Below are 56,119 nucleotides of genomic sequence, written 5' to 3'. Positions count from 1 at the left end.
GCGGGCCAGCCTCGCCTTTCAGACGGATTTATCCCGCCGCCCGTTGCAAATACCGCTTGGCCAGCATCAGATTGGCCAACCCAAACAGACTGAACAACTGCGCCGTATTCTTTTCCAGTCCACGGTAGCGAACCTTTCGATGATTGACACGCACCTTGATCACCTGGAAGGGATGCTCGACCTTGGCACGCAGTTGCGCCTTGGCGTATTCGATCTTGCGCTTGACCCGGAACAGCAAGCTGCCTTTGCCGTGGTGCTGGTAACTGCTCGGCCGTGCTGCAATCGACCAGATAACGTCTCGTTCAGCATGCTCCAGTCGCTTGGCCGCACCGGTGTATCCAGCGTCACCCGAAACATAGGTTTCGGCACCGTGCAGCAACTGGTCGACCTGGGTGATATCCGCCACGTTGGCGGCCGTCCCTACCAAGCTGTGTACCAGCCCCGACGTGGCGTCGACACCAATGTGGGCCTTCATCCCGAAGTGCCACTGATTGCCTTTTTTAGCCTGATGCATCTCAGGATCGCGCTTGCCTTCTCGGTTCTTGACTGAGGGCGGCGCGGCGATCAGGGTGGCATCGACGATGGTGCCTTCCTTGAGCAGCAGACCCTGGCTGGCCAGATGCTGGTTAATCGTTGCAAACAGCACTCGCGTCAGCTGATGGGTTTCCAGCAAACGGCGAAATCGCAGCAAGGTGGTGGCATCCGGTGCCGACTCACGGCCCAGGTCGATGCCGATAAAACCACGAATGGCCTGGCTGTCGTAGACGGCATCTTCGGTACCTTCATCGGAGAAACCGAAACACTGCTGCACGACATACATGCGCAGCATGCGCGACAACCCAATTGCAGGGCGCCCGCGCTTGCCTGTGGTGTCGCTATAGAACGGAACCACTTGCGCCTCCAGTTGTGCCCAGGGCACCAGCTGTTCGAGGTCAGCCAAGAAGCGATCGCGACGAGTCTGCTTTTTCTTGCCGGTGTATTCGAGTTCGGAGAAGGACTTCTGCACGTGCGTAACAAGGCTCACGGAGAGGGGGCTGGTTGGGTGCTCAGTGTGCCAAGGGTGGGGACGGTTGGCTATTTTTGCAGCGTCTCCTTAGATACATCAAAGACGGCACGCTGCGTTTACAATTCAACCGCGAAGTCGCTTATTATGCCAAAAGCATTGTTAATGATGTCTCGCAGGGCAAAAAAAGCCCTGAGCAGGGCCTACAGGACCTCAAAAATGAACAGAGCAGTCTGCTGAGCCAGTCATTTGAGATTGCTCAAAAAGGCGTGGGAGCAATAGCCGGGGCATTTCAAATTGCAACAGGGGCCGGAATCTGCTACGGCTCAGCCGGTACGCTGTGCCTATTCGCAGGTGCCCCCATGATGGCCCATGGCGCTAACAATCTCTATGAGAACGGACGTAACCTCTTAGAAAATCGCTCTGACACCCAAGGCCCCGTCAGGAAGGTTTATCAGGAGGACGCTAAACTACTCGGAGGCGGTGCACTTGAAGGGAATATGGCTTATGGTACTGTTGACTTAGGACTTTCTGCCTATGGCGTCGGGAGAATGGTATTAAAGCCAGATGCTTGGCGTCTATATAGATATATAAATACTGATTATATAAGGTCGTATAAGGTAATGGGCAGTAGTGCGCTTATATTTGAAGGGGTTGGCGATAGCGTGACAGGTAGATCAATGTACCTGGAGTACAAGGGCAATGACAAATAATATTATAGTTTCAATTGCATATCTAGTACTGTCTTTGACAGTGCTATCTTCTTTGTATTTCTTGTCAAGATTTTTTTCTGGTGCAAAATTCAAGTGGAGATGGTTTTTTATATGTTTATTTCTAACTATTTTTTTGGATCATTTCATATGAGTACCGTGAAATACGGATATGATATTATTTTCCCTGCACTAAAACCTATCCTTCAAGGTAATGATGCAGTTGGTTGGATAGCATTTGTAAGTATTTTCCTCCACACATGCTGTGTTCCCACCCAATATGAGCCGAGACGCTGGTTTTCACGAAAGTAAACTCACATCTAATCAGTCCCGCCCAGGATGCCCCACCCTCATTAATAAAGGGCATGACTGCCCCTCACTGCGCACCTAAATATCGTCGTCCGGATTACGCAGTGGCCGCAGCTCACCTCGGGCGACCTCTTCCGGTACCGCGAAGGAGTACCGTCCCAGCATATTGATGTGCTCGAAGATCAGCGGCGACAACCGAGCCAGATCTTCGTCTAGCACCGGGTAGCCGTGCTGCTTTAGCCGTTCCACGGCCGCCGTCATGTAAGAGGGTGTTCCACAGCACGATGATGTTCACCACCAGGCCCCAGGCACCGAGTTGATCCTCCTGACGTTCGCGGTAGCGCTGACGAAGCTCGCCGCGTTTGCCATGGAACACGGCTCGGGCCAGGCTGTGCCGGCCTTCGCCGCGATTCAGCTGAGTCAGGGTGGCGCGGCGCTTGGACTCATCATCGATGTAGGTCAACGTGTGCAACGTTTTCTCGATCCGTCCGAACTCAGCTAGCGCTTGGGCCAGACGGGTCGGGCGATCCCCCGTTTGCAACGTGCGCATGATGCCGGGCGCTGGCACCCGACCGAGTTTTAGCGAACCCGCCAGACGCAGTAAGTCGTCCCAGTGCTCAGCGATTAGGTCGAGTTTGACCGATTGGCGGGCAAGTCCATTGAGCTTGCCGTAATTCGCTTCTGGGCGCGTGCGCCAAAAACGGGTACCGCCGACGTCGGCTAGGCGCGGGCAGAAGTGATAGCCGAGCAGACGGAACAGCCCGAACACCACATCGCTGTAGGCGCCTGTATCGGTCATGATTTGTGTTGGCTGCAACTCGGTCTGTTGCTCCAGCACGACCGCTAGCAATACCAGGCTGTCGCGCAGAGTACCGGGCAGTGATGGCGTTCAAACCGGAGAACTGATCGGAAATCAGGTTGTACCAGGTGACGCCCCGTCCGGTACCGAAATACTTCGGATTGGGACCGGCATGTACGGTGCGCACCGGCACGACAAAACGCATGCCATCGGCGGAGGCCACTTCGCCGCCGCCCCAGACCTGAGCCAGTTCCAGTTGGCTCTGCGCAGCCACCAGAATGGCGTTAGTTGCTGACAAGGTGTCGTCACGGAGATAGTTCTGGCTCACCCAGGACAGCCGGTCACGGCGCAGCGCTGGGTTGAAGTTGCGGATCAATGGCTCCAGACCGGTGTTGCAGGTCCCTCCCAGGGGCACTGCGCACAAGCTAGTCACCAGGTTCTCAGTCCGTGCATTGCGTTCGGACACATGGGTGAAGGCTTCAGCGAAACCGGTACGGGCGGCGATTTCCAATAGGATTTCCGGTAGATCGACACGCGGCATCAAGTCGGCCACGGCTGCACGCAGTTGCAACAGCGAGTTCGGCTCCTCCAGCTTGTCCAGCGCCCCGAGGGACAGCTCGGTTTTGCCCTCTGTGTTCTCGCTCAACTGGATCGCAGGATTGTCGGGCAGGCGACGAGCGGCGACTGCCAGCCAAGTTGCATCCAGCTCGGCAGACAAAGCGTCCAACGTGGTTTTGGCGTCGATGGTCAAGCCCAGTGAGCGACAGATGATCGGTCGTGCTGACAGCCATTCAGCCCCATTGAGCAGACCGATACGCGGGTCGGCATAACGCCAACTGGGTGAAAAAAACTCGCGGCGGCGTAGGGCGGTGCGCAGCGCATCGAGCGTGCAAAATACATAGGCACCCATGTCGAGGGAGCCATCTTCGCGGGTAATGTGCCTCTGCCAAGCCTTGGCCACGATCTCCTGCGGCGCGTCGTCCTCCGGCTTCCTACGAGGCAGGTTCAGTTGCAACCAGCCCAGACTAGCCGCTACTCCCTTGCCTGCCGGGCTGAAGCCGAAGCGAATATGTTTCAACAGGTCGGGAAGGAAACGGCGCACGCTGCGGTAGCGATCCTCCAGAGCGAGGTAAAAACACATCGTTGGCCGGTCGAATCAAGGTGTTGACCTCCTCCAGAGCTTTCTCCAGCGTGACACGAGGCAGGTCGTTGAACAGCCGGGCACGGAGGTTGTCATCGCTGATTGAGCTATCCTGCACAACCTTGCACGCCGCGGCGAGTGTTGCCGCCGAGCGATCCAGGTCTTTTAGACTACGCAACCGAGCCTTCTTGTCAGCCTTCTCCGCGTTGTTGAAGATATCGTGCAGCAGCGCCTCCAGAACTTCCAGGACATCGTCGTGCGCACTGGCTTCCAGGGAAACTGCGAACGCCACCAGGTAGTCGATTAATGGCCGTGACCTTGGCGGTGTTGGCAAAGCGGGCCAGGGCTGCAATGCGGCTGGATGGGATATGTGCCGCTGGCGGCAAGGCAATACCCAGCCCGCGCACATCATCTAGCCGACGCAGCGCCCGAACCAGTGCGGGTCCACTGACCATCACCGGGCCGGAGCGTAGTTGATCCAGTCGGGAACTGCGGTGCCTTCGGCCACCAGAAGCAAGTCTTGTAGGTCTGTCTCTGTTACTCGGTCACGCTGCGCCCTAAGGTGTACCAGAGGCGTTCTTCAACTCGGCTGCGCAGTTGGGCAATGAAGCGCTCTAACTGGGAAACACCAGGTAATAGGACTTTCTTTGTGAACAGCCACGAGGTGGCTCGTTCAAACAGCACCCCACGCCGATCAGTGCCAGTCCAGCAGAGGGCCTACAGCCATCGGCTCAAACGAAAGCCAATGCCAAGGTCAGTAAAGTGGCGATATCCGTAGCGCTCTTGAATATCGGCCGCATGTATCCAGCGACGATGATCGCTATACCGCACCGCGCGAGACAGTCACGGTCGGCGATTGCCAATTGCCGACAAAGCACATGCAGGACTTCCACCGGCACAGCTGCGGGCTTGTTCGGCAAAACGCCCACGAAGCGGACGGTAGTCAGCAGAACGGCATAGCCCAGACGGTTATGGTTACCCCGTAGTACCTGAACGGCTTCACGGTCTTCATCGCTCAGGTGAAAGTAGCGCTCCAATTCATCACGGCTGGGCGCATCGATGTAGCGACCAAAGCCGTCGCGTTGCTCCTGGGTCAGAAAGCCAACCGGCATCGATCACAGTACCTCAGCGCAGAACACGGCGAGGGTGACAATCCGCGTGCGTTCGATATGCCCGCGTTGCAAGAGGCCTGCGCGGCGATCACCGGTTACCAGGTAATCTGCATTGCCCGCCAAAGCCATGGCCAGCAGAAAAGAGTCATCCGGATCATCGGCCTCAATCTCGATGGTCAAGCGCTCCAGCACCATCGACCGTTGCAGGTTATTGATCATGGCACCCACTTTGGCAGGCTGCAGGATGGCCTGAAGCTTGGGTAACGACTGGCGCGACGAATCTCATCGAGCTGTGCCCGTGAGGTCACTACCTCGAAGCGAGCCGAACGCCAGGCCCGATAGATTGCATCGGGAGCCCCGTGTGGTGAGATCAGCGCACTGAACAGGATGTTGGTGCCCAATACGACCCGCATCAGCGCTTACGTACCCAGTCGAGCGCTTCATCAACCGCTTCGGTCAGTTCTACCTCACTGAGATGGGCGTTGGAAGCCTTGGCCTGTTCGGCGCTCAGTTCCAGAATGTGTGCCCGCACCGCTTCTTCGATGAAGCGCGACAGGTCGCCCTTACGGCCACCGCCTTGGCTGGCCAGAAACATGCGCAGCGATTGGTCAGTGTCGGTCGAAACGGCGACGTTCCAGCGAGTGGTATTCATGACTTTTCCAAAACAGGTGTTTGTGTGTTTATACGCTCAATGCTTACTGCGTCGCAACAGTTCGAAAAACCCTCGTTTTTCGAACTTTAACGAAAGACCTGCCACGCTCTGAGTTAGCTCAATTTTTCTGTTGAGTAAGCGGTACTTTTGATGAAAATTGGCCATGCGCGGGTGAGCACTCGGGATCAGAACGCTGACCTCCAGATCGATGGCTCTGAAAAAGGCAGGGTGCGAGCGGATCTATCAAGACGTTGCCAGTGGCTCAAAAAGCGCAAGTCCGGAATTGGATAAATTATTAGCTCATGTGCGGGCCGGTGATGCCGTGGTGATTTGGAAGCTGGATCGTCTGGGACGTTCGCTCAAGCACCTAGTGGAATTGGTCGGTGAATTGGCCGCTCGCAACGTTGGACTGCAAAGTCTGAATGACCCCATCGACACCACTCACGCACAAGGCCGCTTTGTGTTCAACCTGTTCGCCTCGCTGGCAGAGTTCGAGCGCGAATTGATCCGTGAGCGCACACAAGCAGGCTTGTCCGCTGCACGGTCACGTGGTCGAGTCGGTGGCCGTCCGAAGGGGCTGCCCGCTCAAGCGCAAGCGACGGCTATGGCCGCAGAAACGCTGTATCGAGAGGGTCGACTAAGCGTGAGCGCCAGTGGCAAGAGACTGCACATTTCCAAAAAGCACGCTTTACCGCTACACCACCGGCATCGCAGCATAACGATAGGCGCATCCGCAAAAAACTCGCAGCGCCTCGGCATCACAGTCCCACCGGCAGTGGACGAGGCAGAGAGGATTGCGACGGTCATATTGCGCCTGGTCGTCGAGAACAACAGCACGTTCGTGCGTGGCAAAAAGCGGGCAAAGGAGAATATCGAGCGTTACTGCCTGGGACCCTATGGCATGAAGCCGCTGGAGTCGGGTAACTACGCGCTGAGCATTCCATGTCGCAACGATGAGGCGCTGGATAAGACGGTACATGATCTGCTGACCGAGATCAGTCAAGAGGCCGAGATGCGCAATTGTTTTATCGAGGCGGATGCCTGGGAAGGGCTCTGAGCGGAGGTGCTAGGGCATACGTTGGTTTTTGGTTCCACTGCTCCCCAAACCCCTAAAAGGCTTCGTCGGCAGGCCGATGAACAATACGTGCACCTGAACTTAACAGCAGATTTTCCGCAGCGCTGTTGGCTGGGAAGGGATCGCTCGAATCCGTTTCGAGCAGGGTTTCATTGAGCGTTTCGAGCCCCTCCGGTTGCTCGATATTGAACAGGAAATGCGTCCTGAGAATGCCCAACTGAGCGACCTTGGGCTGACCGGATTCATCGAGCACAGGTTGGCCGGAATCGGTCTGTTCCTGACGCTCTATCGGCTTGTAGCGCACCGCCAAGGTACTGTGCTCGCCCTGACGGACGTGTCCGCCGGCTTTTTTGGCCTGGTTGAAGGTCAGGCAACGATCTTGGGGTGAACCCCCGCAGCCGGGCCGCGGCCCAGAGCAACGGTAAATTGATCCCGAATAGGGACGACGCGTGACGGCGTTGATGGGGTAGTGTTGATGACCGATGTTTACTGCGCCACTTGAGGACCAGGGTTTGATCCAGGGGACAACACCTTGGTCTAAAGCAGCAACGATCTTGTCAGTCACGTCTTGGTAGATATCGCGCATGGCACGTTCCTCAAAAGAAACGGAGGAACGCCTTGCCCGTCGGGGAGGGTGCCCCGGTGGGGTGATAGGTTGGATTAATGCAGGTCTTGCCTGTTGTCCGATGTGGATTTGAGAGCCGAGTACGGTTATGTGCTTTTACCGTTGGCCTCTCCTGCAAGCGCTACCAGCAAGGCGTCGGGCTCGTTCGGTTCTTGGAGTAGGCTGAGGCTCAGTTGCAGTAACGGGTCATGCTGTGGATGCCCCGTTGGTGCGGCGAGGACTACCTCGAACAGCACATAAGGTTCGTCTGGTTGGGCCAGGCGGGCTTCGAACGCTGCACGTAATACGTAGCTCAGACGATCGAGTTGTAGCTTCTCAGGATGATCTGAGCGCTTGAGCGGTACCGCGTTTTGCCAGGCGTCAGGGGTCAATACAATGGCCAACTGAAGGGTGTTCAGGGCTTTGGGTGTGAGTGACTCGGACATGGTGTACCTTCGTTGAAAGCGCGAAGAAACCTGTCCCGTGCGGGCAAGAGTTTCCCCGCAGTGGGTGGAAGAACAACAAGAGGGTTTGCCTGGCGAGCAGCGCTCGAAAGGCGCTCCGAGGGAGAAGTGGGCGTTCATCACCGCCGAAGCGGTCATCGTGCGAGCTATTTGACTCAATTGCCACGGCCACGCATCAAGCATGTAAATCTGTTGAATGGTATGGTTCCAGACGTCATTCCTTTAGAATGGGACTGGCAGAAGTCCTGTTACATACAGGTTTACGGAGCTAAGATTCTGATTGAGTGCAGATCCTGCACGCTAACAACGTGGAGCGCGGTATGAAAGTCAAACGAGTGTTGAGTGACGATCTGGTGAGCCGGCTGGAGGACAGGATCCCGGTCATGGCTGAAGGTGCCATCAATACCGCCTATATCAACGCGCTGGCTGCCGGCCGCAGTGTGATGGAAGTCGTGAATGGCATGTTGGTTGAAACGACTGCCGACGGTGAGCGCAAGGTCATTCGGGTGGCCAAGCCCAAGCACAAAGTGACGCAGGGTGGTGTGATCAAGGTGCGCTGCTGCTCATGACGGTCCCTCGTCTGAGGGTCTTTGCTGGACCCAACGGCTCCGGCAAGAGCACGATGAAAAGTGCCATTCCTTCCCACTTGATCGGCATCTACATTAACCCGGATGAAATCGAGAAGGCTGCCAAAGAGAGCGGTCGTCTGGAGTTCAGTGATTTTCAACTGGAAGCTGAGAGTGATGAAATCCTCGGTTTCCTTCGGGAGCACCGTCTGGTCAGGTCCGCCCAGCTCGATGAGGAGGTGGCCAAAATAGGCTTTAGCAGCAATGGCTTGAATTTCCAGACAGTCGCGATGAACTCCTATTTTGCCTCTGTGCTTTCTGACTTCATCCGGAACAGACTCCTCGAAGACCAGCTCTCTTTTACCTTTGAAACGGTGATGTCCAGTGACGACAAAATCGCTTTTATGCTCAAAGCGAGAGAGTCTGGATACCGAACCTATCTTTACTTTGTGGCAACTGAAGACCCTGACATCAATATCAACAGGGTCAGGAACCGTGTCGCGGCAGGTGGGCACCCAGTTCCTATAGAGAAAATAGTCCAGCGCTATGGCCGGTGCCTGAACCTTCTGCCTGCGGCAATTGCAGCCTCGAACCGGGCCTACATCTTCGATAACTCCGGTGCCGACCTGGTGCTACTTGCCGAAGTGACGGATGGGACGGACCTTGAATTCAAGGTTGAAGAGGTTCCTGACTGGTTCATGGGAGCCTACGTTGAAAAGGTGTTCAGTGGCTAGCGCCCAGCGTTGTCCAAGGCTGGGCAGCACTTTTCCTTAGATAGGTTCTATTCCACACGCGCTATCGACTCCGTTCGGCAATGCGGAAGGCCGCTTCCAACTCCGAGCAGCCGTGCGCTTGCATCAATGTCCAGCGCTCGGCTTTTTCTTCGGGCTCGGTCATGGCCAGGGCGAGGTAGAGACCGGGCGGTACGGCCCGAAACAGCGTTTCGAGCGTCTTCGACAGCACGGCGCCCTCGGTGTATTTCCCCGGTTCCTTGCTGGCGGAGAGCCGCAGAGCTTTCTGTACCGACGTGAGTTTCTTAAAACGCGCGATGTCTTCAATCTGCGCCGGCGGCAGGTTCAGACAGATCCATCATTCGATCATGTTGAGCATGGTCTGCGCAGCCGTGGGAAAGTCGGCAAGATTCTGCGTCGCCAACCAGAACCAGGCGCCGAGCTTGCGCCACAGCTTCGTGCCCTTGACCACGAAGGGCGGCAGCAACGGGTTTTGGGTGATGATATGGCCCTCGTCGGTGACCATGATGATTGGCCTTCCCAGGTACTGGTCGCGTTCGGCAAGGTTGTTCACGGTGTTCATCAGGCTGATGTAGCGGATAGACATCTGTGCCTCGTAGCCTTCGCGAGCGTAAGTGGCGAGATCGACAAGGGTCACATCGCTCTCGGGTCAAGGCGTGCCTTCGCGATCGAACAGTTCCCCTCGAAATCCTGGCAAAACAGGTCGATGGATTCCCCCCTTTCCTGGGCACGCTCGTGGCGTTTTTTCGGCAAGTGCGGGTCGGCGGCGATGCGCAGCAAGGCGTTGCGCACGTCGCGGGTCAGTACCTGCCCTGTGCCGGTGCTGCGGCCCCACACTGGAACCAGATTCGCCAGGTGCTGGGCAAACATCAGGCGGGTGTACCCGTTGCGCGTGTCGCGGACCGGGTCGTAAGCCATCGGTAACCAACGCAGGCAAACAATCGCCACCGGACGCGGGAGCTGGTGGGGATCGAGTTGCTGGCGTTGCAGTAATGGTTCGAGGAAGGGCGGCAATCGCTATCGGCGGTATCAGTGCAGTGAACCACCGTACCGCGGTCCCACGCCCCTTTGCCGCGTTATGGGGTCGATGGTGGAGATTGCTCCGGCTCAGCTGGCAGCAATTGTAAGTAGGGGTTGTTGAGGGCGATGTCACCCATCAGGTCCTTGGGGTCGATGAGCAGGTAGCCGTGCAAGCGTCTAGACCTGCGCGGGCCGGTCACCTGACAGGTCCAGATGTTTAGTCCATTGGTCTGTTTGCGGTGCGCACGTTGACGTTCGAATTGGCGCTGCAGCCATTCCCAATCCTGCTGGTGCTCCTGTTTGGCCCTACACGCGATATGCGGATGTTCGCGACAGTAGCGCTGGAAGATACTCGGGCTGACCAGGTACAACGTATCGGCCACTGTGTGAACCAGCGCCTTGGCATCGTTGATGATGAGCCGATGGGATCGGATCCCTTGTTCCAGCCACTGCAGAAAGGCCTCGCCGGGGGGCATCTCTGTGATCGGATCGGCCGGTGGTGGCGCTTCGGTTGGAAGCGCCGGTACACAATCCATCAACGCTTCGTCGGGATCGAGATCCACGAAGGGTGGTTCTGTTTGCTTAGCCGCTGCCGGAGCGGCGGAGGATGGAGCTTCCCCAGGCAACTGATCCACGATCACCGTACCGTTAAAGGCGGCAGGGCGTTCGTCATGGCTCCAGATCAGCGCAGGCGAGAGCTTCAGGAAGGTCAGGCTTTGTGACCAGCCGCTGTCACTGTTGACGGTGGCGGTCCAAATGGCCTTGCCGCTGGGACTCTCCAGGGCAATCCCATGGTCCTGCAGCACATTGAACACCGCAGTGTTGCGTTCCGGGATGCCTTCGATACCAAGACGTAACAGGTGCGCGCGTAATTTATCGGACACCGTCTTGCTGACCAACCAAAGCGCATCGTCGGTGAGCCAGGCATCAGAGGCCTGGAGTTGATTGAGTTTGAGCTCTTGCTTGAGCAAGTACCGCAGCCCCTCGATCAGCTTGCGCTGAAGTGCCTGCTTGGGCGCGGCAATGGCTTTACTGGGGTTACCGCCCAGTGCTTGCGCTACCGAGGCCTGGTCCGCGCGGACCACCAGCTCGCCGAGAACGCCGGCGTGCTCATGTTGGCCGGACAGGACAAACAACAACGATGCCCAGAGGTGCGGATAGGCACTGAGCCAGTCAAGGCAGGCTGGCGTGAGTACGCGGTTGTACAGAAGCCCCGTAGCCGCGTTGTGCAGGCGGTACTGGCGATCCGTCCGGTAGCGCAGTCGGTAGGGCTGGGCCAGCGGGCCATGCCACGGGTGCCAGGTGGTGCCATCGGCGAGCTCGATGTGCAGGTCCACGGCGATCTTGCCCAGGTCGTGCAGCAAGGCCGCATAGGCGACTGCGGCAGTCCAGACTTCAGCTTCAGCGGCTTGGGTTTCCGGTGGCGCGCCGATGGGCAGCAAGTGGGACTGACGCAGCTTGAGGGCGAAGTCGACCGTTTCCAGGGCATGGTCCAGCATGCCGCCGGGATGAGCATGGTGATGGCTTTCAGAGGCGGGGAGCAGTTGCACCAGCTCGGCGTAGCGCTGCAGCGGGATCCGGTACAAACTGTCGAACTGAGTTCGGGAGAGCGAGGTGCGTTGCCAGATGGTCTCCAGCAGCTTGCGCCGGTGCGGCGTGTTCAGCAGCGCGCAAGCAGCTTGTGGGGCCGTGAAGCCCCTCGCGAGTGGGATATCGACCGCCACGGGAGTAGGCGCTTTTCGCCTGAGCCAAGAGAGCATGATCGACCTCGCAGGTGGGTGGGTTGCGGGCCCTTTCGCCTTTTTGGGTAGGGCCTTTCCCCGTCGGTCCCTTGCCCGTGCAGCCTTTCCATTGGCCTTTTGAGGGCGGCGATGTGGAGTGGTGTTTAACGCCGGCGTTAGGGGCCGATAATCCTTTTCAGCGATAGGAGACAGCAGATGAACGCACGTACACGCAACAGTATTCCTGAGCGGCTCGGGCGATGGGCTGGACAAGTTGTATGTAAATGCCGTCGAGGAGAGAGTTGGTTGTTGCAGCAATTCCGCCATCGAGGGATTCCAAGAGCGGTCAGTGTGCCATTGCTTTGGATTTCCAAGTTGTTGGTAATTGGCGGGCTTCTTTACTTCACGTTTTGGGTAGCACTGCTCCTGGTGTTCGGAGGCGCAGTCGCAAAACTTGCTTGGGCTTCAACGAGAGATGAAGAGGATTGGGCTATCGGTGAACAGGCGGATCATAAAGAGAGTGTTTTCTACGATCCTATTAATTACACAGATACACCGGACCCGAGGTTTGACGACGAGTTTGATAGGTAGTGATCATTTCATTCGTTTGACTACGTCGACTCCTTTCGAGCCGGCTTGAGACGCTGCTTTTGAACCATCTGACAATCCCTGTACTGCACCACCCATGCGAACACCTACCCAGGTCAGTGCGGAGACCCAGAATCCTGGCAGGATGATAAACATCGTGGCCATCACGAAGTTCAGCAGCATGTCGCCGAACGAATTGTTCAACCCCATGAGCAGGTTGAAATTGCTGTGCGGTGAATCCCAGCCGTACAGCGCGTCGAGAATGGTGCTGTCGATCCAGCGTGCGAGCTGGAACCAGAAATCGACGAAGAACAGCGCAAACTGCACGCACGTTACCGTCATTAACGATTGCAAATCGTAGGTTCCGAACAGCATCACCAGCGGGATGCAGATCACCAGGGCCATCTTCAGAAACGACAGCACCATGGGCAGGGCCTGGCGCACCGTGTCCATCGCTGGGAAAAACGCCAGTGAGCCGACGGTCAGACCCAGATCAGCGGTCGCCCGCGTGGCGACATTGGGCGCGGTCATCGTCACTTGGCCACCGTAATCGGTGTACACGGCGCCTTGATTCAGCGCTTGCTGACGCGGCGAGGCGAGGGTGCGAATCATCGCGTCATTGGCTTGCGCTTGGCTGAGAAATCCAGCCCATTTGCCCAGGTTTGCCAGCAGTCCCGGATCCACCTGCTCGATCAAGCGCCCCCGCAAGCCTCGGCCGGCATCGTTCCACCATTGGCTGCAGGTCGGGTAACCGCCTGCCCCGTCGATCTGTGCCAACCCGGCATCTCGTTTGGGCTCATAGTCCCAGGCCTTCATCGGGCGCTTGGCGTGGTAGTAGTCGTAGTAGCCGGGTGCAGTGAGGAAGAACTTCGAGCCGATCCAGTTGACGTCATCCAGGTCAGCCTCGTTGAGGTTTGGTCGCTGCATGAACAGCCTGGCCCGTGCGGGCCCGTAACAGGCATGGCTAAAATCGGCGACTTCCTGAGCCAACAGGGGGTCTCGAATACGCGTGGCATCGATGTCCATGCGCATCTGCCGCAGATCGGTGCCGCAGGGGATGGCGGCTACGGCGGCACCGGTGACTGCTTTGGAGGCAGCATGCACCAGAAACCACCAGATCGGCACTTGGGCGCTCTGGTTATTGAGGGTGGTGAAACTCTTGGACCAACGGGTCTGTTGTGGGGTGGCCACATGCACCTGGCACTGGGTGGAACGTGAGGTGTCGTAGGCCAGGTTGCTGAGGTCGATGGGAATGGCCGGGATGCAGGCGAAGTACACCACCGCCATGGCGACGTACACACGGCCCTCAATGCGCAACGTGGAGAGCAGGCCTTTGTTGCCTTCGTCGGCACCCTCGCTACGAGCCTTGAGCCATTCCTGGACGACCATCACCACAAAGGGCAGGGCGACGATGCCGCTGGCCACCAGGACGTCCCAGATGCCATTGCCGATGATCCAGCCCACCAAGGTCAGGTAGTACTCCAGGTAATCGTTGGTGTAGAGCGTCACGACAGACCTCCGAGGGCCTGCAGTTCGAGCAGCAACAACAGGCCGATCACCGTGTATTCCAGGCGCAGCAAGCGTTGGTGAAGAGGTGGCAGTAGGGGATGGCTACGCCGCAGGTGGATCCAGTACGCCAGTGCTACCGCGTACAGCACACACCGCCAAATGCGAAACGCGCCGCTGTGATCGGCCAACCACTGGCGCCATTCGATCACTCCACCGCTCAGGGCGATGCCGAGCAGACTGACGCCTGTGCCGAGGACTAGAACCAGCACGGCTGTGCCAAACACGATGACCGCTTGTCTCACCTGCCGTTGCACGGTCATGGCTGAGTATCCGTCGGTGGCACTTTTTCGATCTCATCGACGCGGTTGCGCGTCGGGTCGCCTTCGTACACGCCACGTGAGCCGCTGCTGCGGGTACTGTGTCGCTGAATCAAGGTCATGGCCGAGTTACCCGCCAAGGTCTGACGCAGCTCCAGCTCGGTCTTGAGGCTGTTGATTTCCTGAGCCAGGGTGTCGCTGTCACTGCTGATGGCCTGCTGAGCCAGTTCATTGATGGCAACGTTGGGCTCCTTGCGCCCGGCGAGCAGGGTGCGTTGTAGCAACAGGGCTTTTTCCAGCACGCTGGCCAGGGCCACTTCGGAGGCTAGCCGTTGGGTCAGCAAGCGGCTGTCGGTTTCGTCGCGCAAGGCCTCGATCACCCCGCGCGTGATTGGCAGCGACTGGCTGCCGGCTTCGGCCAGTTGGTCAGCGGTGGGTTCTGTCCGGCCATTGACCAATGCCTGCAAGGCTTGCAGTTTCTTTTCGTACGCTTCCTGGATCTGCGGCGTCAGGCCGACACCGGGCGTGGTCTGGGTCTTGGTGCAGTTATCGCAGGTGCGCTGTTCGCGCTCACCCAAGACGCGGGTGGCGAAGTCGGCCGCCGTCTGCGGAGAATCCCAAGTTTGGCAGCTTAGACGGTTGCCACAGCGTTCCTGGTCCACCCTGGAGCGATCACCGACCTGGCGGCCGTTGAGCAGGTTGTAGCCAGCCTTACTGACATCGCTGATCAGCTTGATAGGGGCCTGGCCCCGCCCACCCGCCTGCTGACCACCGACCCAGGGCACGCCCTGGTTGCCGCGCTCCCGTTCCGATTGCTCAATGGCGGCTACCGCGTCGGTGTTCTGAGGCGAGGTCGATTGCCCCAGGGCTTGTCCTTGCGCCAGTTGATCCCAGCCCAGCTGCGCACCGGCCATGTCGGCCATGCGGTTGGCCATGGCCTGGCAATTGGCCTTGGATCGGTCGAAGTCCAGCCGCGCCTGGAGGATGCCGTTGCTGAGCAAGTTGTACAGCGCCGGGTCCGCCCGCTGGATGATCATCGCGGGCAGTGAGGCCACTGCACGGCTGGCGTTTTGAATGACCGAACTCATGATCGTCTGAAAACCGTTGGTCACGCCGTTGAGCTGGTTCTGCAAGGTGGTGCTGAGGTCCATGTTTCCGCAGATCAGGTTGCTGTTCCAACCCACGCCGACCCCGAGACTGCGCATGTCCGGTGCGCCACTCATGGACACCGCGCTGCCACCCCCGATGCTGTACAGCACATCGTCACCCAGCACGCTTCCGTTGATTTCGTAACCACGCTTGTTGTCAGTTGTCTCAGCGGAATGCACAGTGCTGGCCGCCACCAGAAGTCCGGCCAGGAGTGTGCACGAAAGGCTGTTCATGGCCGGCCTCCCGCGAAATCGACGCTGCCGAGGAAAATCTGCCCGCGCCGTTCGCAACAGCTGTAGGGGCGCCACAGCGCCCAGGCGTAATCGCCTTGCCGGGCCTGAACATCGGCGTTCGAGTGTGGGAAGGTGGCGCAGGTAGTGGACAGGGTAGGCGTCAGTTCCTGCCATTGGCCGGTTGAGGCCTCACTCTCCAGCAACGCGCCCGCAGGCCAATAGCCGTCTCGCTTGTCTGCCAGTAATGGCCGGTACACATGCACCTGGCCTTTTCGGGTCACGATGTCGCCGGCACGTTGGGCGATCACGGCAGCGGCTTTGTAGTCGTCGGTCTGCTGAACGAAACCGCTTCTGGGGTAGAGGTGGCCCCACAAATCTGAGTGCGCACGGCTGCCTATTTCTCGAAACCCTGGTGTTAATGCTTCGGGATAGACGGCTTCCGGTACTCCATAGCGCCAGGCCAGGGTGTCGAGGGTACTGAGCAGGTAGGGCATGAAGGCAGTGCCTGCGCCGGCGCAGGTGTAACCAAACTGCCCGGCGAACTGACTGAACGTCCAGCTCCCCGGATGGCCGATCACATCGGCGTTCTTGAAGCGTAGCGCCGGGCTCTCATGGCTGTTGCCTGAAGTGTGAGCGGCGCCGCTCTGTCCGGTTGGGTTGCTTGGACTCAACGCTCGAACATCGCGCCACGGGTTTTCACCGGTGGGGGTGTAGCTGGCGACGACGGCATCGGGCACGTAGTGACGGACTTTCGGCGAGGTGCGGACCTTGCAGCCAAACGGTGTACAGAACAGCCAGTAACAGACGCCGACAACGCGGTAGCTCAGGCAGTCTGGTGAGGCTGTCGAGATCGTGACATCAGCGGTGTTGAGTGCCATCGACGCAGCGGGAAGGCCCAGCACACCGGCCAGGATGCTGCGGTGAAGGGCAAAGCGAAGCGCGGCCATGATCGAATCCTGCAAGCGTGAAATGCAGGCGATTGAATCAAGGGCAGCAGCGCAGCACCTCAAACAATCAGGCCGAACCGGTGTCCGGATTCGGCCTGCGATCTTAGCTATTCACGTGCAGGGTTTGCGTGATGTAACAGAGACCAGCGATAGCGCCACGGGGCCATTAGTGGCTGCTTCTGGCACCGGTGTGGTCAACATCAAGCGCATGGCACCCTCGCGTTCACTGTTCACAAAGGGCGTATGTTCCAGCTGCTGCACGTTCAGCGAAGTGACCCTGGCCTGATCGCGGTGGCCATCCAGAACAGCCTCTCTCAGGGTGTCAGTATTTGGTGTTTGCAGTCGATCGATGACATTCAAAATGCCTCCGTTACGGAGTATCTCATCAGCCAGTTCGTAGAGGTTGTTTTGTACGAAGATGCGGTGCTCAAAAGCGGAGGGGATCAGGCGCGTGTCGATGAGAATGTTGTGCCCGCGTGAACTGTGCGTGCCTAACAGCCAGCACGCCATGGCATCGAAGCGCGGTTGCTGTTTCAGCCAGGCTTCAAGTTGTGGGTCACCCAGCGCATCTCCCTCGATCAGCAGGCAGTCTGCATTGGGCGTACTACCGACACCTTCGTATTGAATATGGTAGGTGTGGTCATCAATGAAATAAGGGGTGCCGCGCTCAATGACGGCGACTGAATACCCGTGTTCAGTCAGTAAGGTTTGTGTGGCAGAGATGCAATAGGGGTTTTCCTCAATGCAGACAACGGTATGGCCATTTTTCAGTAGGGCCAGCGTGGAGTGCCCAACACCGCAACCGATCTCAAGGATTCGGGGGTAGTCGAAAACCTGTGAAGTCATCCAGTCGTAGTGACCTTGATCATGATGATCTTTAGCGTTTACTTGCCAAGTAGCGGTGTATTCATGACGGGAGCGGTCAAGCTGAAGAATTGCAGGAGGCGTATTTTCCATGGTCATTTCCTTATTGGTGCATCGTTGGCTTTATGCCGTTACTCAACAGAATATGTAGGGTAGGAAACGCCTCGGTGCAAGTGGCCATGAGACCACATCCAGCGGTGAGCGATGGCACATAGGTTTTGCGTTGAGACTGGAAAGCCCCCGGCGTGTAGGGCGGAATGGATGGGATTGCATGTGACTGTTTAGTCACACTGAAATATTATTTTGCACTTTAGATGGGGCGGCTCGCGCGAGTGATTCGCGTGCTGAAAAGAAATTTGGTTTATTTTTGATAATGTTCTTGGTTTTTCTGCTTTGCTTCGGCGATGCAAGGAGCCATAAAGTGTGTAATGCATATGTCATATTGGCCTTGCATTAATGACTGCTCCGAATTGACCTCATTGGAGGGGGGGGGCGATCAGTGCGAAATTTTTGCTGTTTATACCGGTATTGCTATTTTGCTCGATCGCCATGGCGAATGACTCACCGACGAAAACTATTATGCTTGATGACGGAAAGGTCGTAGCCACGCTCGCGGTTCCTGCGTCAGTGCGAGTTGATGCTTCGGCGGTGAGGCAGGCAGCGGATGCTGGTGGGTTGAGTTTGAAAGGGGATGCAAAAGTATCGCTGAGTTTTGTGTCAGGCGAGGTAATGGAGATCAAGGCGGAAGACATGACTGTCGTGGCCCGAACCAAAGCTGAAAAATAACGTAGTGACCGCTACTGTATTGATAGTCGATGATGAGCGCAGTACGGAAACTGGCTCAGTTATATTTGAGTAACCATTGATCTGTCAGCAGGGCGCCTGCCGACTTCGATCTTGCAAGCAGTTGCATTCGGTTCATGGTTGGACAGATAAAAGGCGCCCGTTACGGGCGCCTTGTGCATCAGGATATATTCAGAAGCTTCCGCGCATCCTTGAGCAAGAGCAGTAGGTGTTGATCGCCGGGCGGCGAAACTTCAAAACCGAAACGCCGGTAGAAACGCCGGTAGAAACGCGCCGCCTCTGTCCGAGCCTCTTTCGAATTCCGCCGTGGTCTCGATGGCGCCTCCTCAAACGCCGAGATAAAGGCCAGACCACCTGGTTGGCCTGGCTGCGCCAGTCGCCGGTTAAACCGAACTCACGGCACATGCTTGAACATATCGAGCGCCTCAAAGCCTGGCAGGCTCTCGATCTACCTGCAGGCATCGAACGCCTGGTTCACCAGAATCGCCTGCTCAAGATTGCCCGTGAAGGTGGCCAAATGATGCCTGCTGACTTGGCTAAGTTCGAGCTGCAACGGCGCTACGCTACCCTCGTGGCGCTGGCCATCGAGGGCATGGCCACCGTCACTGACGAAATCATTGACCGGCACGATCGTATCCTGGGCAAGCTGTTTAACGCAGCCAAGAATAAACACCAGAAACAGTTCCAGGCATCCGGAAAAGCGATCAACGCCAAGGTGCGACTTTATGGACGCATCGGCCAAGCCCTGCTGGAAACCCATCAGCTGACGCGAGTGCTGTTTGAAGCGATCAATCAGCATCTGGCCAGTCGTGGTCTGCTGTCAAGGAAGGCACCATTGTCGATGCTACCCTGATCGCCGCGCCGCCTTCGGTCAAGAACCGAGAAGGTAAGCGCGATCCTGAGATGACTTACACCGGTGCCGTGTCCGGTCTGACCGTGGAGGGCCTGATCAACAACACCCAAGGCAGCGCTCAATTGAGGTGCATGCGGGCCTGATGCAGGGAAGTTGCGCCTAAAATCTTGGAAATTGTAGAAAAATCGCTAATTTAGCCAGTTCTCGACGTTATGGGTGCATGAGAAACGCTTTAACTGACACTCGTCTTTCGAGAGAAAAGCGCTGACCGTGTTTTTTCGGCCGCCCTTGAAGAATAGGAATTATTGACATTCCTATGCTTTGAACTATTTTGGTTAATAATCCAGTCAAATTTTGATGCTGTCGGGCCGAGAGTATGGTCGCGAAACACGATTTGATACCCATCAAATCATGCCCGCGCCGGTCGCAACCGTGACACAGCCAGTCAGCGCGGTGCTTGCTATCGTCGTTCTAAACGAGAAAGTCTTGACGGTTCAACGTTCTCATGCTCGCGACCCCGGGCGATGGTGTTTCCCTGGCGGGCGAGTCGAACGTCGCGAATCAATTCCGTCAGCGGTGGTTCGCGAATTGCTGGAGGAGACGCAAATTATTGCTTCACCATTTCGCCTGCCTCCAGCCTTCCATGCTTCGATGAGTCACCAGACAAAGGGGGCACGCGACATTTCCTCGTCGTTCCCGTGTTGTGCCGCTGGATCAGCGGAGAACCTGTCGCCGGCGACGATACCGCCGATGCCCGCTGGTTTCAGTGAGTTCATTGTGCAACGTATCGCTTATTCGATGCATCCCTATCCTAGAGCTCGTCGACATCGCCATGTCGAATTCTCGGTCGCGATAGCGACGATGGTTACCTATCGCCTCCCGCGCAGATCCAGACATAGAGCACGGGGTGACGTCAGAAATCTCTGAATTGGTAGCTTTATTTTGCTTTTCGCCATTAAGCGGATCTGCGACAACATTGGAGTCAGACCTTCCGGAAAGCGGGGCCTCAAATGATTAGTGATGCAATAATGACGCGGGCGATAGTTGTTTCCGCGTCGGTGTTGAGCTCCTCGATTGACCGAGCTGCTGCGGCACTTGTATCGAAGCAGAACGTCAACGGCAGTTTCGAGGGGGAGGTCGTCTGGTGCCCAGTTATCACTGCTCAGATCGTAATTGCAAAGATTGCGACCGGCGTGGGAGTGGGGACGGAGAGTCGGGCCGAGATCCTCACGTACTTCGCCGTCACACGCCTACCAGATGGCGGATGGGGATTGCATCCAGAAAGCAATTCCTACCGATTCGTGACCGTCTTAGTTTATGTGGCGGCCCGTCTGCTTGGCGTTACAGACGATGATCCGTTGCTGATTCCCGCTCGGAAGTTCATGGCGACGAAAATGGATGAGGCGTGGGGGCTTCCAAGCTGGGGGAAGTTCTGGTTATCACTTATCGGTGTATATGACCGACGTGATCTGCACCCGGTTCCGCCGGAGATCTTCTTGATTCCGAAAGCATGTCCATTCTCGCCACATCACTTCTATTGCCATACACGAAATATATATTTGGTGATGGCTTATCTTTGGGGGAGACGAGCTGAGTTCGACATCGGGCCGATCGCCAAAGAGCTTCGTCATGCCATCTTCGGAACCGATCAGCGCGGATCGAGCGGTGCGCAACGCCACGCCCTTGCTGCAACAGATGCATATGTGCGGCCTGGATACATTCTCCGTGCTCTGTACGAAACTACCCGAGTAGCAGAGCGTTGGCGCCATCTCGTTCCGGGCGCCGGGTGCCTTCGTGCCCGAGCTCTTGAACTATGCCGCGCCGGCATTCTCTTCGAGCAGCGCGCGACGAACTTTCAGGGATTGTCCCCAGTCAACGCGGTGTTGAACACACTCGCATTGTGGTTCGATGCTCCAGGCAGCGATGTCGCGAAACGCAGCATGGCCGGACTGGAGACATGGGCCTGGCGGGATGAGTCGCGGGGGCTTCGTTATGCCGGCGCTCGATCGGCCATGTGGGATACGGCATTCGCACTTCAGGCACTTTGCGCTAAGCGTCTTGATTCTTCGAGGATCAGTTCGGCAATCTTATGTGCCGCCCAGCGTCTCCGGTCACGGCAAAACCTCTTCCCCCTAGAAAGCGCGGACCCGATGTATCGAGATCCGATCGATGGGGGATGGTGCTTCGGCGAAAATGACCATCGCTGGCCGGTTAGTGATTGCACCGCTGAAGCACTTTTCGCCCTTTGCACCGTGAGGCATCACTTTTCCCTTGCTGACACGAGCGACACAGACCGACTGGAAGCCGCCGTACGCTTCATTCTCGAGCGCCAGAACTCCGATGGCGGCTTCGCTACATATGAGCGGAACCGAGGTGGTTCCTTTCTGGAGCGCCTGAACCCGTCCGAAATGTTCGGCCAATGTATGACTGAACGCTCCTATGTCGAGTGCACTGGCTCGTGCCTGAGCGCACTAGCGGAAGCCGCTACGCTGATTCACGACACCACGCTCTGCGACCGAATGGCGTCGGCATTACAGCGGGGGCGCCATTTTCTACTTGCGCAGCAATTGGACGACGGATCTTGGCCAGGATTCTGGGGGATAAATCGCGTGTACGGCACTCTCTTTGCGCTATGGGGGTTGCGTGCTGCTGGCTGCAATGGCTCGCACGCGGCACTTTGCCGGGCCGCCACTTGGTTGCGGTCGACCCAGCGAAGCAATGGTGCCTGGGGAGAACATTTCTCGGGTTGCCTCTCGCGCACTTATGTCCCAAGCCGACACGGTCGTATTCCCAGCACGGCATGGGCAATGCTGGCGCTGCTCGTCGCGACGGACGGAGCTGAAAGCTGTCTGCATCGCGCTGCTGTTTGGCTGATCGGCCGGCAGCAACCGGACGGGGGTTGGCCGCATGACGGGGTGAACGGTGCGTTCTTTGGTACAGCCATGCTCGACTACAGGCTATACAACAGCGTTTTCCCGCTTTGGGCTCTAGCCGAATTCGAGCGGCGGCAGGAAAAGTCTCGTGACTGACTTCGACGTCATCATCGCCGGAGCGAGCGTTGCTGGAGTCGTGGCCGCGGCGGCTATCCGCGATTTCGGCTGGAGGATCCTGATCGTGGAGCCAGGCCAACACATGGAGCGACGGCTGGCTGGCGAACGGCTCCATCCATCTTGCGTGGCGGGTTTGGTGCAGTTGGGGCTCGCTCAAGAAAATTTATTCGCTGACTCGGCCGTCATTGAAGGCTTCACCATCGTTCGACGGTGTTTGACCGGATTTTGTACGGCTGCCGTTCGAAAGCGCTGATGACGAAGTGGCCGGGAAAAAGGGGGGATATTTCAGACCATCCTTAATAGTTTTAATAAAATTTAATTTTTTATCAATTCTACTTATTAAATTGGAGTCCATCGATGCCAGAGCTTAGGAGAGACCCAGCAAGATTTCAAGAGTTGCTCGATTTCATGAAGAAAAACTTGGAATCAGGTAGCAAACAGGATGCGTTCGCGAGCTATCTTACTCAGAACGGAGTGGATTCTGATCAGAGACGTATAGAGTATCAGTCTCTAGTCAATCAATATTACGATCTCGCTACTGACTTCTACGAGTTCGGGTGGGGGCAGTCATTTCATTTTGCACCTAGACATTACGAAGAGACAGTACGAGAGTCGTTGGTCCGGCATCAGCACTGGCTTGCACAAAAATTGAAGCTTAGTCAACTCGATCAGGTTGTCGACGTCGGGTGCGGAATCGGCGGACCGATGAGAGGCATTGCTCGCTTTGCGGGATGCCGAATAATCGGCGTCAATATCAACGCATACCAGGTGCGACGTGCTCGTCTCCTAAACGAGCGCTCCGGACTATCTGATCGTTGCAAGGTCATAGAGGCAGATTTCATGAAATTACCTTTCCCCGACGCGAGTCTGGAAGCCGCATACGCCATTGAGGCGACTGTTCACGCCCCGAGTCTCACCGGTGTGTACAGCGAGGTTAAGCGGGTTCTGAGACCGGGACGACTCTGGGGTACCTATGAATGGTGTATGACTGCGAAATTCATCCCTGGCAATACAGAACACGAGGCGATTAAGCGGCAAATAGAGATGTGTTGCGGTATCCCTTACATCAGTACTTCGGACGAAATTCTGCGATCGATTGAGGATACTAACCTGGACCTTCTTCATGTCGAGGATCGGGCTCAGCAGGATGACGTTCCATGGTGGGAACCTCTCGCACCGAGCAAGTTATCATTATCTTCAATACGCAGCTCTCCAACTGGAAGTTTCCTCACAAACTTTGCGTTACGGACACTGGAGCCATTGCGACTCGTCCCGAAAGGAACAGCTTCTGTTGGGCAGCTGCTTGCTCTGGGTGCTCGTGCTCTCGTAGCAGGCGGTAAAAGCGGTATTTTCACTCCATCCCTCTTTGTACTAGCTCAGAAGCGGATTCAAAAAGAGTCGTAGCTACCATTAGTTTTTTCGTAAGCATTTAATTATAAAAATTGCTGTTCAAAATTCTCTGAAATACGTAATTATCGCACCATGTTCATTAAGGAGGCGCTGCATAAATAGCCAACCGTCCCCACCTTTGGCACCCTGAGCACTTCCAATCAGCCCCTCTTCGTGAGCTTCGTTACGCGCCATGCAGAAGACCTTCTCCGAACTCGAATACACCAGCAAACAAAAGCAAACTCGACGTGATCGCTTCCTGGCGGATATCGAGCAGTTGGTGCCCTGGGCGCTGTTGTAGGCGCAAGTGTCGCCGTTCTAGGGGAGCCTACAGAATTCGGAAAAATCGTACTACCAGGGCTTCCCCATTGAGCACAAGCCCAATAGCTTCTGTTTTATTCTCTGCTACGCGTGCCGAATCGACGTAAGAAAGGTGAAGGATTGCGGTACTACAAACGGTCATGTTGAGCTGATGGCTCGGCCCCTGATGACAGGCGCACGTGGAGGCCTTGTCCGCTAACCGGGACTGAAATCCCCTTACGATTTCCAGGTACCCCCCACGCAGGTCCAACCCGCTTCACATCAACGACGCAGTGCACATTGATCGGTTTATCCGCTCATGATTCCCTGCTTTGTAACCTCAAAGGACCCTCAATAAGGAGCTCAGGTTTTCACGCGCCAGTTGGCTCTGCCTGTTCAGCCTTGAACGTGTCGCCGTAATGAAGGACGGCCCAGGACATCCTCGCATTGTTGGCGGCAATCGCCACGGCGGCACGCCAGTCACCACGGTGCTCCATAAGGTTGCGGATCCAACGACTCAGAGGATCTCTGTTTATCGCCCAAATTAACCATGACAGACCGGACTCCAAGTACCAGTAGACTGCGTAAATAGGCATCCCCGGCTTTGGTGATACTCCCCAAACGCTGCTTCCACCGCTGCTGTATTGACCCGGCGTCAGTCCGAGCCATGCAGCCACCCGACGACCGTTCCTGAAATGTAACCGCTCCATAAACCCCACATTCAAAGTCACCACCTGATCCCTGATGCTGTGCTCCCGATTCCTTTCTGGAGCCAGCACCTCATGATGCGTGCCGACGCCAAAGTCGAAAAAATCTATCGCTACCCCAAGCCCGTCGACTTCCGAAAATCCATCGACGGCCTCGCCGCGCTAATCGAACTGTACATCAAGGTCGCAGTGTTTGACCCGGTGCTTTTCGTGTTCCTCAACAAGCCTCGCAACCGAGTGAAGATTTTGTATTGGGGGGTGTCACGAACGCTGGCGTAAGCCAGCGATGCTATATCAAAGATGGGGGTAGGCCTCCCGGAGTCTGCTTGCAGGAGCTGGCTCCAAACCACCCGGTGCTGCTGCGTTCAAAAGGCGTGTGGTGAGCGACCGTTGGAAAAGGCGCCGATATGTAGCCTTCATCATTGATGTTTACTCATGTTTTATCGTGGGCTGGCGGGTCAGTTCAGCACATGCGCACCTCCTTTGTCCTGGACGCACTGGAACAGGCATTGCGCGCACGTCAACCGGCACCGCACTGGCTGGTACATCACAGGAGGGGTGCAGTACCTGTCTATTCGCTATGCAGAGAGGCTTAGCGAGGCGGGTATCGAGTCCTCGGTGTGGAGTGTGGGTGACAGCTATGACAACGCTCTGGCCGAGACCGTCAATGGATTGTACAAGGCTGAATTTGGTCTCTAAGCAGGGTCCGTGGAGGACCGTGGAAGCCTTCGAGTGGGAAACCCTTAGTTGGGTGTCATGGTTCAATCAACAACGTCTTTTTGAACCCATTGGCAATATTCCACCAGCGGAATTTGAGGCACTATACGAGCAGGGTCAGGCAGCTTACCCGCAAGCCGCCTGACTCAAACCAATAAGTCTGCGCGAAACCCGGGGCGGTTCAGTCATCCAATACTACGCGCGGCGACGGTACCGTACAAAACACGGCGACGATGGCCTGGCGATCATGGCTGAATAGTCTGGCTGAGGAATAGGTGCGGAACATTCCAGTTCAAAGCGATCCAGAATCCGTGACCAGATTACCTTAATTTGCTGATAGGCAAACGAGCGGCCAACGCAACGGTGTTTTCCGCCACCAAATCCAATGAGTGAGAAAGGTTGACGCTTATCCTCTTCCCGACCAGGACCAAAGCGATCAGGATCAAACTCGTCGGGATTGGTAAAGACGCCGTGAAGGCGGTGTGTCACAGCCGGAGAAATCATTGCCAGTCCGCCGGAAGGAAGACGAAATCCTAGGCAATCGATCGGCTTTTCAATTAGGCGCATTGTTGTTACCACGGGAGGAAACAATCGTTCGGTTTCCTTAATGCAGCGCTCGAAGTGTTGCAGACTCCTCATCTCTATCGTAGTCGGTGATGAGGAGAGGTCAATATTCTTTAGTTCGCCAAATATTCGCGACATATGTTTTGGATTCTTAAGTAGCAGCAATCCTGTCGAAGTGCTAAGGCTCGCGGTAGTCCGATGTCCTGCGAAGAGAACGGTAAGAATAATCCCAGTGATAGTCTGGGCATCGATGGCAGTCCCATTCTTGTAGCGGGCATTGATTAGATTGCCGAGAAGATCGTCAGTAGACGCCCGCTTAACTTCTCTCTCGGCGATAATTTGTGAGATGAGTTGAACGATGCGCTCACGTGCCGCATCGCGCTGGCGCATCGCTGGAAGTGGAATATACGGGTTAAAAAATGCGACGAGATTGATACCGCGTTCTAACGCATGGTAAAGATCGACGAATTTTAACTTGTTAGACAACCGAAGAAAATCCTCGCCAAGAAAACAGCATCCACTAGTTAAAAAGGTTAGTTCGAACATTTCAGACAGTAAATCTATCTCGCCACTCTCCCCCCACGCGTCCAAGAAACGGTCCGTTTGCTCCGCGATTACCTGTGCATACCCATGTGCCTGACTATCTCTCAGCACCGGATGAAGAAAACTTACGTGCTCGTCGAAGCGTTCGGGGGCGATGTCATACGCGACTCCCGGCCCAAACACTGGCACCAGAAAACGAAAGATGTTGCGCATACTCAATTCGTCGTCCGCTGCACGAAAGAACACTTCGTTTGCCCTGGGACCGATTAGGGTATACACGGTTTGACCCATAAGTCGAAACGAAAATACCTCACCGTAGCGCCGGGTACCCTCCTGAAGTAGTCGAACTGGATTTCGCTTGAACGCGAGGCCTTGACCGATAAACGGCAACAAAGCGGGCATATGCGGGATAGTAGTGCGAGTGGTTGCGTTCATGGTCTCGTACTCTGCTAAAAATCAACTGGTTGCGGGAAAAAAACGCTATGGGGCGTCCGCGGAATTCAGAAAAAATCGTATTAAGCAAGTGCGGCTTATGTGCACCTCCTGATCCATTACGCCCCAAGCTCCGAATTAGGGAACAACGGAGCCAAAAAACAACGTTGCCACGGCGCCCATCCAGGAGAAGCCTAGCCCAACCTGACGTCACGCTTGACGGTGTATGATTACTTTCTATGATTAACTATCAATCGAATGGACGTATATATGCGCAAAATAAATTACAAAGGATAGATGATGAACCATTCCAGCCCTTTGACGCATCCAGAATGCCAACCATCGCGATTCCGCATGGGAACGCGCAGCCAATTATGAAAAGGAAGAGCGCCCATCCGCCCGGTGCGCAAAATTGTGATCAAGGGCGCAGTGGATGTTGTGTTCTTCCGCTCACCTTCAGCACACCTGGTTGTGGGTGGGGAGAACCAGGAAGCCATTCGTAACATCAAAACCCGCTTCGAGGGTAACAAGCTGGTTATCGAGCAGGAAGACGTTTCCATCAGTGGTGCCGGAGGCCGCATTCATCTCTCCGCTACCGGCAACATTTTTGCGGGTGGAAGGTTCAATGTCGCTGGATGTCAGAGCGGTATCACGGCGTAGTTTAGGCGCAGTTTAAGGGGCGCAGCATGGTTGGGATTGCGCTGCCTGAGGTGCCCAGTATCTGCACAAGGGCAGTGGTGATATGACCGACCTTGAGCAGGCCATACTCGATCTTGGCGTCCAGGGCTTGGGGGACGCACAGCCTTTGGCTGCGTGGATCATCTGGGCGCCGAGGTCGCCGGTTCAGGTGATGTGACCACCAGCGAACTGGTGGCTACGTCCGCCAAATTGACGGTGGCTGGCTCCGGCGACATCGACGCCCATGTCATCAATTCGGTGAAGGCCCGAGTAATGGGTTCTGGCGACATCATGATCCGGGGTAACCCTCTGATCAGTGATCATTCCGTTGCCGGTTCTGGCGACATCAAATTCAAGAAAAAGTAACGGTCAGGAGTAACCCGATCATGGCAACTACAGCGAAAACCCGATCTGTCACGCCTCACATTCCGGTGCAACTGGCCGAAAAGATCGATCTGATGGCTGAGCGCTTGGAGCGCTCCAAGAACTGGATCGTCAAGCAAGCGCTGTCCGCGTGGATCGACCAGGAAGAAGAGCGAAGTCGCCTGACCCGCGAGGCCTTGGCCGACGTTGGCGCTGGTCGCCTAATTGACCACCAGGCTGTTCAGGCCGGGTCGACAGCCTCAGTGCTGACACGCCGTTGTCGGGACCGCGCTGATGGATTTGAAGTGGACAAGCAAGGCGCTTTCCGACATTGCCAGGCTGTATGAGTTGAATCGCCCCGGATTCTCTAGGAGGGTGTAGACAAAATCAGGTGGTAAGTCGACGGGCGAGCATTCGAGCTTCGGCCAGCCATACCCATGCCTCGCACACATCAAATAACCGATCATGGTGCATGATCAGCCGCCTGGCTCGCTCATTCCAGGCATGAGTCCGTTCTACTACCCAGCGCTTGGGCATCACCACAAAACCACTCGGAGCCGGCGCTGCCGTAAACAAATCGCCTTGCTCTGAATGCCCATTCCCGGTTCGGCGATTATTTGCTCCTCTTATGACGTGGATCTGGACAGCATGACTATGTTGCGTCCGCTGAGCCCACTTTCCGGCATAGGCACTGTCGACGAACGGAGTACTCAATGATGGGTGCTTGCCCATTGAGGACGTCACTGCGGCGTCCGCAGCGTCTCGATCCTGCACGCTGGCTGCACTGATGCTCACAGCCAAAAACAGGCCCAAGGTATCAACGACGAGGCTTCGCTTACGCCCTTTTACCTTTTTGCCTGCGTCGTAACCACTTTCGCCCCCTTGGGGAGAGCTACGCGTTGATTGCGAGTCAAGAACACCGGCTGACGGCTTTTCATCACGATCTATCCGCTCTCGCCATTGGGTACGAAGTCGGTCGTGCATCTGCTCGAATTTGCCCTGAGCGCTCCACCGTCGAAAGGTTTTATAAATGTTGTCCCAGTGCGAAAACTCGCGAGGCAGCATTCGCCACGAATACCCGTACGCACGACATAGCAGCCCGCTTCCAAAAGCGTCCGCCGGGAGTGGCGAGGTGGGACGCCACGGCCTCTCGAGGCCTCAAACAAGTCAGCGACCAGAGTCCATTCTGCGTCGGTCAGGCAACTGGGATAGCGTTGCTCCGGCACCAGACGTCGATGCGCCTCGGTGTAGCCATAAGATTTACGAGGCGCGGGTGGTTGGAAGCTACCTTGGGCTCGTTCCTTTACACGAACAATCCCGGCGAGCTTTGTGGGTTGAGTTTGAAAGGGGAGTCTACCGAATGGGGGAAAAATCGTGCGTTAAGGTTTTCCGAGCGTAGGTAGACCTTCCAATTACCTATCCGGGCGGGTGTGCCAAAGGCGCAGCAGACAGATATTCGATTCCACAATCTCGTAGCGCATCTCGTAATGGCCGACTTGGATTCGGCGGACGTCCCGTGGTCAAACTCCTCAAGTCGTTCACTCATGCGTGGGTTGGCAAGCAGCGTGGTCGGTCCATGAACCATGTCCCGGTTGCCAACCGTCGGCGCGGTGGCTCACGGCCAATGGTTACAAATGTCGCAACACCAACGAACACGCCCGGCATCTATCGATGTCTGCAAGAGGGAACACACGCACCACGCCGGACAGGTAATACGCAGCATTTACAGCGAAAAATCTAAAAAGGCACGCTCGGAGCCGATCCCCGTAGCCGTAATCAATGACTTTTTTGAGTCTGCGAGCCACCGAGGTTGGCGGGAAGTCACGATCTTAACTATAAGTTTCGGTCATATATCGATAGCGGGGCTTGGCGTGAAGAAGATAGTCGGTGGCCACGCCGTAATCATAGGCGGCAGCATCGCGGGGCTCGTTGCCGCCAGGGTACTGTCGGAGCACTTCCAGCGGGTAACAATACTCGAGCGTGACCTGATCGACGAAGGTATGGCCTGTCGCAAAGGCACGCCTGGGGCGAGTCATTCGCATGGATTGACCAGTAAAGGCGCACGTGCACTCGAGTCGATTTTCCCCGGCATCAAGAATGAGCTCAAAATAGCTGGCTCGGTGGTATTCGATCATGCCCAGGGCATTAGTTCCCGGGTACCGAGCGGCCAGATACCGTTTTCGACGGTGGGGCAACCTATGCAGTTTTTTACCCGCCCCTTACTAGAATCGCTCATTCGTCGAAGAGTGATCGCTACGCCCAGGGTGCATTTGCGTGACGGCACACGGGTCACCGGCTTACGGACGGATGCGGCGGGCGAGCAGATCATTGGCGTGAACGCGATGCGTCATTCGGCAGGTGATGCGAAGGACATAGGGATGGAACAACCGATCTCGATATCGGCTGATTTCGTAATTGATGCTTCCGGCCGGTTTTCCCGGTTGACTCGCTGGCTAAGGGATATGGGTTATACCGTACCAGATGATCATGTCGTCGATGCCGGAGTAATCTATACCACCTGCATATTCAAAGGCCCTGATCGTGAATGGGAAGGTATTTATCATTTCAGCGAGGCTCCTCATGCGACACGTGGCGCCTATGTGCTGCGTACCGAGAAGAAAGAATGGTTGGTGACACTATCAGGCGCCCTGCGCGACAAGCCACCCGTGAATGAGCAAGGCTTTTTGGAGTTCGCGTTCAGCATGAATAACGCCGACATCACTGAGTTGTTGAAGGCCAGCACCCGCGTTACGTCGATTGTCAGTTACGCCCGAACAGAAAACCGTCTGCGGCTATATCACCTGGCTCCCCGCTGGCCCCAACGACTGGCCGTCCTAGGCGACGCCGTGTGCGCCTTCAACCCCGTGTATGGTCAAGGCATGTCGATGGCCACCTTCGAAGCGATCGCGTTGGGTGAGCTCATCGGTCGCCGCCGCGCCCGGTATGGACTCGACCAAGTGGGGAAACTATTCCAGGCCAGGCTGGCACGACTGATACGTTGGTCATGGCTGTTGGCGATTAGCAGTGACCTGATGTGGGAAGCCGAAATGCGCCGAACGAAGGCGTGGTGGGGAGCAAGGGCCTTTCATTGGTACAAATCGAAGCTATACGTTGCAGTGCTGAGCGATCAATACCTCCTGAAGGTAATCTTGGCGATCTCTCACATGGAGCGGCATGCCCTGAATCTGTTTCACCCGGTGGTCATGGCACGGATGTTTTACGCCGTGATCCAATCCCAAACAAAAAAGAAAAGGAGCAACATCCTGTCCCGTATTTCAATCGATCCACCCAAGGGTTGAGACTTCCGATGGATGCTCCTATTCACCGTATGCATTACATCCTCGACCGTCAGCGTCTTGCCCAGATAAGGGGCGGCGCACCGGATGCGGCACTTCGCATTGACCGTCTTGACCGCGCGATCAGGCTGCTCGTAGAGCATGCTCCTGAGATCGCCTGGACATTGCGTGAGGATTTTGGCCACCGCTCCTTCGAAGCCACATTAGTAACCGACGTGGCCGCATCCATCGACCAACTCAAGTATGCCAAACGTCAAGTACACCGCTGGATGAGGCGCGAGCGTCGCCGGGTATCGCCCGCAGCTTTGGCCCTGCTCGGGGCTAGGGCGTGGGTCGATTACCAGCCCAAGGGCGTGGTTGGCCTGATCTCGACGTGGAACTTTCCATTCAACGTTACCTTCGCCCCACTCGCCGGTATGCTCGCCGCGGGCAATCGCGTGATGATCAAACCGTCGGAATTTGCACCGCGCTCTTCGGAGCTGCTGCATCGGATAGTGGCCGAGGCGTTCGACGAGAGCGAGATCGCGGTGATCACGGGTGGTCCTGACGTGGGATGCGCATTTTCCGCATTGCCGTTCGATCACATGCTGTTCACCGGGGGGGCTTCAACCGCGCGGCATGTCATGCGTGCAGCGTCGGAACACCTGGTGCCAGTGACGCTCGAACTCGGCGGCAAGTCGCCTGCCATCATCGGCCGGGAAGCCAATCTGGATCTCGCTGCCACTCGGATAATTTTTGGCAAGACGCTCAACGCAGGGCAGGTCTGCGTCGCACCGGATTACGCATTGGTGCCCAAGGATCGTGTCGGGGCGTTCGTCGACGCACTCGCCCGCGCGACGAAGCGCATGTTCCCTTCGTTGCAGGACAATGATGACTACACCTCGATCATTAACGATCATCATCATGCGCGCCTGCTCGAACTGCTTGACGATGCCCGGGACAAAGGGGCAACGCTTCGCTGGCTCCATGCCGATCATAAGGCGCTTGACGGGCGTAGGATCGCGCCGGTGGTTATCCTCGACGCGGATGATGGTATGGCGGTCATGCAGGATGAAATCTTCGGACCCTTGTTGCCGGTGTTGCCTTACGATGGTATCGAGGATGCGATCGCACGGGTGAACGCACAGGGGCGTCCGTTGGCTTTGTACTATTTCGGAGAGAATCGTGAAGAACAGGAGCGCGTGCTCTCGCGCATCGTCGCCGGTGGCGTCACGATTAACGACACCCTAATGCACTTGGCGATGTGCGACCTTCCTTTCGGCGGCATCGGGCCTTCGGGCATGGGGGCTTATCATGGCTTCGATGGGTTTCGTACGTTTAGCCATGCGCGCGGAGCGTATCGGCAAGCGTGTTTGGATGTTGGACGTTTGTTGAGGCCACCTTACGGAGCGGTGGTGCGTGCGTTGTTGCATATGCGGATTCGGAGTTGAGCACATTTCAACGGCTTGAGCAGCACACTGTGCCGAGAGCTGTCAGTTGTAATTAGCCAGTTGTCTGAAAACGGTATTCACGCAGAAACCGGGCATCAACGATGCGTTTTAAAGGAGCTGAGCATCATGATAGAGACATTGGTTCTGGTCGACGAGGGCGGTAACGAGATCGGTCGTGGGGAAAAGTTGAAAGTTCATCAGGACGGGCTGTTGCATCGAGCCTTCTCCATTTTCATATTCGACCTTGGCGGCAGGTTGCTGCTTCAGCAGCGGGCCTTCGGGAAATATCATTCCGGCGGATTATGGACTAATACCTGCTGCGGCCATCCGAGGCCGGGGGAGTCAACCAGTGCGGCGGCGCACCGAAGGCTCCATGAAGAAATGGGTTTTGACTGCGAATTGGATGAGGTGACGACCCTCGTCTACCGGGAGCCGGTGCCCAGTGATGACAACCTAGTGGAGCATGAATTCGATCACGTCTTTGTAGGTGTATTCAATTCGTCTCCGTCGCCAGATGCCAGCGAAGCATCGGACTGGAAGTGGGCGGAAATAGAGCCATTGCTTCTGGAGATGGAGACCGAGCCAGGAAAATTCACGGTCTGGTTCAGGAAAATCGTCAACGAGCTCGATACCCAAGCCGGAAATAACTGGCTGGCGGCCCAGAGCATGGGTGCGCTCGAAGCCGTCAATGGGTATCAAAACAAAATTTTGCCAAGAGTGTCTCGTACCTTTGCTTTGACGATCCCGCAGCTGCCTCCAGGGCTTTGCACCGTGGTGGCCAATGCGTATTTGCTCTGTCGCATTGCCGATACGATCGAAGACGAGCCTGCGCTCACTAGCCAACAGAAGTTTCATTATGAGCACGCCTTCATCGACGTGGTTGCAGGGCGGGCGAACGCGGAGTCATTTAGTCGGGAGTTGTCGAACCTATTGACTGATCGAACTCTGGAAGCCGAACGCGACCTCGTGCGCAACCTGCCGCTGGTGTTGCAAGTATACGGGCGGCTGAATCCCGTCCAGAAGAATGCCATCGTCGATTGCCTGGAAGTCATGGGCAGGGGAATGTCCCTGTTCCAGGGCGAAAGCTCTTTGAACGGACTTGCGACGCGCAAAGACCTTGACCGGTATTGCTACTGCGTCGCGGGGGTAGTGGGAGAGATGCTTACGACGCTTTTCATCGACTTTGATGCATCCCTGGAAGCACAACGCACCAGGTTATTGCGTTTGTCAGTATCTACCGGTATCGGCTTGCAGTTGACTAACATCCTCAAGGATCGTTGGGATGACGAGCAACGTGGCGTGTGTTGGCTGCCCCGGGATCTTTTTGCCCGACATGCGGCCCCAGGCCAGCCAGATTTCGATGATGCGCGCGCCATTTCGGAGTTGATAGGAACCGCTCACGCTCATTTGCGGCTTGCGCTTGACTACGCCTTGCTCATACCCGCCAATCATGTCGGTATTCGTTGCTTCGTCCTATGGGCCGTGGGTTTCGCGTTATTGACGTTGCAAAAAATACATCTCCACCCGGGCATCCGCCGGGGGGATCAATACAAGGTGTCTCACCAAGACGTGGGAAGGGTGATGAATATGATCCGCCTGTACGCACATTCCGACGCGTCACTTCGGACTCTCTTCAAGGCGGCCTCTCGTGGCCTGCCATTGACGGCGCTTAATGTGGAATGGAATCAACATATTTCGCCCATCTCGACTTTAGCGCGTAGTTCTTGGGGGGTGGATGAGCCCCAGGAAAGACTGGACACCGTTTCCCCCCTTACGATAGGGGATCCTTTTTCGGACAGGCAAGAGCGACGCGAATCCTGAAAATAAACGGGTCGCTACCACCTTAAGTCGGTTGGCTGTTCCTGAGTTTTGTGTCAGGCGAGGTCATGGAGATCAAGGCGGAAGACATGGTTGTCGTGGCCAGAACCAAAACTGAAAAATAACGTATTGGCCGCTACTGTATTGATAGTCGATGATGAACGCGGTATTGAAAATTGACTCAATTACAATTAAGTGGCCATTGATCTATCAGAGGCAGCCCGCTGACCTCGATCTGGCAATCAGTTGCATCCAGCGTATCGTTGGCGAGAAAAAAGGCGCCCGTTACGGGCGCCATGTACATCAGGATATATTTAGAAGCTTCCGTGCATCCTTGAGCAAGAGCAGTAGGTGTTGATCGCCGGACGGCGAAGCTTCAAAACCAAAACGCCGGTAGAAGCGCGCAGCCTCTTCATCGAGGGGATGGGTGAGGATGGCGCGAATTCCTACTTGCTCGGCGATGATTAATGTCCGCAGGATGGCTTCCTGTAAAAGGCCGACTCCGATACCGCGTCCATGATCTCTGCGTGATACCGCCAAGCGGGCAAGCAAGGCGACCGGTATGGGATAGCCCCCCATGCCACGGCGTATACGCTCTGGGGCATCCAAGACATCGACCTGGCCAACGGTCAGGCTGACGTATCCAACTACACGCTGATTGTCCATTACGACGAAGGTGCGGGCTGAGCCGCTTGACTGAGCTTGCAGCGCATGGCGCTGCAACCAGTCGTTGAGTGCGGGTTTTCCGCAATCGAAGTCTGCTAGCGAGTGATCGGCAGTCAGCAACTGCGGTTTGGCCAGCACTTAGTTGCCCCATGGGGCCGAGCGGGAAAACAGGTCTTTCAGACCTGCATTGTCCCGGGCAGGACGATCCAACAGTTCGATGAACGCCTCAGCCTGGGCCCCATTAAGCAGGAAGAGGCGCTGGTCAATCAGCGTCTGCTCGGCGACTTGGTAAGCGCTGTCCAGAATGAAATCGGTCAGCGACTTGTTGGCCACCTGAGCGGCTCGGCGTAGCACCGTTTCCTGCTGGGGCGTAGCGCGCAGTCCCAGACGGGCGCTGCGCAGGGCGTTGGTAGACATGGCTGTGTCTCCTGTGATTTGGAAAAATGTTAGCACGTTGTACGTACGCATGCGAGTGGCGTTCGTTCAGAGATTGCCGGCTTCGGCAAAAGAATAGGCCTGTCCACTGCCGACAATCAGGTGGTCCAGCACCTGCACATCAACCTGAGCCAACAGGGTCTTGAGCACATGAGTGAGCACCCTGTCCGCAGGGCTTGGCTGCACATCGCCTGAGGGGTGATTGTGGGCCAGGATCAGCGCCGCGCAGTTGAACTCCAGTGCCCGCTGCAAAACGCGCCTCGGGGGCACCGAGGTGCCGTTGATAGTGCCTTCGCACAGAATGTCGAAGGCCAGCAGGCGATGGCGGTTATCCAGAAATAGTAGTGCAAACACCTCATGTTTCAGCGGTGCCAATCGCAGTTGGAGATAACGTTTCACCGCCTGCGGGCAGTCCATCAGTGGGCCACGTTGAAACAGGCGCTTTTCGAGTACGGCGATGGCCTGACGCACCAGGCGTTGTTCAGGCGGGGAGAGAATAGAGATAGCACAGTCCGTGCTGTAAGACGAAGTCATGGAACCTCCAAGCAGAGTGGGGAGGTTCTGCCCCAAGGGGCCGAACCCCATTAGGAAGGATGAATGGACCCATGAGGGCCGCAGAAACGCGTTCAACACCGTATTGCGGTGCCGTAGCCGTGACGAACGTGGGCTACCTGGGCATGTTGCTGATCACGTCAGCAAGCATTTCGGAAAACTTGGGGCGCTCAACCATTCAACGCTGCCAGTGGGGTTTTGGATTTGGCCTTACCGCGTCAAGTGGCGCAGCGTGTCATTGTCAATCAGGCGCAGAGGCGACGGGGCACTCAATCCGTTTTGCTGGGCTACCGCATTCTGTAGCGTCTCGCCTGTGCATCTCTTTTTATGGTCGTTGCCCTACATCACTCTTGAGCTGCGTCTGAGCGCTCCCACTTCACAGGTTCGATGCCGCGCGCACGGTCGATGTCCTGTGCCATACGGATCGCCGCGTCGAGCTCACTGATTCCGTCTCGCAGCATCAGGGCATGACGGGCGGCTTTTTCTTCGGGTTCGGTCATCGCCAGGGCGAGGTACAGGCTGGGCGGCACGGCGCGGAACAGCAGTTCCATCGACTTGGACAGGATCACCCCCTCGCAGTACTTGCCCGACTCCTTGCGGGCCGACAGCATCAACGTTTTCTGCGCCGGGCTGAGCGCGCGGAAGCGGGCGACTTTCTCCACTTCATCCGTAGGCATGCTCAGGCAGATCCACCACTCGATCATGTTGAGCATGGGCTCGGCGGCCTTGGGCAGGTCGTCGAGGTTTTGCGTGGCCAGCCAGAACCAGGCCCCCAGTTTGCGCCACATCTTGGTGATCTTGACCACATACGGGGCTAGCAGTGGGTTCTTGGTGATGATGTGGCCTTCGTCGGTGACGTTGATGATAGGCCGGCCGAGCATCTGGTCGCGTTCGGCGATGTTGTTCACCGTATTGAGCAGCGACAGGTAGGCGATCGACAGCTGGGCGTTGTAACCCTCGCGGGCGAAGGTGGCCAAGTCGACGATGGTGATATCCGCCTCCGGCCAGGGCGTACCGGGACGGTTGAACAGCTCGCCGTCCAGCCCCTGACAAAACAGGTCCATGGCTTCGGCCATTTCCTGCAGGCGATTGCGCCGTGCCTCGGGCAACGACAGGTCTTGGCTGCGCACGACCAGTGCATGACGCACATCCTCGGTCAGCACGGTGCGATGAGCTGCTGCGCAGCGCTGCGCGGCATCGAGGATGCACTGTCGAATCAGGCTGCGGTCGGCGCGAGTCAGGCGGGCTTCCTCCTTGTCTTCGCCGCCAGTGATCATCAGGCGGGCGGTGATCTCCAGTTCGCCGAGGACATCGCGTTGTTCGTCGCCCTGCATGGCAATGGTCTCTTCCAGATTTTCGGTGTCGAGGGTTTGCACTTGATCGGGTGTCTCGACCAGTCGTCGCGCGTCGGCGAAGGGGGCCAGTGAGACACCTGTGCTGGCTGACAGCTTGACCCGGTGCACGCTTAGGCCCAAGCGCTTGGCAAAGTCGCCAAATAGGCCGAACGAGTTGCCGGCCTCGACAATGAACAGGCGAGGGCGATACAGGGCGGTGATCTGGTTAAGCAGGGTGTTGAGCGTGGCCGATTTGCCCGAGCCCGTGGGGCCAAACAGGAATAAGTGCGCGTTCATCTGCCGATCCAAACGGTTTAAGGGATCGAACGTGATCGGACCGCCGCCCCGGTTGAAGAAGGTGATGCCAGGATGGTCCGTGCCTTGGCTGCGCCCCCACACGGGGAGCAGGTTGGCGATGTGTTGGGCGAACATCAGCTGGCTGTACCACTGGCGTTTGTCCTGCGCCGGATCGAACACAGCAGGCAGCCAGCGCAGATAACTGCTGAGGGGTGCCACTTCATCTCCTTCGCGCACGGGCTGCAAGCCAGCGTTGAGCAGAACGTTGGCCAGTTGCACGCCCCGGGCATCCAGGTCAGACAGCGATTCGCCTTGCAGGTAAAACGCCAGACTGCCGCGATACAGCTTGTGCGCACTGCCGATCAAGGCGCGAGCGTCCTGCACGTCGGCGCGGGTTTGTTCCGATGCCAACGTATCGCCGACCGACTTGCGGCTCAGGTGATTGAGGTGCGCTTCCAAGGTGTCCTGCGGGGTGACTATCAGGGTCAGGCAGATCACCGTGCCTTCGGGCAGTTGGTCGAATAGACTGTTGATCGCATCGCCTTTTTTTGTCTCGCCAGTGAGGTGGCCGGAGAGTGGGGCAGAGCGCAGGCGATCGATCACAACCACCCGATGCGGCCGACCATCAAACGCCCAAGTGCCGCAAGTGACCTCCGAGCGCGGCTGGCTGAAGAACAGGCGCTGTGCAAAGTCGGTGCCGCTGGCCAGTTCCACATCATCATCGCCGATAGGTTCGGGATAAGAAGCCAGACGGTAAAAACGCTCGCGATCAGCGCGTTCGGTGCCTAGATGGCAAGGGTGCGGATTGAACCAACGCAACAGCCAGGCGTGAATATCAGCGCCCTGCATACGTTGCGCTCGAACACCCGCATTAGCGAGCCCGCCGAGCAGGCGCTCGCACACCGTATTCAATGCCTCTTCCGGCGACTGTTGTCGGCGTCCAGATTCAGCACCGCCCACCCGCCGATATACCACCATCCGTACGTGACGGTTCTGTCCGCGCCAGGGCAGGCGGGTCAGGGCGGTATCCTCGAACAACCCGCCTGGCCTGGAGATCGCCTGCAGGTGGTGGGCAACACTGTGCAGGTAGAACTCGGTGAATGAACTGTCCTTGGCCCGAGGCTGAACATAGCGCCGTAGGCGATCCAGATAGCCGTCCCAGTCGGTATCGTTCTGCGCGTAGAACTGGACTACCCATGGATGCTCGTCCAGTTCATCGAAACTGTCTTGCAAGGCGTTTTCGACGGCATCACGGGCGTGTAACAGCCAAGCGGCCTCGCGGCCTTCGGTGCCCAGGGGCGTCAGCTCAAAGAACGCCGCGACGGACTGGCCGTCCTCCAGCAGCATGCACTGGGACTGGGGTAAGTATTCGACCCACGGCAGCAGGTCCACGAAGGACGGGGTGATTTCATAAAGGCTGGCCTCATCCTGCTCGGTGGCGGGGCGGCGCGGGAAGCTGCCCGGAATGGGAATACCATGCTCCGCCAGTCGCGCCAGATAGCGCTGCCAGGTATCTGGCTTGTCGCTTTCATGTTCAACCGACTGTCGTCTGCAAGGCCAACGCATGCTCAATACCCCTTGATCCGCTCGTCCGGCAAGGCGTACTGCACTCGCTGGTACAGCGGAAACACCGTGCTATAGCCCGGCACCGGTACAGAGTCCGTGCCAGCCAGGTGGGGGAATACGTACATGACCAGATCGGGATTGGGCAGACGGTGGAACTGGCGGTAGATTTCGCGCTGGGCGGTGCGCGTGTAAGCAGAGTGAGCAAGACCGTCATCGGACTCAATGAGCGGCCGCCGCAGGACCTGTCGGGCATTGAGCAACTGGCGCTGTGCCGGATCGCCCCCGGTCTCCTGTCGCCAGATCTGATCCATGTTGCGCCCACCGTGGGTCAATAGTTTTTCCGAGTTGGTGGCGCACCCCGACGCACCCACGACGAGGAGTACGACCAACGTGTTAATCCAAGGGCGTGACATGACGAGCCTCCAGGGTGTGATCGACCTTGCGGCCAGTGGGGGTGTAGTCCAGGGTAAGCGGCTGCTCGATATGCACCGCGACCTGCGCGCCCGGTTCGACGTACACCGCCGCAAAGGCTTGGCCGTAGAGCTTGTTGACCCACTGCGACATGTCCTGCACGCCGCTGCTGAGGATGCGCCCCATGGCTTCATTGCCGGTGAGACCGACCGTGCCAACAGTGTCGCTGCTATTGCTGATGAAGGCGTTGCGGTTATCGGACTTGATCAGCGAGGCGGCGCCTGCACCCGCGGCGGTGATCAGGGCTTGGGAACCAAGGTATTGCTGCGCATTGCTGCGCCGCTCGCCCGCCACGCAGGGAATACCGTAGGGATCACTGATCCAGCCCAATCCACCGTCGGTGGTTGAAGGGCTATCTTGAGCTTGGGTTCCCTCTGGCAAAGTCCGAATGGTGCCGTCTTCAAACACAAAGGTGATGGAGCGGATGTGCCCGCGCACGCAGGACAGCGTCCAGTCGCCGGAAGCACTGCCGCTGACCACGGCGCCGGTGACCTGTGGCAGATCGATGCCATTGGCGGTGAGGTTGTCGGCGCCGATGACCACTTTGAAGGGGTAAGGATCATTGACGGTGCCATCTACCGGCACGCGGCCGATCAGCGCGGTCATCGCAATCGAGCCCATCAATGTACTGTTAGCCGGGACGGTGTAGACGGGTTTGTTGCTGGGGAGGTCGGTGCTCTTGGCTCCGGGGGAGGTGAGCGTTTCAGCAGCACCTTCCAATTTAGGCAAGTTGAATCCGGTACTGCCCTTGGCATTGTCGTTGGATTTTCCGGCTCCCTCGGGCTTGTGGTCGGCAGGTTCGATCCAGCGCACTTCATCACGAGTGAGCGCCTCATCGTCTCCTTCCCGCAGGCCTAGGCCAATCGGCAGATCGACATTCCTGTCGCCTTGCCCCATCGAATCCAAGCGGCGCTGCAACTCGCTCAGTAAGCCTTGCGTTTGCTCCTGGTCGCTGGCAATCGTGCTGCGTGCCTCGCGCAGGCGGTCACGCTCACTCTCCAATGCCTGCTGTATACGTTGATCAATCGTCTGCTCGCGCTGACGCAGACGCTCATTGTCGGCCTGGTGGTTTTTGTTGTCGCTCAGGGCTGTCTGGAGTTCATTACGCAGTTTCTTCACCTGCGCGACCAACGTCGCCACCGTGTCGCGGGGTGTATCGCCTTCGATGCCGAGCGCCTGCATTTCTTCTGAAGTCAGCGTCTGAGGGCCGCCGCCGGCTGCAGAGTCACTGCGTTCTGGGCGCAATAGCTGGAGTAGAGCGACACCCAGCACAATGACCAGCGGAATCATCAGCCATTTGAGCAGTCGGTTACTCTTCATCGTGCACCTCTTCGCCAGCAGACGATCCTGGCAGGTTGAGTCCGGCATCGATGGGGCTGAGGCTGGGCAGTAAGGCCTTACTCAGCTCGCGACCTTGGGTGACCAGGTACAACACCGTGGTGTCAGTGGCACGGCCACGTGGGCCGAGGTTGGCATGCTGGAACGTGGCGGCGACGAAATCGCCCTGCAGCTCCCGAGGGTCGAGGGCGATCCAGGCAGTGGACTGGTTACGCAGGTGAAGGGCGCTGACCCAGTGATGGCCCAGCTTCCAAGCGGCCAATGGCCGGACGTCGATCAGTTGATTGGGCAGAAGCCCGTGCAACGGCAAGTCCGCAGGTAGCTTGGCCCGGCGTACACCTGGCAATGCCTCGACAGTGCGCAAAGGGGCATACAAGTTTTGGGCGGCGTATCGGGTCAGGACGACCGGGATGGGCGTTGCAACTGAGTGAGCCGGGACGTCCTGTTCAGTGGCGCCAGCAAGAGCGCTGACGATCTTGATGGGCTCCAAAGGTGTCGAGCCCCCGACTGTGTTGGTTGCAGGAGCAGCAGAAACATCCAGCAAGATCAGTTCGCCCGTCTCGATGTCCTGCAGTTGCACACGGCTCGGTGTAACTTCGTCATGGGCCAGCAAATACACCGCTCCATCTGTACTTTGTACACGCAAGACGCGCTCAAGCTCGGCAGGCAGACCCACGCGCACGCTACGGTCCACGAAGATGACGCGCTCCTGGCCCACGACGAGTGGAATGCTCAGCGGTAGCCGGTCCCAGCGCAGCACTTCAGTGGCCTGGCCGTCTAAGGCCCAGCCAAGTGCTAGCCCGATGACGGCGACCCTCAAGACACGATTCATTTGGATTCTCCAGAGGCAGGGGAGGCAGCAGAGCTAGGTGAGGTAGGTGATCCTGTGGCCGGCACAGCAATGCGCTGCGGGGGCTGGCTAAAGCAGTCCAAGGCCAGGCCGAACGGGTTACGCTCTGGATCGATGTCCCGGCGCACGACTTTGAGCGAGTAACGCACCAGGGCCCGCTTGACCTGCTCGGCGGCGAAGTACTCGTCGGCACTCAGATCCAGGGTGACCCGCCAGTCGTTCCGGCTGATCGACTGCACACGGCGGGCGGGATCATTGCCGTAGCCACGTCCGGGAATTTCATAGACGCCTCGGACGCGCCCGCGCAGCTCGCCGGTGCTACGCCGCGCCTCGTAGTCCCGCTGCAAGAACGCCTTGCAGGCCGGCGTCAGGTAAGCCGAGAGGGCCTCAAGGTTGCGGGCATAGTCCTGCTCTCCGTCGGAAGGCCAGCGATGGAGCTGCTGAAAAATATAAAAACTGAAGGCATATACCGACGCAGGGGGCACGTCCCACCATTTGCGGCTACTGCCCACGTGCAGGTCGGGTGGGATGTGCACGGTGAGGTCGCGTGGCGCACTCCACCAGCCTATGGCCAGTCCCAGCGTCAGCACGAACAGGGCAGCGGCCGCCGATCGCAGCGTCCGCACGTGCGCCTGTAGGTGCAGCACTTCGTTCTTGAACCGGCTCATGGTCTACCTCGCCGTGTGCTCCAGCATCCGGAGCGTTGGACCAAGGTGAGAAAACCGAGGCGTTGAGCCAGCCTCGGGTACTGCTGAACGGCCCAACTGTGCAGGTAGCGGTGCAACCAGGTGTCCGGTCGCCCGCGCTTCAATCGGCGCAGCAGCCCACCGCCGGTAAACACTCCCATCGCTACAGCGGCGACAATGCAGGTGGGCAGCAGGGCGATGCTGCGCCCCGCCCAAGCCACGAGCGAACCCAGCAGCAAACCAATGAAGCCCGACAGGCTGACGCAGATCCACAGCTCATCGGCGGTCAGTCCGCGTACCACGACGGACTGGCGGTTAAGGCGGTGGGGCAAAAAGGTCACGGTGCCGTCGGCCAGGCGGATTGTCGAAGTAGACATGGCGGCGGCCTCACAGGATCGTGGTGGCTTTGGTCAACAACCAGATGCCGACCACCAGCAGCATCGCCCCCACCGCAATCGTCAGGCCGAACTGGCCCCAGGTGGCCCGCCCGGTGTGAATCTCTGAGTAACGGGTGTAGGCGTGGTAGCACACACCAATGAACATTCCTGCCACGACCAATAAGGCGATCAATAGCACCATGTCATAACCGTAGTTCTGGATCGTCTGGATGATGCCGTCGCCTGCGCCTCGGGAAGGGTCTTCAATGGCGGGCAGGCGTCCCTGTGCTGCGACCAAGCTAGGACCGGCGAGGCCTGTGAGGAGTACAGGGTGGCAAAAGCGGGCCAGTACGTGAGGCATTGCGACAACTCCCTCAGGACAGGAGAAAGAACGTCAGCACCAGATACAGCGCGAGGAAACGCAGCACGACACCGACGAACTGACGGTGGTTAAGGCGTTGCTCGGCCCAGCCGGTGTAAGCGGTGCGTACTGCCCAGGCGCCCCAGAGCAGCGTGACGGCGAATACCAGCGACAACGCCAGAATGGCCATCTGCGAGGGGGTAAAACCGCTGTGGGCTAGGAAGGCGGCTTGTTGGGCGGCAGTCATGGCGCGTCAGCCTCGCCGGTATAGTCGCCGACCAGGGGGGCTGGATCGCGGGGTTGGGCACGCTGGGGCGTCAGGTAGTCCTGCACGCCGGAGCGGATACGCTGGAGGTCCTCGCGCAGGCGTAGGTAGTCGAAGCGGTAACGGGCACCGACCGGGGAAGGGAGGGCGGCGCTGCGCTCGGTGTGACGCTCCAGGGTGTCGAGCTGACGCAGCATGGCGGCGAGGTGGGCGTGCTCAGTCGCAGGGGCAGTCAAGGGCGCTGCTGCGTGCAACGGGGCCGTGAGGGCAAAGTATGCCCCCAAAGCCATCCACAACGTCAAAGATAAATGCTTGGCCATGATCAGTTCCACCGCTTGCCAGGAGGACCTGATCTTCTGCTGGTCAGCGGTGGGGTTGCTGCATTCAATCCGGCAACGCATGATTCCGCATTGATGTTGATTTAGGGTAAGCGCTGCGCTGGTGCATAGCCTATAGCGGCCGTTTCATAAGACGGCTAGAACCCAGTTGCTGTCATAACATGCGGAGGTAGGGATGGCGTCTGCAGCACACGATTACCAACACTTTATGCGTTGGCTTCATCACCCCCAGAGCCAGGCTTCAGAGGATGCACGGCGCTTCGGCAGGCTCGTGCAGGATGACTTTGACAGGGGCTGCGCTCCATTCATCTTGTCGAACTCGCTCGGCGATAGTTCATCCTTGATCCTCAACCCGTTCTGGGCGCACTGGCAGCAGGACCAGGCTGGAGGTGGGAGAGGCTGAGCCAACTTACCCCGGGGGCCCTTCCGTGGTTTCACAAACGCTGAATCGTTTGATCTTACCAAGCGGATAGTTATGTTTTACGGCCCTAATGGCAGCGGTAACACGAGCCTTTGTGAAGCGCTTGAATTTGCACTGCTCGGTGCGCTGGATGAGGGAGTGCGGAAGAGGATCGACGCTGTCCAGTATTTGCGCAATGTCCACGAGGGCCGGTTTGTTGCGCCGCGACTGGTTGCGCTGGACGTCCAAGGCCTGCCGGTCGCAGTGGACGCCGACCCCGATGCCTACAGGTTCTACTTCATTGAGAAGAAAAGAATTGATGCCTTTTCCAGGGTCGCGGCCAAACCTGCCGGGCAGAAGTCAGCGCTGGCATGGTAAGTTGACCTTCGTTTACGTGGGCCATGGTGTTGCGTATCAGTGCATGTGACAGTCGCTGCCACGTTGCGTGGAATCTTGGTACAGCCGCTCTCAGGCCTTCATGGGGGGCGGAACGACCGCTAATCTCTCATGCCATGACGCATGAGACTGCATAGGAGGTCCCACCATAACGGCTCGGCCTCTGAGGGGCCGACCCTCATACCCATAACTTCGTGGCCACCGTCAGTGTTCACGGCCACTGCAATTATGACGGCCACCGAGACGATGCGACCAGCCTCTGCACCTTGACGTAGGTGGCATCGATCCAGAGGTAGGGTCAATCACCTTCAAAAGGGCGATCAGATGGTTTCTCTGGTGAAGGTTAAGTTCAAGCAAACGCAATGTTAGCAAAGAACCACGATGACCAAGCGCTGAACCGCCCATGGTGCTACTTATGTTACCATTTTTTTTTGGGGGGTAATTATTTGTAATGATATCAAGGCGGTCTTAAGGGAGCACTCGCAATAGTACTGCCCACTCATGTACTCAAACTTCACTCTAGAAGTCTGGGGGGCATCAATGATGGCGCACATTACCTGCAGGTACCGATTCTTTCTCTTCTTCATCAAAGTTAAATACCGTCCCTCTCTCGTTCAGGGTCAGATAATAGTATGCCGTTCTGATTTCGAGAATCCTCTATGCTGAAGTCTCTGATCCTGCAGCCAGAGCACGAGACAGGTACTGCTTGGTTACGCCTATGCGCACTGGCCAGCTTGAGCTGCTTTTTGCTGATTTGTGATGACTTTCTTCAGCAACTGTTCACGAGTAACAATCGCGCCGAACTTGAGGCGGGCTGGGTCGCGGGAGTATGGGCTTTCTGCTTGATGCTATGGCTTTGTAATCTCAGGCCACTCGTTGTAAGTATTTTGCTGCTGTTCGCTGTCATGCAGCTAATACAGCTAAGCAATATAAGTTTCTTTGGTGAGCCGCTGAGTGCTGTCGATATTCGAAGTCTCATGCTCGACTCGAAAGAAGTGACGCAAGTAGCCAAATATAGTTTTGGTCAGCACTGGGGTGCTGCATTTAGTGTCCTGTTGCCCTATTCACTTCTGATCGCCCTACACTGGTACATACCCAGGCGCGTTAAGTTGCCTGAGAGCCGTTGGGCGCTGATCTTGATTGCAGTGGCACTGCTGGCGAAGCCTTATCGCGCCACCTACCGGAATCTCGATTCTTTTACTCCTGGCCCAACACGTAGTGGCCTACACAACAGTCTCAACAGCTTTTCAGCTTGGGCCGTGCGTCTCGCGTTCAATGGCACAAGCATACCACCAATGGCATCGCTCGCCCCCTATCGGATAAGCCCGGCTTCAAGCAGCGCACAACATGTGTGGCTGGTTGTGGCTGACTCTTTGCGTCGAGAGCGTATGGGAATCTTTGGTTATGAAAGACAGACGACTCCGAAACTACAACGCTATCTTGCCGACCACCCCACCGCCCTTGTGCGGCCTGGCATAGCGGCAGGAGTGGCTACTGATGTCAGCCTGCCCTACCTGATCAATCCAATACGCGAGCCGGGTCAAGACCACCTTCTGCGCGATAACCGGATTAATTTGTTCCGCTTCGCTCAGGAAACAGGCATGCGCACCCACTGGATCTCCTCTCAAGAATCTCGGTTACTTGCACATCTGGGCAGTCGTTTCATCGATGTATCTATCACCCGTGAAGATTATCCCCTTAGTTTCATTAGAAAACAGGACCATGCTTTACTGGATATCCTTGATGCACAAATCTTCGATCAGCGCAATTTTGTCGTGCTCAACCTGCGCACTGCGCATCTCCCCTACGCGAAGAACTATGCCCACCAGGACGGTACACCACCTTGGTCCCACAGCGGTCCCCAGGGCCAGAATAATGCTTACGACAACTCGATTCACTACCTCGATGGCCTACTAGAGGAGATCATTGCCCGCTTCGACCGTCTCGAAGGTGAACGGTATTTAGTCATCACCGGTGACCATGGCCAGCGCTTAGGTGAGGATGGCAAATGGGGGCACAATGACTTAGTGCCGGAGGTTAGTGATGTACCAGTAATAGTCATTGGGCGCGATACTTCTCCCAAAGTGATGAGCGAACTGGCGGTGGAAAAATGGATTAGTCATTATGAGATTGGCACGTGGTTAGCCGCGCGGCTCGGAACCCATATTGATAACCCAAATCTGCTGAAAAATGAGCATTTCGTGCATGGAAAGTTATTGTTTAGTGACAACCTTATTCAGTTGGTATGCGAGACAGGCAGTGAATTGCGGTATAGCAACCCAGTGCGATTGAGCCACTGGTTGACAATTGCGAGTAAAGACGGCGAGAGCGGGTGTGGGCAGACGCCTCAACACAATGGTTTCGTGCCGTCGGCGGTCGCGGAAGAAAGGCTTAATTCGATGTCCAGGAATCGTTGACCACAAGAGGATGAGTTCCTGCAGTTCACGCACTGTGATCAGAAAGGATGATCTTAAAGGTGCTTTTTGAAGGTGGCGGTGGTGAGGTTTACGGTGAGGCCCAACAGGCAGGCTGCCGGCAGTAGTATCAATACCGGCGCCACGCTGATCGGCAGCGCCAAGTAGACGACCCATGGCAGTACGGCCAGGGGCATCACACAGGCCTTGGCACGGTGGTAGAGGAAGCCCGATTCTCGTCCTGCCTCGAAACGGCGGATGTCTCGCCGTACCAGTCCATCGACCAGGCCGACAAAGGCCGCCATGGCGAACAGCGGCAGGCTCAGAAATAGCACCAGTAAACGCACCAGAAACACCAACACCGTATAGGCCCCGGCCAACAGATAGCTTTCCAGGACCCAATAAGCCTGCCGCAGGTAGCGGGGAAAATCGGGCTCGGCGCGAAGATGTTCTCCCCGAGCTCGTCGGGCCGCGTCCTCGACCCATTCGACCAGCCCGGACCGTACGAACAGTAGATCGTAGGCGGTCCCTACAATGCGCTGCGCCGTCTGCCCCGGCTCCTGTACCAGCACGCTGCGGGCGAAGTGTCGCGGCAGTTGCTCCAGTTCATAACTGAGCATCTCTTGCGCATGCCGCCAGCCTTGATCGGGCCAGAACAGATGCAGACCTACACACTCGATCAGGATGCTCAGCAACAACGAGCCGCCCAGCACGCCGACGAACCGAAACGGCAAGGTGATCAAGCCAACGAGCAAACCCTGTTGTCGTGCCTGTTGGCGTTGCGCAGTGACGGCCGGATCTTTCATGGCGAGCCGTCATTCTGCTGATCGGTCGGCGATTGAGGGTTACTCGCTTGAGCAACTTGCCACCACGCATCCTCTTCGGGTGTCTGTTGCATGTATCGGGTTAAGGCCTGCAGATCCGTCGGGATTTCCTCATCAGGATCTATCTCTGGCAGCGGCATGCGGATCTTCCATAACTGTCCCCCCTCGATCAGGGCAAAGGCCTGGCCCTTCGGCAGGGCAACGATATGCGCCGGTTCGATCAGCGGTACGCTATGGGTGTTGATACGGTCCTGGGTCGTGGAGGTGAATGCCGTCGTGCCCTGGGGATCGGAGCTATCAGTGGCGCCACTGACCACTGAGGTGCTGTACACATCCACCTTGGGCAACTGTTGGGTCAGCAGCTCCGCCGTAGCCGTCTCGCGTACGCGTAACATGATCAGGTTGTTGAAGTTGCCGATGACCTGGCCGGCCTTGGCCCGGTTACCCAGTCGGGCCTCGATGTCACTGAGGGTCTGGGTGTAGGCGGTGACCTGCATGCCGGCACCGCCGCCTTTGTTGATCAGCGGAATGAACTCATCGCCCATCAGCTCGTTGAACTCGTCGGCGTGCACGTTGATTGGCAGTTGGGTGCCGGACTCACCGCCCGGCAAGCCATCATTGATGCCGAACTTGTAGAGGTGGCCCGCGACCGACACCAGATCCGCGAACATGGAGTTGCCGACGGCCGCAGCGACTTCGGCATCGGACAGGGCATCCAGGCCGACATAGACGATGGCTCGTTTGCGGATGATCTGCATCCAGTCGAAGATCGGCCGCGGGTCATTGAGGGCGCTGTAGTCGGGGGCCAGCAACTCGGCGATCTTGCCGGTGGTGAGCTTTTCCAGCAGCGGCAGCAGCGAGGCGACGATCTTGTCGAAGTAGGTGCGGTCGTAGCGCACCGCCGAGCGCAAACCTTCCAGCACCGGGTCATAGAGCTTGCTGCGGTTCAGGTACAGCTCGATTGCCACCACACGCTTGTCGCGGCCCGCCATCGCCCGTGGTGTGTTCTTCTCATTGAGTTTTGTCTCGATCTGCACGATGACCTCCCAGGCCTTGGGGTCGTGCTTGGAAAAAAAGTGCGCGGCGTACTCGACGAACAGTGGATCGATGTTAATGACATGACGTTGGATCAACAGGTAATCCGGTCGCCGCCCCAGCTCGACGAGGGCACGAGCGATGATGTTGACGAAGCGCCAGGCGAACTCCCGGAAAGCGGCCGAGTTACCTTCACCGGAGAGCTGCCCGGCAATCCGCGAGGCCACTTCGGTGATGCGGCCAAAACGACCGATGGCGTTGTAGCGGGCGGAGGTCTCGGGCTGCCCCAGGTGAAACACGTAGAAGTCGCCCTCGCGTCCGGCCCGCTTGGCTTCCAGGTACACACGCCGCAACAGGTCAGCATCGCCTTTGGGGTCGAACACGATGCACACTTCATGCTGACCCGCGATTTTGCGCCGGATGTCCTGAGTGATCAGCAACTCGGCCAGCCGGGTTTTGCCGACCCGCGTTGTGCCCAAGACCAGTGTGTGGCCGACGCGCTCGCTCAATGGCAAGGTAACGTCCAACTCATGGGGCTCAATCCCGTGCAGGCGTGCAAGGCCCCCCACGGGAGGCAGTGGACGAACGGGGTTGAGCGGATGATTCCAGCGGGTCAGGCGGGGCAGGGCACGCAGTGGATAGGGTGCGAACTCCAGACGGATTTCCAGCCGGCGGATGACCTGTACCCAGGCGGGCATCTCGACATAGCGGCGGAACTCGGGGCGATAGGTTTGTAACAACCGGTGGGTGTGCCGCTGGTCCCAACAAAAGCCCCGGCCCAGAAACAGCCGTTGCTGGCTGACGGGCACGTGGCGGCTGGTGAGGGTGTAGCGGGGCAGGCGGCGCAGATTGCGCTGGTAACGCAGCACGGTCCAGGCCTGGCGAAGGCGCAGACTGCCAAAAGCCACAAAGACCGTAGCACCGGCCGGTCCCAGGGTGTCATTCAATGCCAATGACCAAGGGGCAAACAGACACAAGAACGCCGCCGCGAAACAAACGACAGTGCTGTACAGCTCGACGGCGGGCCGCAGCAGTACTTCAATGGCGTGGGCCTGGCTCATGCTACTGCTCGATGGCGGTCGCCGTGATCAGCACAGGGTAGTGTGATAACGTGAGGCGTTGCGCCAGATCATCGGCTGAGGCCGGGTACAAGGACAAACCTGGCGCCATGGCACGCAGGCGTTCCAGCTGTTCGACGGAAGCAACCTGCACCACCAGGCCCACGGCCTTGAGCTGTTGCAGCGCAGGCAGCCTTCGCTGCAGCCAGGCACGTGACAGCGGATCGTCTCCGATCAAAAACAGCGCCGGTAGTCCAGGTGTTGCCATTGGGCGTGACGCTACTTTACCCGGGGAAAGCGTTATCGTCTTGACAGGCAACATGTCGGCTTCGCTGTAGGGTGCGTTACGCACCGGGGGCGTGGCCGCCGAAGCGAAGAGTGCAAGCAAGAGTGCAAGCATCAAAAGGTGCTTCATGGTCACTTGCCCCCGGCAACAAGTTGACTGAGATGACGCGCTACGTTGCGACGATAGCGGGCCGCAGGAGCGCCCCCGGCGGGGCGGTGATACCGGCCCACGGCCGGGAGCCAGTCCTCGCCCACACGACGGTGTTGGCGCAGGATGGTCGCCGCCACCTTTAGGTTGCGAGTGGGATCCAGCAGGTCGCAAGGCTGCTGATAGTGACGGCGCTGATAGCCCAGGTTGAGCTGCATCAGCCCGACGTCGATATGCTTGGCATTCATGTGCTGTCGGGCCTGCAACAGTGCCCGACAGGCTGCATCGCGCGTGGTGAAGTAGCGTCCCTTACCGGCGACATTCAGTGTCCAGGGCCAAGGTTGGTAGCGTTTGCGTATGGACACGCCGCTTTCCTGCAAGGCCATGGCATACAGCACAGTGGTGGGCACTCCGGCCTGACGCGCCACCTGATGATAGGTCTCGGGGATTTGTGCGCTCAGGGTTAAAGGCGCCAAGACGAGCAGCATGCTCAGGCTAAGACGGAGCTTCACTGGCGCTGCCATCGCCCACCCACTTCGCGCACCAGCGCGGGTAGATCGCCGGGGAGCCCGAGGGATTGCCAGCGTCCGCCGTCATGGTTAAGGGTGATGCGGCGCGCACGGACCTTAAGGGGCGAGAGGTTGGCCTGGCGGGCCCATTGGCGCAGCTGCGCGTCGTCCTGGTCGCTGCCCACCAAATACAGATCGAACGCCGTCCCACGGCTCTGCAGCGTCTGCGCCTTAGCGTTGCAGGGTGCACAGTTGGCTTTCACGAAGAGCGCCAAACGGCCATTACCCGCCGGTAGCGACACCTGGGGCGTCGCTGAAGCGATACCGGCGAGGTTAACCGGTTGTACATCGGGGAACTGCTGTGTCCACGCCGCATCGTAGGCACGTTGGTACGCCAGCAGTTTTTCCACGCGGCGTGCTTCGGCCTGGATCTGGAGGGCGGCATAGCGTTGGCGTTCGGCAGCAGATGGCGCCTCAATACCCAACGCCGTAAGCGGGTCGAGGTTGGGCGAATAGGTGCCCAGCGGTCCTTGCATCAACTGTTCATAGCGACTCCACTCCTCAGGCTTGAGGCCCCAGGCCTGCGCCAGTTGTTGGGGTGAGAGCGGCGCGAGGGCAGAGGCCCGAACGGTGCTGTGTAGCTCGTCGGGGCGCGCCGAGAACACGGCGTTAGGTGCGAGGAGTACGGCGGCTAGGAGGAGGGCTTTCACGATCATGGCGACCTCACCTCCAAGCGGCGCCGCTGGCCATCGATCTGAAATACAACCGCGCTCGGTTCAATGGCGTCCAGTTGCCAATCCAAGTACTGATCGCCGAGGCGCAGCCACAGGATGTGCTCAAGTTCGGGCTTGTCGAGGGGGCTGAGGGCGACCAGTGAATGGCCGCCTCGCACTTCGATGCCCCGCAGGGTGAAGGGTGGGCGCTTCTGTGTAGGTTGGAGGGTGCGGCGTTCGACCACACGACCATTGCTTTTTTCAGCTTCAAACTTCTGTATAGAGACCGTCAACGCCGTCAGCGTTTCCCGTACTCCCCGCAGATCGCTGGATAGCGCACGGTCCGCGAGTTGTGCTTCCAGCGCCGTAAGTCGCTCCTCCAGCGCCTGTTCGTGTTCGGAAAACTGCTTCAGGATGACGGTTGGCGGGCGTGTCAACGCGCTGGCCTTGAACTGTTCCAGCACGGAAATACGCGCATCGAGCGACTGCACTTGCCGGGTATTGCTGTTGAGCTGCACGGCCTCGGCCAGCTGGTCGAGACCGCGTTGCTGATAAAGCAGAACGCCGAGTACGAGTAAGCCGGTCAGCACGGGCAGTAGCCAGGTGGGAAGCGTTTTGAGAATTTCACGAGGCTTCACGGGCGGCCTCCTGATCAGCGGCTGCGGGGCTGACAAAGCACAGCTGCCGGCTGAGGTCGTTCACCTGCAGCGCCCAGCCAGGCCCTGCCAGCGTCAGTAGCGCGCTGCGCAAGACCATCGGCCCCAAGTGGACGTGCGCAGCCGGTAGCGGTAAGGCGAACAGCGCCTGTACGGCGGGTCCGCCCTCGCACAGCTGATAGCCGGAATGGCGGAGCATGTAGCGCAGGGCATCGCCGACGCTCAGTGACAGGCCATTGGGCAATCGCACATCAATCACCTGCAGCAACAAATCGTGCTGGGCGATCTCCGGCGACAATTCCACCAAGGTGTAGCGTGAATGTCGGACCGCCCATGCCGGAGACGGAGCAGGTGCTGCGCGTGGTGTCGCAATCGGCTGGGGGGCTGACGATTCGGGCAGCGACGAGCATGCCGTAAGGGCGAGTGATATCGCGAAACCGGCGAGTGAACGTTGCATGGCACCATTCCCTAAAAAGAAGGGCGTCAGTATTTGCAGGCGTTCGAAAACAGATCAGCAAAAAAACCGCCTATAGCACTGACCACAAACAATGGTGATCTCCGAACAGGTTCAGGGGCATTCGCAAATCAATGCAGCATTACTGGCGGTCCAGCGTGTTGTTGAGGACTATGGTTGTCGACGTAGCGAGATCCACGACAATGGCAACCGCAACGGCGAGTAGTAGCCCTCAGCAAAGCTCGACACCACGATTTATTGTGGTCTGGTATTGATGCGAAGCTGTCCCAACGACCACTCGCGGTGCTCGCACAATCCATTACGCAAACTGTCAACCGATTGGCTGTCAGCCTGCACGACCTGTTGACTGGGCTTGAATCCATCTTTGCGCTGGTTGTCGCGCGCCTGCGCGAAGCTGATAAAACAATGGCCTCCGAAGAGGCCGTGTTGATCGATTAGTAGTCTTCGGGCAGCAGCACCGTGGTGGCGCTCCGATCTGCCTCAGTGATGATCCACACGCGATAGTGGGGCGGGACCTCGTAGGCGGAGAACAGGCGATAGTGCGACTTCAGCGCATCATCGTTGAGCGCCTTATCCTGGTCACACATCTCGCCCCAGTCACCGCAGAGATGACGGTGCAGCAGGGGCATGGGGTCGAGCTTGCCCTTGCGGACCAAGCGGTCCACAGTGGCAGAGAAGATCAGAGCACCCAATGAAAACTTGGGATTGCTCGATTGACCAAGGTCTTTGCAGTCCATAAGAAAATCTCCAGAAGACGGGGCCCTTGCACCCGTCGGGGCAGGAACCCCAATGGGTGAAAGCGGATGCGGGGCCGAGGCCTCACTGGAGGTTGGTGGCGTTTTTAGGATCTTTCCGCCAACCTACATTTTGTGGGTTACTGAACGCGGTGTTGCCGTCTGTTCGTCTGGCGTAATGTCGGTTGCTGGAGGCGAAGGCTCGGCCTTGTACACCGTTTCGCCCTCGACCTTGATCCAGGCAATGAACAACAACCTGGCTTTGAGGCTGATGCCCTGCTGGCCAGCGTTGGGGCCACGCGTGTAGACAAAGGTGTCGGCATACAGGTCGCCCAGACGAAAGCCGAGCAAGACCTTGCGCTTGGCTTCGACCGCCTCAATACAGCGGAGAACCAGCTGCTGGGCTTTGCTCCCCGACACCCGTACGTCAAAACGCCGGTACTCGGCGTTATCACAGGGGCCATTGAGCGCGGCGATGTCGCAGGCAAGAAAGCCGTTGCCCTTCTTGGGCGTGATTTCACGAATGCGGTTGAGATAACCCAAACCGGTAATGTGCAGATCGAAGTAACGAGCTTCGTGGGAAGAACGGGTCATAAGCGTCTCCGAACAGTGAAGCGCGGAGCCAGCCGCCCGGTAGGGAGGATGGCTCCCCGCATGGGTGGATGGAACAAGCAATGGAAGAAGCGGATCAGTGGGCTCAACGCCACACCGTAGCCTTGAAGATCGGGGCTACCTGGGCATGTTGCTGGCAACGCCAGCGGACATAGAATCAGCGTGAATGATTGCGACCGCACTGTCGTGGTGAAAACCGTTTTTCTGGCTCGCCCGATTCCACGTGGAAAAAGTCTGTTCAACTCATCATGTGTGAGTGGGGCAGGCTGTAAAAGTCTCAGGCCTGATCTGAGACCCATCATTGAAAAGGAACGGGCTAACAGGTTTGATAGATGCCTTGCGCTTGGACTGATTATTCAGAAACTCTACCGACGATTAATCGTGCGCTGGTCTAAAGTGTGGGAATTATCTGATGTTGGGGCCCTTGGCTACATGGTTGCCTAATCCGCCATTTTGATAATCAATCCCACTTTCATGAAGGGCACAACATGCATGCACTGGTTTGTGAAGAGACGAACTGATCGCCAGTGGCATCGTGGCCGACCTGAGCGGCCTGGGCTTCACCGTTGAGCGCGTGGCCACGGCCTCGGCGGCGCGGGTCATGCTTAAAGTCGCAACTTTTGAAATAATGGTGCTCGATCTCGGCCTGCCCGACGAAGATGGTCTAATGCTCCTACGGAAGCAGCGCAAACAGGGGCTGGAAATCCCGGTGTTGATCCTAACCGCCCGGGATGCGGTCACAGCCGCGTCGAGGGCTTGCAAGCCGGCGCCGACGATTATCTGCTCAAGCCCTTTGATCTGCGCGAGCTGGCCGCACGCCTACAGACCTTGTTACGGCGGGTGGCTGGGCGCAGCGTCAATCGTATTGAACACGGCTGCCTGGTCTTCGACCCCAGCAGTCGCGAAACTTTTATCGGCGGCCAGCCGGTGGACCTTTCGCGCCGCGAGTAAGCGCTATTGCAAGCCCTACTGCATAACAAAGGCCGTGTACTTTCCGGCGAGCAACTCAAGGACAGCATTTATGGACTCAACGATGAACTGGAAAGCAACGCATTGAATGTGCACATCCACAACTTGCGTCGTAAATTGGGTAAAGACATCGTCGAAACCGTGCGCGGCCTCGGTTATCGTCTTGGCCCTGCCCATGCTCAAGAACATGCATCGTGATGTACTTGGTTTAATGGCACAGCCTGTGCAGCGCTGCATGGAGTCGATCAAGGTGCCGGGTGATAACGGACCGGCTGGGACAGCGGTGCCACAATGGCGTCGTCAGCCGTGCTGGAGGTCGCATGTCCAGGCAGGCGCGACAGGCTCACTCGTGTCATGGCGAGGGTCGGCAGGTTCAGGCACACACCCGTGCACAAAAGGTGCCTTGGGTTCGCCGGCGGGCTCCGGCGAGGATTACTGCCGACCCGAAGGGCCTCCTCACGCCACGCCACGGCATGGCGTCAGGAGGCCCTTCGAGAGTGGCGCAGTGCGAAGGATCAGCAGGCAGGTGGGCGCAGGTGAGCGGTCAACGACTGGGTGCAGCCGTTCATTAGCGGACAGTCCGCAGCAGTGAGAGCATCAGCGAAGTTTGCACATCGGCAGCTTCGTCATGTGCCGCGCGCGGAACGCGGTGGACGCCAGTGGACGTGGGATGTCTGAGAAAAACAGCCCCTCAAGCGGGGCTGTTTAGAAGGGGGGGGCTATTTTCCGAATCTTCGGAGGGAGTTATCTCCATAATTTTTATGCCTTTTTGGCAATAAAACCGGTTTTTTAAAATGATGTTTTTTGTATTTTTTAGGCTCAAAACGTGATCAAAAAGGATCAGTAAATGAGTGAATCGACTCACTTTTGATGCCA

Annotated in this window: 51 protein-coding genes and 13 pseudogenes; 24 read left to right on the top strand and 40 right to left on the bottom strand. The window is 57.5% G+C overall.

Going from position 1 to position 56,119, the window contains the following annotated elements; translation table 11 throughout:
• Positions 1-28 precede the first annotated feature (28 nt).
• Complete coding sequence (locus J7E41_RS25425; RefSeq protein WP_214997036.1) at positions 29-1,006, bottom strand: IS5 family transposase; 978 nt, start codon at positions 1,004-1,006, stop codon at positions 29-31.
• Positions 1,007-1,080: 74 nt separating this feature from the next.
• Here J7E41_RS25425 and J7E41_RS25420 point away from each other — a divergent pair, with 74 nt between their 5' ends.
• The gene (locus J7E41_RS25420; RefSeq protein ID WP_251029678.1) at positions 1,081-1,716 is read left to right on the top strand and encodes a DUF4225 domain-containing protein; all 636 of its coding nucleotides are present in this window, start codon (positions 1,081-1,083) and stop codon (positions 1,714-1,716) included.
• 384 nt (positions 1,717-2,100) lie between these two features.
• On the opposite strand, the pseudogene J7E41_RS25415 reads toward J7E41_RS25420, so the two are convergent.
• The 3 genes and pseudogenes from J7E41_RS25415 to J7E41_RS25405 all read right to left on the bottom strand — a co-directional run bounded on the left by J7E41_RS25415 (position 2,101) and on the right by J7E41_RS25405 (position 5,726).
• Positions 2,101-5,074, bottom strand: a pseudogene (locus tag J7E41_RS25415) (Tn3 family transposase).
• A gap of 3 nt (positions 5,075-5,077) precedes the next feature.
• A pseudogene (locus J7E41_RS25410) lies at positions 5,078-5,487 on the bottom strand (putative toxin-antitoxin system toxin component, PIN family).
• Positions 5,487-5,726: a ribbon-helix-helix domain-containing protein gene (locus J7E41_RS25405; RefSeq protein WP_214997031.1), complete on the bottom strand. Its 240-nt coding sequence runs from the start codon at positions 5,724-5,726 to the stop codon at positions 5,487-5,489. The pseudogene J7E41_RS25410 and the gene J7E41_RS25405 overlap by 1 nt, the downstream one beginning before the upstream one ends.
• A 208-nt stretch (positions 5,727-5,934) precedes the next feature.
• Here J7E41_RS25405 and J7E41_RS25400 point away from each other — a divergent pair, with 208 nt between their 5' ends.
• Complete coding sequence (locus J7E41_RS25400; protein ID WP_251029677.1) at positions 5,935-6,783, top strand: recombinase family protein; 849 nt, start codon at positions 5,935-5,937, stop codon at positions 6,781-6,783.
• A 52-nt stretch (positions 6,784-6,835) separates the two neighbouring features.
• Here the strand turns inward: J7E41_RS25400 and J7E41_RS25395 are convergent, their stop codons facing one another.
• Both J7E41_RS25395 and J7E41_RS25390 read right to left on the bottom strand, forming a co-directional pair.
• Complete coding sequence (locus J7E41_RS25395; RefSeq protein ID WP_214997030.1) at positions 6,836-7,387, bottom strand: ArdC-like ssDNA-binding domain-containing protein; 552 nt, start codon at positions 7,385-7,387, stop codon at positions 6,836-6,838.
• A gap of 125 nt (positions 7,388-7,512) precedes the next feature.
• On the bottom strand, positions 7,513-7,851 hold the full coding sequence (locus J7E41_RS25390) for a hypothetical protein (protein ID WP_214997029.1): 339 nt from the start codon (positions 7,849-7,851) through the stop codon (positions 7,513-7,515).
• A gap of 338 nt (positions 7,852-8,189) precedes the next feature.
• On the opposite strand from J7E41_RS25390, the gene J7E41_RS25385 reads away from it, so the two are divergent.
• A complete protein-coding gene (locus J7E41_RS25385; RefSeq protein WP_214997028.1) occupies positions 8,190-8,438 on the top strand; it encodes a hypothetical protein in 249 nt (82 codons plus the stop codon).
• Entirely contained in the window at positions 8,435-9,169 is a 735-nt protein-coding gene (locus tag J7E41_RS25380; RefSeq protein WP_214997027.1) for a zeta toxin family protein, read from the top strand. The genes J7E41_RS25385 and J7E41_RS25380 overlap by 4 nt, the downstream gene beginning before the upstream one ends.
• 36 nt (positions 9,170-9,205) lie before the next feature.
• Here the strand turns inward: J7E41_RS25380 and J7E41_RS25375 are convergent.
• Both J7E41_RS25375 and mobH read right to left on the bottom strand, forming a co-directional pair.
• Positions 9,206-9,997, bottom strand: a pseudogene (locus J7E41_RS25375) (conjugative transfer ATPase); the annotation flags it as partial.
• Positions 9,998-10,263: 266 nt separating this feature from the next.
• Complete coding sequence (gene mobH, locus J7E41_RS25370) at positions 10,264-11,967, bottom strand: MobH family relaxase (RefSeq protein WP_214997026.1); 1,704 nt, start codon at positions 11,965-11,967, stop codon at positions 10,264-10,266.
• Between the two features lie 177 nt (positions 11,968-12,144).
• On the opposite strand from mobH, the gene J7E41_RS25365 reads away from it, so the two are divergent.
• Positions 12,145-12,519 (top strand): DUF3742 family protein, encoded by a 375-nt coding sequence (locus J7E41_RS25365; protein ID WP_214997025.1) that lies wholly within the window; start codon positions 12,145-12,147, stop codon positions 12,517-12,519.
• Positions 12,520-12,522: 3 nt separating this feature from the next.
• On the opposite strand, the gene J7E41_RS25360 is transcribed toward J7E41_RS25365, so the two are convergent.
• From J7E41_RS25360 to J7E41_RS25340, 5 genes are all read right to left on the bottom strand, one after another.
• Positions 12,523-14,025 carry a conjugal transfer protein TraG N-terminal domain-containing protein gene (locus J7E41_RS25360; RefSeq protein ID WP_214997024.1) on the bottom strand — a complete coding sequence of 501 codons (1,503 nt, stop codon included), beginning with the start codon at positions 14,023-14,025 and terminating at the stop codon, positions 12,523-12,525.
• Positions 14,022-14,345, bottom strand: a complete 324-nt coding sequence (locus tag J7E41_RS25355) for a hypothetical protein (protein ID WP_214997023.1) — start codon at positions 14,343-14,345, stop codon at positions 14,022-14,024. Before J7E41_RS25355 ends, J7E41_RS25360 begins: the two co-directional genes overlap by 4 nt.
• Positions 14,342-15,724, bottom strand: coding sequence for an integrating conjugative element protein (locus J7E41_RS25350; RefSeq protein ID WP_214997022.1), 1,383 nt, complete (start codon positions 15,722-15,724; stop codon positions 14,342-14,344). The genes J7E41_RS25355 and J7E41_RS25350 overlap by 4 nt, the downstream gene beginning before the upstream one ends.
• Positions 15,721-16,671 (bottom strand): TIGR03756 family integrating conjugative element protein, encoded by a 951-nt coding sequence (locus tag J7E41_RS25345; RefSeq protein WP_214997021.1) that lies wholly within the window; start codon positions 16,669-16,671, stop codon positions 15,721-15,723. The genes J7E41_RS25350 and J7E41_RS25345 overlap by 4 nt, the downstream gene beginning before the upstream one ends.
• Before the next feature lie 111 nt (positions 16,672-16,782).
• Entirely contained in the window at positions 16,783-17,628 is an 846-nt protein-coding gene (locus J7E41_RS25340) for a class I SAM-dependent methyltransferase (RefSeq protein WP_214997020.1), read from the bottom strand.
• 486 nt (positions 17,629-18,114) lie between these two features.
• On the opposite strand from J7E41_RS25340, the gene J7E41_RS25335 reads away from it, so the two are divergent.
• The 7 genes and pseudogenes from J7E41_RS25335 to J7E41_RS25305 all read left to right on the top strand — a co-directional run.
• Positions 18,115-18,321, top strand: coding sequence for a hypothetical protein (locus J7E41_RS25335; protein ID WP_214997019.1), 207 nt, complete (start codon positions 18,115-18,117; stop codon positions 18,319-18,321).
• 340 nt (positions 18,322-18,661) lie between these two features.
• Positions 18,662-19,129: pseudogene (locus J7E41_RS25330) on the top strand (Tn3 family transposase); the annotation flags it as partial.
• Positions 19,130-19,549: 420 nt separating this feature from the next.
• Entirely contained in the window at positions 19,550-20,119 is a 570-nt protein-coding gene (locus tag J7E41_RS28450) for an NUDIX domain-containing protein (protein WP_353049427.1), read from the top strand.
• 83 nt (positions 20,120-20,202) lie between these two features.
• Positions 20,203-22,221, top strand: a complete 2,019-nt coding sequence (locus tag J7E41_RS25320; RefSeq protein ID WP_214997017.1) for a prenyltransferase/squalene oxidase repeat-containing protein — start codon at positions 20,203-20,205, stop codon at positions 22,219-22,221.
• Positions 22,214-22,495 (top strand): hypothetical protein, encoded by a 282-nt coding sequence (locus J7E41_RS25315; RefSeq protein ID WP_214997016.1) that lies wholly within the window; start codon positions 22,214-22,216, stop codon positions 22,493-22,495. Before J7E41_RS25320 ends, J7E41_RS25315 begins: the two co-directional genes overlap by 8 nt.
• A gap of 155 nt (positions 22,496-22,650) precedes the next feature.
• Positions 22,651-23,646 carry a sterol methyltransferase family protein gene (locus J7E41_RS25310; RefSeq protein WP_214997015.1) on the top strand — a complete coding sequence of 332 codons (996 nt, stop codon included), beginning with the start codon at positions 22,651-22,653 and terminating at the stop codon, positions 23,644-23,646.
• Positions 23,647-23,824: 178 nt separating this feature from the next.
• A pseudogene (locus J7E41_RS25305) lies at positions 23,825-23,929 on the top strand (IS5/IS1182 family transposase); the annotation flags it as partial.
• 373 nt (positions 23,930-24,302) lie between these two features.
• On the opposite strand, the pseudogene J7E41_RS25300 reads toward J7E41_RS25305, so the two are convergent.
• A pseudogene (locus J7E41_RS25300) lies at positions 24,303-24,626 on the bottom strand (transposase); the annotation flags it as partial.
• A gap of 87 nt (positions 24,627-24,713) precedes the next feature.
• Here J7E41_RS25300 and tnpB point away from each other — a divergent pair.
• Both tnpB and J7E41_RS25290 read left to right on the top strand, forming a co-directional pair.
• A complete protein-coding gene (gene tnpB / locus J7E41_RS28205) occupies positions 24,714-24,917 on the top strand; it encodes an IS66 family insertion sequence element accessory protein TnpB (protein WP_251029676.1) in 204 nt (67 codons plus the stop codon).
• Between the two features lie 112 nt (positions 24,918-25,029).
• A pseudogene (locus J7E41_RS25290) lies at positions 25,030-25,500 on the top strand (DDE-type integrase/transposase/recombinase); the annotation flags it as partial.
• 50 nt (positions 25,501-25,550) lie between these two features.
• Here J7E41_RS25290 and J7E41_RS25285 read toward each other — a convergent pair.
• On the bottom strand, positions 25,551-26,897 hold the full coding sequence (locus J7E41_RS25285) for a cytochrome P450 (RefSeq protein ID WP_214997014.1): 1,347 nt from the start codon (positions 26,895-26,897) through the stop codon (positions 25,551-25,553).
• Between the two features lie 399 nt (positions 26,898-27,296).
• Between J7E41_RS25285 and J7E41_RS28200 the strand changes: the two genes are divergently transcribed.
• The 3 genes and pseudogenes from J7E41_RS28200 to J7E41_RS25275 all read left to right on the top strand — a co-directional run bounded on the left by J7E41_RS28200 (position 27,297) and on the right by J7E41_RS25275 (position 28,230).
• Positions 27,297-27,554, top strand: a complete 258-nt coding sequence (locus tag J7E41_RS28200; RefSeq protein ID WP_251029675.1) for a hypothetical protein — start codon at positions 27,297-27,299, stop codon at positions 27,552-27,554.
• Positions 27,555-27,707: 153 nt separating this feature from the next.
• Positions 27,708-27,938 carry a GIN domain-containing protein gene (locus J7E41_RS28195; RefSeq protein WP_353049426.1) on the top strand — a complete coding sequence of 77 codons (231 nt, stop codon included), beginning with the start codon at positions 27,708-27,710 and terminating at the stop codon, positions 27,936-27,938.
• 20 nt (positions 27,939-27,958) lie between these two features.
• Positions 27,959-28,230, top strand: a pseudogene (locus J7E41_RS25275) (CopG family ribbon-helix-helix protein).
• 92 nt (positions 28,231-28,322) lie between these two features.
• Here the strand turns inward: J7E41_RS25275 and J7E41_RS25270 are convergent.
• Together J7E41_RS25270 and J7E41_RS25265 are read right to left on the bottom strand one after the other, a co-directional pair.
• A pseudogene (locus J7E41_RS25270) lies at positions 28,323-29,263 on the bottom strand (IS5 family transposase); the annotation flags it as partial.
• A gap of 84 nt (positions 29,264-29,347) precedes the next feature.
• A pseudogene (locus J7E41_RS25265) lies at positions 29,348-29,550 on the bottom strand (type II toxin-antitoxin system RelE/ParE family toxin); the annotation flags it as partial.
• Between the two features lie 256 nt (positions 29,551-29,806).
• Here J7E41_RS25265 and J7E41_RS25260 point away from each other — a divergent pair.
• The 3 genes from J7E41_RS25260 to idi all read left to right on the top strand — a co-directional run bounded on the left by J7E41_RS25260 (position 29,807) and on the right by idi (position 34,482).
• On the top strand, positions 29,807-31,234 hold the full coding sequence (locus tag J7E41_RS25260; RefSeq protein ID WP_214997013.1) for an FAD-dependent oxidoreductase: 1,428 nt from the start codon (positions 29,807-29,809) through the stop codon (positions 31,232-31,234).
• Positions 31,235-31,242: 8 nt separating this feature from the next.
• Positions 31,243-32,661, top strand: coding sequence for a coniferyl aldehyde dehydrogenase (locus J7E41_RS25255; RefSeq protein WP_214997012.1), 1,419 nt, complete (start codon positions 31,243-31,245; stop codon positions 32,659-32,661).
• A gap of 126 nt (positions 32,662-32,787) precedes the next feature.
• A complete protein-coding gene (gene idi / locus J7E41_RS25250; RefSeq protein WP_214997011.1) occupies positions 32,788-34,482 on the top strand; it encodes an isopentenyl-diphosphate Delta-isomerase in 1,695 nt (564 codons plus the stop codon).
• Positions 34,483-34,782: 300 nt separating this feature from the next.
• Here idi and J7E41_RS25245 read toward each other — a convergent pair whose 3' ends face one another.
• From J7E41_RS25245 to J7E41_RS25190, 12 genes are all read right to left on the bottom strand, one after another.
• Positions 34,783-35,283: a GNAT family N-acetyltransferase gene (locus J7E41_RS25245; protein ID WP_214997010.1), complete on the bottom strand. Its 501-nt coding sequence runs from the start codon at positions 35,281-35,283 to the stop codon at positions 34,783-34,785.
• On the bottom strand, positions 35,284-35,562 hold the full coding sequence (locus tag J7E41_RS25240; RefSeq protein WP_214997009.1) for a DUF1778 domain-containing protein: 279 nt from the start codon (positions 35,560-35,562) through the stop codon (positions 35,284-35,286). It abuts the gene before it with no gap.
• Positions 35,563-35,628: 66 nt separating this feature from the next.
• Complete coding sequence (locus tag J7E41_RS25235) at positions 35,629-36,114, bottom strand: JAB domain-containing protein (RefSeq protein ID WP_214997008.1); 486 nt, start codon at positions 36,112-36,114, stop codon at positions 35,629-35,631.
• Positions 36,115-36,476: 362 nt separating this feature from the next.
• Positions 36,477-39,329 (bottom strand): conjugative transfer ATPase, encoded by a 2,853-nt coding sequence (locus tag J7E41_RS25230; protein WP_214997007.1) that lies wholly within the window; start codon positions 39,327-39,329, stop codon positions 36,477-36,479.
• Between the two features lie 2 nt (positions 39,330-39,331).
• Entirely contained in the window at positions 39,332-39,742 is a 411-nt protein-coding gene (locus J7E41_RS25225; protein WP_214997006.1) for a TIGR03751 family conjugal transfer lipoprotein, read from the bottom strand.
• Entirely contained in the window at positions 39,723-41,120 is a 1,398-nt protein-coding gene (locus J7E41_RS25220) for a TIGR03752 family integrating conjugative element protein (protein WP_214997005.1), read from the bottom strand. The genes J7E41_RS25225 and J7E41_RS25220 overlap by 20 nt, the downstream gene beginning before the upstream one ends.
• Positions 41,110-41,970, bottom strand: coding sequence for a TIGR03749 family integrating conjugative element protein (locus J7E41_RS25215; RefSeq protein ID WP_214997004.1), 861 nt, complete (start codon positions 41,968-41,970; stop codon positions 41,110-41,112). The genes J7E41_RS25220 and J7E41_RS25215 overlap by 11 nt, the downstream gene beginning before the upstream one ends.
• Entirely contained in the window at positions 41,967-42,656 is a 690-nt protein-coding gene (locus tag J7E41_RS25210) for a PFL_4703 family integrating conjugative element protein (protein WP_214997003.1), read from the bottom strand. The genes J7E41_RS25215 and J7E41_RS25210 overlap by 4 nt, the downstream gene beginning before the upstream one ends.
• Positions 42,653-43,051, bottom strand: a complete 399-nt coding sequence (locus J7E41_RS25205; RefSeq protein WP_214997002.1) for a TIGR03750 family conjugal transfer protein — start codon at positions 43,049-43,051, stop codon at positions 42,653-42,655. The genes J7E41_RS25210 and J7E41_RS25205 overlap by 4 nt, the downstream gene beginning before the upstream one ends.
• A 10-nt stretch (positions 43,052-43,061) precedes the next feature.
• Complete coding sequence (locus J7E41_RS25200; protein WP_214997001.1) at positions 43,062-43,412, bottom strand: TIGR03745 family integrating conjugative element membrane protein; 351 nt, start codon at positions 43,410-43,412, stop codon at positions 43,062-43,064.
• Between the two features lie 13 nt (positions 43,413-43,425).
• Positions 43,426-43,659 carry a TIGR03758 family integrating conjugative element protein gene (locus J7E41_RS25195; RefSeq protein ID WP_214997000.1) on the bottom strand — a complete coding sequence of 78 codons (234 nt, stop codon included), beginning with the start codon at positions 43,657-43,659 and terminating at the stop codon, positions 43,426-43,428.
• A complete protein-coding gene (locus tag J7E41_RS25190; RefSeq protein WP_251029674.1) occupies positions 43,656-44,078 on the bottom strand; it encodes an RAQPRD family integrative conjugative element protein in 423 nt (140 codons plus the stop codon). Before J7E41_RS25190 ends, J7E41_RS25195 begins: the two co-directional genes overlap by 4 nt.
• Positions 44,079-44,451: 373 nt before the next feature.
• Between J7E41_RS25190 and J7E41_RS28190 the strand changes: the two are divergent.
• Positions 44,452-44,793, top strand: a pseudogene (locus J7E41_RS28190) (AAA family ATPase); the annotation flags it as partial.
• A 163-nt stretch (positions 44,794-44,956) separates the two neighbouring features.
• On the opposite strand, the pseudogene J7E41_RS28605 reads toward J7E41_RS28190, so the two are convergent.
• A pseudogene (locus J7E41_RS28605) lies at positions 44,957-45,130 on the bottom strand (transposase); the annotation flags it as partial.
• Positions 45,131-45,470: 340 nt separating this feature from the next.
• Here J7E41_RS28605 and J7E41_RS25175 point away from each other — a divergent pair.
• Positions 45,471-47,228: a phosphoethanolamine transferase gene (locus J7E41_RS25175; protein ID WP_214996999.1), complete on the top strand. Its 1,758-nt coding sequence runs from the start codon at positions 45,471-45,473 to the stop codon at positions 47,226-47,228.
• Positions 47,229-47,281: 53 nt separating this feature from the next.
• Here the strand turns inward: J7E41_RS25175 and J7E41_RS25170 are convergent, their stop codons facing one another.
• The 7 genes from J7E41_RS25170 to J7E41_RS25140 are packed head-to-tail and all read right to left on the bottom strand — an operon-like array spanning position 47,282 to position 52,910.
• On the bottom strand, positions 47,282-48,031 hold the full coding sequence (locus tag J7E41_RS25170; protein WP_214996998.1) for a TIGR03747 family integrating conjugative element membrane protein: 750 nt from the start codon (positions 48,029-48,031) through the stop codon (positions 47,282-47,284).
• Positions 48,028-50,145, bottom strand: a complete 2,118-nt coding sequence (traD, locus tag J7E41_RS25165; RefSeq protein ID WP_214996997.1) for a type IV conjugative transfer system coupling protein TraD — start codon at positions 50,143-50,145, stop codon at positions 48,028-48,030. Before traD ends, J7E41_RS25170 begins: the two co-directional genes overlap by 4 nt.
• Before the next feature lies 1 nt (position 50,146).
• Positions 50,147-50,557, bottom strand: a complete 411-nt coding sequence (locus J7E41_RS25160; protein WP_214996996.1) for an integrating conjugative element protein — start codon at positions 50,555-50,557, stop codon at positions 50,147-50,149.
• Between the two features lie 2 nt (positions 50,558-50,559).
• Positions 50,560-51,099, bottom strand: a complete 540-nt coding sequence (locus tag J7E41_RS25155; RefSeq protein WP_214996995.1) for a transglycosylase SLT domain-containing protein — start codon at positions 51,097-51,099, stop codon at positions 50,560-50,562.
• Positions 51,084-51,800 (bottom strand): TIGR03759 family integrating conjugative element protein, encoded by a 717-nt coding sequence (locus J7E41_RS25150; protein WP_214996994.1) that lies wholly within the window; start codon positions 51,798-51,800, stop codon positions 51,084-51,086. Before J7E41_RS25150 ends, J7E41_RS25155 begins: the two co-directional genes overlap by 16 nt.
• A complete protein-coding gene (locus J7E41_RS25145) occupies positions 51,797-52,435 on the bottom strand; it encodes a hypothetical protein (RefSeq protein WP_214996993.1) in 639 nt (212 codons plus the stop codon). Before J7E41_RS25145 ends, J7E41_RS25150 begins: the two co-directional genes overlap by 4 nt.
• Positions 52,422-52,910: a PilL N-terminal domain-containing protein gene (locus tag J7E41_RS25140; protein WP_214996992.1), complete on the bottom strand. Its 489-nt coding sequence runs from the start codon at positions 52,908-52,910 to the stop codon at positions 52,422-52,424. Before J7E41_RS25140 ends, J7E41_RS25145 begins: the two co-directional genes overlap by 14 nt.
• 300 nt (positions 52,911-53,210) lie before the next feature.
• Between J7E41_RS25140 and J7E41_RS25135 the strand changes: the two genes are divergently transcribed.
• Positions 53,211-53,366, top strand: a complete 156-nt coding sequence (locus J7E41_RS25135; protein ID WP_214996991.1) for a hypothetical protein — start codon at positions 53,211-53,213, stop codon at positions 53,364-53,366.
• Here J7E41_RS25135 and J7E41_RS25130 read toward each other — a convergent pair.
• Complete coding sequence (locus J7E41_RS25130; protein ID WP_214996990.1) at positions 53,363-53,665, bottom strand: hypothetical protein; 303 nt, start codon at positions 53,663-53,665, stop codon at positions 53,363-53,365. The two genes, J7E41_RS25135 and J7E41_RS25130, sit on opposite strands and share 4 nt — an antisense overlap.
• Before the next feature lie 123 nt (positions 53,666-53,788).
• Positions 53,789-54,256 carry an STY4534 family ICE replication protein gene (locus J7E41_RS25125; protein ID WP_214996989.1) on the bottom strand — a complete coding sequence of 156 codons (468 nt, stop codon included), beginning with the start codon at positions 54,254-54,256 and terminating at the stop codon, positions 53,789-53,791.
• Positions 54,257-54,762: 506 nt separating this feature from the next.
• Here J7E41_RS25125 and J7E41_RS25120 point away from each other — a divergent pair.
• Positions 54,763-55,441, top strand: a pseudogene (locus tag J7E41_RS25120) (winged helix-turn-helix domain-containing protein).
• Between the two features lie 493 nt (positions 55,442-55,934).
• Here J7E41_RS25120 and J7E41_RS25115 read toward each other — a convergent pair.
• Positions 55,935-56,119: hypothetical protein (locus tag J7E41_RS25115; protein ID WP_214996988.1), on the bottom strand; the 185-nt coding region annotated here is incomplete at its 5' end.

Origin of the sequence: Pseudomonas fluorescens, assembly GCF_018614655.1 — a bacterium.
GTDB classification, from domain to species: domain Bacteria; phylum Pseudomonadota; class Gammaproteobacteria; order Pseudomonadales; family Pseudomonadaceae; genus Aquipseudomonas; species Aquipseudomonas fluorescens_BX.
Note: the sequence above shows the minus strand (reverse complement) of the source record. Positions and strands in the feature narration are given on the sequence as shown.

Coding starts and splice junctions, on each gene's coding strand:
- J7E41_RS25405 (WP_214997031.1), bottom strand. CDS start 5,726: ATGAATACCACTCGCTGGAACGTCGCCGTTTCGACCGACACTGACCAA.
- J7E41_RS25400 (WP_251029677.1), top strand. CDS start 5,935: ATGGCTCTGAAAAAGGCAGGGTGCGAGCGGATCTATCAAGACGTTGCC.
- J7E41_RS25395 (WP_214997030.1), bottom strand. CDS start 7,387: ATGCGCGATATCTACCAAGACGTGACTGACAAGATCGTTGCTGCTTTA.
- J7E41_RS25390 (WP_214997029.1), bottom strand. CDS start 7,851: ATGTCCGAGTCACTCACACCCAAAGCCCTGAACACCCTTCAGTTGGCC.
- J7E41_RS25385 (WP_214997028.1), top strand. CDS start 8,190: ATGAAAGTCAAACGAGTGTTGAGTGACGATCTGGTGAGCCGGCTGGAG.
- J7E41_RS25380 (WP_214997027.1), top strand. CDS start 8,435: ATGACGGTCCCTCGTCTGAGGGTCTTTGCTGGACCCAACGGCTCCGGC.
- mobH (WP_214997026.1), bottom strand. CDS start 11,967: ATGCTCTCTTGGCTCAGGCGAAAAGCGCCTACTCCCGTGGCGGTCGAT.
- J7E41_RS25365 (WP_214997025.1), top strand. CDS start 12,145: ATGAACGCACGTACACGCAACAGTATTCCTGAGCGGCTCGGGCGATGG.
- J7E41_RS25355 (WP_214997023.1), bottom strand. CDS start 14,345: ATGACCGTGCAACGGCAGGTGAGACAAGCGGTCATCGTGTTTGGCACA.
- J7E41_RS25350 (WP_214997022.1), bottom strand. CDS start 15,724: ATGAACAGCCTTTCGTGCACACTCCTGGCCGGACTTCTGGTGGCGGCC.
- J7E41_RS25345 (WP_214997021.1), bottom strand. CDS start 16,671: ATGGCCGCGCTTCGCTTTGCCCTTCACCGCAGCATCCTGGCCGGTGTG.
- J7E41_RS25340 (WP_214997020.1), bottom strand. CDS start 17,628: ATGGAAAATACGCCTCCTGCAATTCTTCAGCTTGACCGCTCCCGTCAT.
- J7E41_RS25335 (WP_214997019.1), top strand. CDS start 18,115: ATGCTTGATGACGGAAAGGTCGTAGCCACGCTCGCGGTTCCTGCGTCA.
- J7E41_RS28450 (WP_353049427.1), top strand. CDS start 19,550: ATGCTGTCGGGCCGAGAGTATGGTCGCGAAACACGATTTGATACCCAT.
- J7E41_RS25320 (WP_214997017.1), top strand. CDS start 20,203: ATGATTAGTGATGCAATAATGACGCGGGCGATAGTTGTTTCCGCGTCG.
- J7E41_RS25310 (WP_214997015.1), top strand. CDS start 22,651: ATGAAGAAAAACTTGGAATCAGGTAGCAAACAGGATGCGTTCGCGAGC.
- tnpB (WP_251029676.1), top strand. CDS start 24,714: ATGATGCGTGCCGACGCCAAAGTCGAAAAAATCTATCGCTACCCCAAG.
- J7E41_RS25285 (WP_214997014.1), bottom strand. CDS start 26,897: ATGAACGCAACCACTCGCACTACTATCCCGCATATGCCCGCTTTGTTG.
- J7E41_RS25255 (WP_214997012.1), top strand. CDS start 31,243: ATGGATGCTCCTATTCACCGTATGCATTACATCCTCGACCGTCAGCGT.
- idi (WP_214997011.1), top strand. CDS start 32,788: ATGATAGAGACATTGGTTCTGGTCGACGAGGGCGGTAACGAGATCGGT.
- J7E41_RS25240 (WP_214997009.1), bottom strand. CDS start 35,562: ATGTCTACCAACGCCCTGCGCAGCGCCCGTCTGGGACTGCGCGCTACG.
- J7E41_RS25235 (WP_214997008.1), bottom strand. CDS start 36,114: ATGACTTCGTCTTACAGCACGGACTGTGCTATCTCTATTCTCTCCCCG.
- J7E41_RS25230 (WP_214997007.1), bottom strand. CDS start 39,329: ATGCGTTGGCCTTGCAGACGACAGTCGGTTGAACATGAAAGCGACAAG.
- J7E41_RS25225 (WP_214997006.1), bottom strand. CDS start 39,742: ATGTCACGCCCTTGGATTAACACGTTGGTCGTACTCCTCGTCGTGGGT.
- J7E41_RS25220 (WP_214997005.1), bottom strand. CDS start 41,120: ATGAAGAGTAACCGACTGCTCAAATGGCTGATGATTCCGCTGGTCATT.
- J7E41_RS25215 (WP_214997004.1), bottom strand. CDS start 41,970: ATGAATCGTGTCTTGAGGGTCGCCGTCATCGGGCTAGCACTTGGCTGG.
- J7E41_RS25210 (WP_214997003.1), bottom strand. CDS start 42,656: ATGAGCCGGTTCAAGAACGAAGTGCTGCACCTACAGGCGCACGTGCGG.
- J7E41_RS25205 (WP_214997002.1), bottom strand. CDS start 43,051: ATGTCTACTTCGACAATCCGCCTGGCCGACGGCACCGTGACCTTTTTG.
- J7E41_RS25200 (WP_214997001.1), bottom strand. CDS start 43,412: ATGCCTCACGTACTGGCCCGCTTTTGCCACCCTGTACTCCTCACAGGC.
- J7E41_RS25195 (WP_214997000.1), bottom strand. CDS start 43,659: ATGACTGCCGCCCAACAAGCCGCCTTCCTAGCCCACAGCGGTTTTACC.
- J7E41_RS25190 (WP_251029674.1), bottom strand. CDS start 44,078: ATGCGTTGCCGGATTGAATGCAGCAACCCCACCGCTGACCAGCAGAAG.
- J7E41_RS25175 (WP_214996999.1), top strand. CDS start 45,471: ATGCTGAAGTCTCTGATCCTGCAGCCAGAGCACGAGACAGGTACTGCT.
- J7E41_RS25170 (WP_214996998.1), bottom strand. CDS start 48,031: ATGAAAGATCCGGCCGTCACTGCGCAACGCCAACAGGCACGACAACAG.
- traD (WP_214996997.1), bottom strand. CDS start 50,145: ATGAGCCAGGCCCACGCCATTGAAGTACTGCTGCGGCCCGCCGTCGAG.
- J7E41_RS25160 (WP_214996996.1), bottom strand. CDS start 50,557: ATGAAGCACCTTTTGATGCTTGCACTCTTGCTTGCACTCTTCGCTTCG.
- J7E41_RS25155 (WP_214996995.1), bottom strand. CDS start 51,099: ATGGCAGCGCCAGTGAAGCTCCGTCTTAGCCTGAGCATGCTGCTCGTC.
- J7E41_RS25150 (WP_214996994.1), bottom strand. CDS start 51,800: ATGATCGTGAAAGCCCTCCTCCTAGCCGCCGTACTCCTCGCACCTAAC.
- J7E41_RS25140 (WP_214996992.1), bottom strand. CDS start 52,910: ATGCAACGTTCACTCGCCGGTTTCGCGATATCACTCGCCCTTACGGCA.
- J7E41_RS25130 (WP_214996990.1), bottom strand. CDS start 53,665: ATGGACTGCAAAGACCTTGGTCAATCGAGCAATCCCAAGTTTTCATTG.
- J7E41_RS25125 (WP_214996989.1), bottom strand. CDS start 54,256: ATGACCCGTTCTTCCCACGAAGCTCGTTACTTCGATCTGCACATTACC.